Source organism: Bradyrhizobium sp. 197 (assembly GCF_023073375.1).
Classification (GTDB): domain Bacteria; phylum Pseudomonadota; class Alphaproteobacteria; order Rhizobiales; family Xanthobacteraceae; genus Bradyrhizobium.
The window spans coordinates 1-56,558 of sequence record NZ_JADPJJ010000190.1; the positions used below are offsets into that span (position 1 = coordinate 1).

At 62.9% G+C, this 56,558-nt stretch carries 52 protein-coding genes and 2 pseudogenes; 22 read left to right on the forward strand and 32 right to left on the reverse strand.

Annotation, left to right across the window (positions count from 1 at the left end; genetic code table 11):
- Positions 1-429 (reverse strand): LabA-like NYN domain-containing protein (locus IVB27_RS41450; protein ID WP_247448278.1); only part of this gene is annotated, 429 nt, incomplete at its 3' end.
- Positions 430-2,280: 1,851 nt separating this feature from the next.
- Positions 2,281-3,147, reverse strand: a complete 867-nt coding sequence (locus IVB27_RS41455) for a LysR family transcriptional regulator (RefSeq protein ID WP_247448279.1) — start codon at positions 3,145-3,147, stop codon at positions 2,281-2,283.
- A gap of 98 nt (positions 3,148-3,245) precedes the next feature.
- On the opposite strand from IVB27_RS41455, the gene IVB27_RS41460 reads away from it, so the two are divergent.
- A complete protein-coding gene (locus IVB27_RS41460; protein ID WP_247448280.1) occupies positions 3,246-3,842 on the forward strand; it encodes a LysE family translocator in 597 nt (198 codons plus the stop codon).
- A gap of 310 nt (positions 3,843-4,152) precedes the next feature.
- Here the strand turns inward: IVB27_RS41460 and IVB27_RS41465 are convergent, their stop codons facing one another.
- The 12 genes and pseudogenes from IVB27_RS41465 to IVB27_RS41520 all read right to left on the reverse strand — a co-directional run bounded on the left by IVB27_RS41465 (position 4,153) and on the right by IVB27_RS41520 (position 16,132).
- Positions 4,153-5,127: a tripartite tricarboxylate transporter substrate-binding protein gene (locus IVB27_RS41465; protein WP_247448281.1), complete on the reverse strand. Its 975-nt coding sequence runs from the start codon at positions 5,125-5,127 to the stop codon at positions 4,153-4,155.
- 24 nt (positions 5,128-5,151) lie between these two features.
- Positions 5,152-5,865, reverse strand: coding sequence for a GntR family transcriptional regulator (locus IVB27_RS41470; protein WP_247348092.1), 714 nt, complete (start codon positions 5,863-5,865; stop codon positions 5,152-5,154).
- Positions 5,866-5,886: 21 nt separating this feature from the next.
- Positions 5,887-6,627 carry an SDR family oxidoreductase gene (locus tag IVB27_RS41475; protein ID WP_247448282.1) on the reverse strand — a complete coding sequence of 247 codons (741 nt, stop codon included), beginning with the start codon at positions 6,625-6,627 and terminating at the stop codon, positions 5,887-5,889.
- A gap of 24 nt (positions 6,628-6,651) precedes the next feature.
- Positions 6,652-7,422, reverse strand: a complete 771-nt coding sequence (locus IVB27_RS41480; RefSeq protein ID WP_247448283.1) for an SDR family oxidoreductase — start codon at positions 7,420-7,422, stop codon at positions 6,652-6,654.
- Positions 7,423-7,437: 15 nt separating this feature from the next.
- Entirely contained in the window at positions 7,438-7,818 is a 381-nt protein-coding gene (locus IVB27_RS41485; RefSeq protein WP_247348098.1) for a carboxymuconolactone decarboxylase family protein, read from the reverse strand.
- 14 nt (positions 7,819-7,832) lie between these two features.
- The gene (locus IVB27_RS41490) at positions 7,833-9,062 is read right to left on the reverse strand and encodes an ABC transporter substrate-binding protein (protein WP_247448284.1); all 1,230 of its coding nucleotides are present in this window, start codon (positions 9,060-9,062) and stop codon (positions 7,833-7,835) included.
- A gap of 35 nt (positions 9,063-9,097) precedes the next feature.
- Positions 9,098-10,231 (reverse strand): annotated as a pseudogene (locus IVB27_RS41495) (ABC transporter substrate-binding protein); the annotation flags it as partial.
- A 64-nt stretch (positions 10,232-10,295) separates the two neighbouring features.
- Positions 10,296-11,003, reverse strand: coding sequence for an ABC transporter ATP-binding protein (locus IVB27_RS41500; RefSeq protein WP_247348104.1), 708 nt, complete (start codon positions 11,001-11,003; stop codon positions 10,296-10,298).
- Complete coding sequence (locus IVB27_RS41505; protein ID WP_247448285.1) at positions 10,990-12,762, reverse strand: branched-chain amino acid ABC transporter ATP-binding protein/permease; 1,773 nt, start codon at positions 12,760-12,762, stop codon at positions 10,990-10,992. The genes IVB27_RS41500 and IVB27_RS41505 overlap by 14 nt, the downstream gene beginning before the upstream one ends.
- Positions 12,763-12,764: 2 nt before the next feature.
- On the reverse strand, positions 12,765-13,700 hold the full coding sequence (locus IVB27_RS41510; protein ID WP_247448286.1) for a branched-chain amino acid ABC transporter permease: 936 nt from the start codon (positions 13,698-13,700) through the stop codon (positions 12,765-12,767).
- A 112-nt stretch (positions 13,701-13,812) separates the two neighbouring features.
- The gene (locus IVB27_RS41515) at positions 13,813-15,207 is read right to left on the reverse strand and encodes an MmgE/PrpD family protein (RefSeq protein WP_247448287.1); all 1,395 of its coding nucleotides are present in this window, start codon (positions 15,205-15,207) and stop codon (positions 13,813-13,815) included.
- A gap of 31 nt (positions 15,208-15,238) precedes the next feature.
- A complete protein-coding gene (locus tag IVB27_RS41520) occupies positions 15,239-16,132 on the reverse strand; it encodes an NAD(P)-dependent oxidoreductase (protein ID WP_247448288.1) in 894 nt (297 codons plus the stop codon).
- Between the two features lie 226 nt (positions 16,133-16,358).
- Between IVB27_RS41520 and IVB27_RS41525 the strand changes: the two genes are divergently transcribed.
- The 11 genes from IVB27_RS41525 (at position 16,359) to IVB27_RS41575 (ending at position 25,809) form a co-directional block, all read left to right on the forward strand.
- Positions 16,359-17,729 (forward strand): MmgE/PrpD family protein, encoded by a 1,371-nt coding sequence (locus IVB27_RS41525; RefSeq protein ID WP_247448289.1) that lies wholly within the window; start codon positions 16,359-16,361, stop codon positions 17,727-17,729.
- 28 nt (positions 17,730-17,757) lie between these two features.
- Positions 17,758-18,144, forward strand: a complete 387-nt coding sequence (locus IVB27_RS41530) for a carboxymuconolactone decarboxylase family protein (RefSeq protein WP_247448290.1) — start codon at positions 17,758-17,760, stop codon at positions 18,142-18,144.
- A gap of 21 nt (positions 18,145-18,165) precedes the next feature.
- A complete protein-coding gene (locus IVB27_RS41535) occupies positions 18,166-19,005 on the forward strand; it encodes an N-acyl homoserine lactonase family protein (protein WP_247448291.1) in 840 nt (279 codons plus the stop codon).
- Positions 19,006-19,090: 85 nt separating this feature from the next.
- Positions 19,091-19,798: a GntR family transcriptional regulator gene (locus tag IVB27_RS41540; RefSeq protein WP_247348117.1), complete on the forward strand. Its 708-nt coding sequence runs from the start codon at positions 19,091-19,093 to the stop codon at positions 19,796-19,798.
- 52 nt (positions 19,799-19,850) lie between these two features.
- Positions 19,851-20,816: an ABC transporter substrate-binding protein gene (locus IVB27_RS41545; protein ID WP_247448292.1), complete on the forward strand. Its 966-nt coding sequence runs from the start codon at positions 19,851-19,853 to the stop codon at positions 20,814-20,816.
- Positions 20,817-20,818: 2 nt separating this feature from the next.
- A complete protein-coding gene (locus tag IVB27_RS41550) occupies positions 20,819-21,574 on the forward strand; it encodes an ABC transporter permease (RefSeq protein WP_247448293.1) in 756 nt (251 codons plus the stop codon).
- On the forward strand, positions 21,553-22,359 hold the full coding sequence (locus IVB27_RS41555) for an ABC transporter ATP-binding protein (protein WP_247348293.1): 807 nt from the start codon (positions 21,553-21,555) through the stop codon (positions 22,357-22,359). The genes IVB27_RS41550 and IVB27_RS41555 overlap by 22 nt, the downstream gene beginning before the upstream one ends.
- A gap of 20 nt (positions 22,360-22,379) precedes the next feature.
- Positions 22,380-23,189: an ABC transporter permease gene (locus tag IVB27_RS41560; RefSeq protein WP_247448294.1), complete on the forward strand. Its 810-nt coding sequence runs from the start codon at positions 22,380-22,382 to the stop codon at positions 23,187-23,189.
- A gap of 9 nt (positions 23,190-23,198) precedes the next feature.
- Positions 23,199-23,858, forward strand: a complete 660-nt coding sequence (locus IVB27_RS41565; protein WP_247348125.1) for a polysaccharide deacetylase family protein — start codon at positions 23,199-23,201, stop codon at positions 23,856-23,858.
- A 3-nt stretch (positions 23,859-23,861) separates the two neighbouring features.
- Positions 23,862-24,731 carry a fumarylacetoacetate hydrolase family protein gene (locus IVB27_RS41570; RefSeq protein ID WP_247348127.1) on the forward strand — a complete coding sequence of 290 codons (870 nt, stop codon included), beginning with the start codon at positions 23,862-23,864 and terminating at the stop codon, positions 24,729-24,731.
- A 34-nt stretch (positions 24,732-24,765) separates the two neighbouring features.
- On the forward strand, positions 24,766-25,809 hold the full coding sequence (locus IVB27_RS41575) for a uroporphyrinogen decarboxylase family protein (RefSeq protein WP_247448295.1): 1,044 nt from the start codon (positions 24,766-24,768) through the stop codon (positions 25,807-25,809).
- A gap of 180 nt (positions 25,810-25,989) precedes the next feature.
- On the opposite strand, the gene IVB27_RS41580 is transcribed toward IVB27_RS41575, so the two are convergent.
- The 7 genes and pseudogenes from IVB27_RS41580 to IVB27_RS41610 all read right to left on the reverse strand — a co-directional run bounded on the left by IVB27_RS41580 (position 25,990) and on the right by IVB27_RS41610 (position 33,214).
- The gene (locus tag IVB27_RS41580) at positions 25,990-26,379 is read right to left on the reverse strand and encodes a response regulator (protein WP_247348131.1); all 390 of its coding nucleotides are present in this window, start codon (positions 26,377-26,379) and stop codon (positions 25,990-25,992) included.
- A pseudogene (locus IVB27_RS43500) lies at positions 26,376-27,263 on the reverse strand (sensor histidine kinase); the annotation flags it as partial. The pseudogene IVB27_RS43500 and the gene IVB27_RS41580, both read right to left, overlap by 4 nt.
- 710 nt (positions 27,264-27,973) lie before the next feature.
- Positions 27,974-29,167 carry an FIST signal transduction protein gene (locus IVB27_RS41590; RefSeq protein WP_247448296.1) on the reverse strand — a complete coding sequence of 398 codons (1,194 nt, stop codon included), beginning with the start codon at positions 29,165-29,167 and terminating at the stop codon, positions 27,974-27,976.
- A gap of 240 nt (positions 29,168-29,407) precedes the next feature.
- On the reverse strand, positions 29,408-29,755 hold the full coding sequence (locus IVB27_RS41595) for a response regulator (RefSeq protein WP_247448297.1): 348 nt from the start codon (positions 29,753-29,755) through the stop codon (positions 29,408-29,410).
- A gap of 107 nt (positions 29,756-29,862) precedes the next feature.
- Positions 29,863-30,474 (reverse strand): response regulator transcription factor, encoded by a 612-nt coding sequence (locus tag IVB27_RS41600; protein ID WP_247448298.1) that lies wholly within the window; start codon positions 30,472-30,474, stop codon positions 29,863-29,865.
- On the reverse strand, positions 30,471-32,747 hold the full coding sequence (locus tag IVB27_RS41605) for a sensor histidine kinase (protein ID WP_247448299.1): 2,277 nt from the start codon (positions 32,745-32,747) through the stop codon (positions 30,471-30,473). Before IVB27_RS41605 ends, IVB27_RS41600 begins: the two co-directional genes overlap by 4 nt.
- 281 nt (positions 32,748-33,028) lie before the next feature.
- Positions 33,029-33,214: a hypothetical protein gene (locus tag IVB27_RS41610; protein ID WP_247448300.1), complete on the reverse strand. Its 186-nt coding sequence runs from the start codon at positions 33,212-33,214 to the stop codon at positions 33,029-33,031.
- A gap of 160 nt (positions 33,215-33,374) precedes the next feature.
- On the opposite strand from IVB27_RS41610, the gene IVB27_RS41615 reads away from it, so the two are divergent.
- Complete coding sequence (locus IVB27_RS41615) at positions 33,375-34,349, forward strand: helix-turn-helix transcriptional regulator (RefSeq protein WP_247448301.1); 975 nt, start codon at positions 33,375-33,377, stop codon at positions 34,347-34,349.
- Positions 34,350-34,472: 123 nt separating this feature from the next.
- On the opposite strand, the gene IVB27_RS41620 is transcribed toward IVB27_RS41615, so the two are convergent.
- Positions 34,473-35,360 carry a hypothetical protein gene (locus IVB27_RS41620; protein WP_247448302.1) on the reverse strand — a complete coding sequence of 296 codons (888 nt, stop codon included), beginning with the start codon at positions 35,358-35,360 and terminating at the stop codon, positions 34,473-34,475.
- A gap of 241 nt (positions 35,361-35,601) precedes the next feature.
- Between IVB27_RS41620 and IVB27_RS41625 the strand changes: the two genes are divergently transcribed.
- Positions 35,602-36,789, forward strand: coding sequence for a CaiB/BaiF CoA transferase family protein (locus IVB27_RS41625; RefSeq protein ID WP_247448303.1), 1,188 nt, complete (start codon positions 35,602-35,604; stop codon positions 36,787-36,789).
- Between the two features lie 120 nt (positions 36,790-36,909).
- Here the strand turns inward: IVB27_RS41625 and IVB27_RS41630 are convergent, their stop codons facing one another.
- Together IVB27_RS41630 and IVB27_RS41635 are read right to left on the reverse strand one after the other, a co-directional pair.
- Entirely contained in the window at positions 36,910-37,278 is a 369-nt protein-coding gene (locus IVB27_RS41630) for a hypothetical protein (RefSeq protein ID WP_247448304.1), read from the reverse strand.
- Positions 37,279-37,388: 110 nt separating this feature from the next.
- Positions 37,389-37,844: an Hsp20 family protein gene (locus tag IVB27_RS41635; RefSeq protein WP_247448305.1), complete on the reverse strand. Its 456-nt coding sequence runs from the start codon at positions 37,842-37,844 to the stop codon at positions 37,389-37,391.
- A 347-nt stretch (positions 37,845-38,191) separates the two neighbouring features.
- On the opposite strand from IVB27_RS41635, the gene IVB27_RS41640 reads away from it, so the two are divergent.
- On the forward strand, positions 38,192-38,416 hold the full coding sequence (locus IVB27_RS41640) for a hypothetical protein (RefSeq protein WP_247448306.1): 225 nt from the start codon (positions 38,192-38,194) through the stop codon (positions 38,414-38,416).
- A complete protein-coding gene (locus IVB27_RS41645; protein WP_247448307.1) occupies positions 38,413-38,592 on the forward strand; it encodes a hypothetical protein in 180 nt (59 codons plus the stop codon). The genes IVB27_RS41640 and IVB27_RS41645 overlap by 4 nt, the downstream gene beginning before the upstream one ends.
- Before the next feature lie 29 nt (positions 38,593-38,621).
- Here IVB27_RS41645 and IVB27_RS41650 read toward each other — a convergent pair whose 3' ends face one another.
- Positions 38,622-39,344 (reverse strand): DUF72 domain-containing protein, encoded by a 723-nt coding sequence (locus tag IVB27_RS41650; protein WP_247448308.1) that lies wholly within the window; start codon positions 39,342-39,344, stop codon positions 38,622-38,624.
- A 128-nt stretch (positions 39,345-39,472) separates the two neighbouring features.
- Between IVB27_RS41650 and IVB27_RS41655 the strand changes: the two genes are divergently transcribed.
- Positions 39,473-39,688: a hypothetical protein gene (locus tag IVB27_RS41655; protein WP_247448309.1), complete on the forward strand. Its 216-nt coding sequence runs from the start codon at positions 39,473-39,475 to the stop codon at positions 39,686-39,688.
- A 6-nt stretch (positions 39,689-39,694) separates the two neighbouring features.
- Here IVB27_RS41655 and IVB27_RS41660 read toward each other — a convergent pair whose 3' ends face one another.
- The 4 genes from IVB27_RS41660 to IVB27_RS41675 all read right to left on the reverse strand — a co-directional run bounded on the left by IVB27_RS41660 (position 39,695) and on the right by IVB27_RS41675 (position 44,774).
- Entirely contained in the window at positions 39,695-40,864 is a 1,170-nt protein-coding gene (locus tag IVB27_RS41660) for an amidohydrolase (RefSeq protein WP_247448310.1), read from the reverse strand.
- A 275-nt stretch (positions 40,865-41,139) separates the two neighbouring features.
- Positions 41,140-42,228, reverse strand: coding sequence for a mandelate racemase/muconate lactonizing enzyme family protein (locus IVB27_RS41665; protein ID WP_247448311.1), 1,089 nt, complete (start codon positions 42,226-42,228; stop codon positions 41,140-41,142).
- Between the two features lie 74 nt (positions 42,229-42,302).
- Positions 42,303-43,496 (reverse strand): M20/M25/M40 family metallo-hydrolase, encoded by a 1,194-nt coding sequence (locus IVB27_RS41670; protein ID WP_247448312.1) that lies wholly within the window; start codon positions 43,494-43,496, stop codon positions 42,303-42,305.
- A gap of 24 nt (positions 43,497-43,520) precedes the next feature.
- Entirely contained in the window at positions 43,521-44,774 is a 1,254-nt protein-coding gene (locus IVB27_RS41675) for an MFS transporter (RefSeq protein WP_247448313.1), read from the reverse strand.
- Positions 44,775-44,964: 190 nt separating this feature from the next.
- Here IVB27_RS41675 and xylB point away from each other — a divergent pair, with 190 nt between their 5' ends.
- The 4 genes from xylB to IVB27_RS41695 all read left to right on the forward strand — a co-directional run bounded on the left by xylB (position 44,965) and on the right by IVB27_RS41695 (position 50,244).
- Complete coding sequence (xylB, locus tag IVB27_RS41680; RefSeq protein ID WP_247448314.1) at positions 44,965-46,410, forward strand: xylulokinase; 1,446 nt, start codon at positions 44,965-44,967, stop codon at positions 46,408-46,410.
- 217 nt (positions 46,411-46,627) lie between these two features.
- Positions 46,628-48,151 (forward strand): sugar ABC transporter ATP-binding protein, encoded by a 1,524-nt coding sequence (locus IVB27_RS41685; RefSeq protein WP_247448315.1) that lies wholly within the window; start codon positions 46,628-46,630, stop codon positions 48,149-48,151.
- Complete coding sequence (locus IVB27_RS41690; RefSeq protein WP_247448316.1) at positions 48,144-49,199, forward strand: ABC transporter permease subunit; 1,056 nt, start codon at positions 48,144-48,146, stop codon at positions 49,197-49,199. Before IVB27_RS41685 ends, IVB27_RS41690 begins: the two co-directional genes overlap by 8 nt.
- A 97-nt stretch (positions 49,200-49,296) precedes the next feature.
- Positions 49,297-50,244: an ABC transporter substrate-binding protein gene (locus IVB27_RS41695; protein WP_247348173.1), complete on the forward strand. Its 948-nt coding sequence runs from the start codon at positions 49,297-49,299 to the stop codon at positions 50,242-50,244.
- A 196-nt stretch (positions 50,245-50,440) separates the two neighbouring features.
- Here the strand turns inward: IVB27_RS41695 and IVB27_RS41700 are convergent, their stop codons facing one another.
- From IVB27_RS41700 to IVB27_RS41710, 3 genes are read right to left on the reverse strand one after another with little or no spacing between them, the layout of a single operon-like run.
- A complete protein-coding gene (locus tag IVB27_RS41700; RefSeq protein WP_247448317.1) occupies positions 50,441-53,647 on the reverse strand; it encodes an efflux RND transporter permease subunit in 3,207 nt (1,068 codons plus the stop codon).
- A gap of 4 nt (positions 53,648-53,651) precedes the next feature.
- Positions 53,652-54,911, reverse strand: a complete 1,260-nt coding sequence (locus IVB27_RS41705; protein WP_247348177.1) for an efflux RND transporter periplasmic adaptor subunit — start codon at positions 54,909-54,911, stop codon at positions 53,652-53,654.
- Positions 54,908-55,519 (reverse strand): cation efflux transmembrane domain-containing protein, encoded by a 612-nt coding sequence (locus tag IVB27_RS41710; RefSeq protein ID WP_345947006.1) that lies wholly within the window; start codon positions 55,517-55,519, stop codon positions 54,908-54,910. The genes IVB27_RS41705 and IVB27_RS41710 overlap by 4 nt, the downstream gene beginning before the upstream one ends.
- A gap of 148 nt (positions 55,520-55,667) precedes the next feature.
- On the opposite strand from IVB27_RS41710, the gene IVB27_RS41715 reads away from it, so the two are divergent.
- Positions 55,668-56,102 (forward strand): MerR family transcriptional regulator, encoded by a 435-nt coding sequence (locus IVB27_RS41715; protein ID WP_247348181.1) that lies wholly within the window; start codon positions 55,668-55,670, stop codon positions 56,100-56,102.
- Positions 56,103-56,558: the final 456 nt, after the last annotated feature.

Here is a 56,558-nt window from a genome sequence, read left to right on the forward strand (position 1 = left end):
CGTGGAAATCACGGTGACCCGCACGCCGCGGCGCTGAACGGCCTCGACGAGGGAGCGGAAGTCGCCGTCACCCGAGAACAGCACCATCTGGTCGATGTGTTCGGCGAGCTCCATGGCGTCCACGGCGAGCTCGATGTCCATGTTGCCCTTGACCTTGCGGCGGCCGGAGGCGTCGATGAACTCCTTGGTCGCTTTGGTCACGACCGTGTAGCCGTTGTAGTCCAGCCAGTCGATCAGGGGGCGGATCGAGGAGTATTCCTGATCCTCGATGATCGCGGTGTAGTAGAACGCCCGCGTCAGTGTCCCGCGGCTCTGAAATTCCTTCAGCAGGCGCTTGTAATCGATGTCGAAGCCCAGAGTTTTCGCCGTCGCGTAGAGATTGGCTCCGTCGATGAAGAGTGCGATCTTGTCGCTAGAGGAAGGTGACATTCAGTTCACGCTTTCGGTGGGGGCAAGTTCGGGCGACGCCGATTATCGGTCGCATTCTATATAAATCGCTACCGGAGATCGTCGAGTAGCGCCAAGCTTTAAGCTTCAAACTATTTTCGAGAGGCGACCAGCCTTGGAACTCTGACACTAGCCGAAAGTTGTTCTGTCAGATTTGTGATGTATCCGCCTATTTCCAAGTGCTTATTTGAGGTCGCTCCCGCCATGATAGCTGGCGACTTTGCTCTCTTTGACCTTTCGATTCAGAGGCGCGGCCGCGCCTGGCGATGGTCCGTTACAGACCGGTCAGGGAGTTCTGTTCTGACTGGAAGCCAACGGAGCAGGCCTGCTGCGCAGTATATGGCAGCGAGGGCAGTCTTCCAATTGCTGTTGACCGCTCCCTATCGGAATCGAATTTTTCCGCCGGCCTAAACGTCGACTTGAAAGCCGAGACGAGGACGGCTGGGCCTCTGATCCAGCTGGGGAGCGACTTTTGAGAATCGCGCCACGCCGGCCACCAAGACGAAACAGCCACGGCCTGGTCGAATCGGCGGCTGGTCGCCGAGCGGCGGCTGGGTCGGGGCGCCGGGCGGTGCGACCAGTTGCGAGGCGACGGACATCGCGCGGGGAGCGACGCGAGCAGGTTCGCGGCGTTTAGGCCACGTCGTCCGATCGCGTTGTCGTCGGTATCGAGCAGCGGGCCGCGGCTGAGCCGTGTCGGCTGGCCTGTCGGCGCGGACACCTGTGTGTCCACGCCGGTGGTGACGCCGCTGATGCGCCATTCCACCGGCTGATACCGCCGCCGCCACGACGAGTGAGTTCTCTCGGCTTAACAGCAAACCAAAACTGGGGCCCGGCCTTTGGCGATAGCACAAGCCAGTCAGGCTGCGTTCTGTTCGGCCTTGTCACGACCTCGACTTGGAAGCAGATCATCGAGCTGCCCGGAGAGCCTTCTTTTTGGCCGGCGCCCGAGTCTCTCTTTTCAGAATAACCAGGCAGGCGTGGTGCTCGCTGTCTCCGGCGTCGCAGGATACAAATTCGCTGCTCATCCCCGGAAGTTCGCTGATATCTGCTCAAATTTCGCTGATACGTGCATAGGGTATTCGCGATAATGCCCTGCAAACAGGCCGGTTTTTCTCTCGCCAGCGGCAGTTTCGAAGCCGAAACGATCAAATTCCCAGCAAAATTCCCTGTTTGCCGGGAAATGACCTGGAGACAGGTGCGATCAGCACTGGGTCGCCAGCCAGATCCAACATGCTGATTTTGTTAGAGGAATGGCCTTGCTGAAGGTGGATTTTCCAGCGCATTTGGAAATTCTGTGCTGGTTTCGTTTTGGTCGAAGGCAGATGAAAATCCTCGCGCGTTGAACGTTCGTTCGACTTATCAAGATACGAATTGAGCCTATGAACGCTGTCCGCGTTGCAAGCTTCCGACCGCTCGCGTTGACGTCGCGTGCGGGATCGACAGCTGCAGAATCCCGCCGCCCAAGCACTGTTCAACGAAACGCGAAGTCTATCTTTGAGATCGGACGCTAGTCTCGCTCCATCTTGTCCGGCACCATCGCACCGACATGGACCCAGCAGTGATACTTGTCGCCGAGTTGGTGCGCGCGGTCGCACCACAATTGCATAATCCGGAAGCCAGATAACTCGCATCATCTTGCTTCTATGGACCAGACTGTCTTCCAACAGCCCGAGGCTTCCTTAACGAACGGCAGCTTCCAATTTGGTCGCAACCGGTACTGATGCGAGATGCAGCCTATTGTCGCCGCAGCTCAAGCCGAGCGTTGCCAGCCATACTATAATGATCCTCATCCCGTCCTATCCCATGATAAAACGAGGCTGAAGACGGCGCTTACGTTCCCGGCAGATGTCGCATCAAGCTTTCACGGATGTGCCGCGCAAGTTCGGTGGCGGCTGGCGGCGCGTGGCCGTTAGGCATATGCAGGTTGATCGCAAACGGAGGCAACTCAGGCAGGCCCGCTTCTGTAGGTACGATCTCGAGGTCGGCCGGCACGGTCGAGGTGAGCAAAGCCGTGATCGCCAAGTCTGAGCGAACGGTAGCCGTGCTGGCATCGATGCTCCCGCTCTCAAACACAGTGCGCCATGCCACGCCGTGCTCACTTAGCGCTTGAAGGACCGCAGGCCGGAATCCGCATGTTTCGGCGACCATCGAAACAGGGAACGGCGTTTTCAAATGTGCCGAGCCGGACTTTGCACCAACCCACACCAAGCGATCGACGATCAGGCACTCGCCACGGGACGGCCCGAGCGGTTCTTCGATAAGGGCAACATCAATCGTCCCATCCAGGGTGCTCGCCAGAAGATCAGGAGACGCGGCGCAAACGAGCATGATGTCCACCAACGGATGGTTCTCAGTGTAGGTTTTCAAGATTGGAGCGAGCCACGTGCCGGCGAGATCGTAGGGAGCGCCCAGGCGAACTTGCCCGCTCATCGCCTCGGTAGTCATGTCTGACCAAAGCTCGTCATTCAGGACCAGCAGACGACGGACTTTCCCCAGCAACCGCTCTCCTGTGGCGGTGAGCCGAATGCGTCGGCGATCACGCGTAAAGAGAGCGCCAGACAAATCCTCTAATCGGGCGATCTGCTGACTGACGGCGCTTTGAGACAGGTGCAGCGCATTTCCGGCCGCCGTCATGCTGGCATGATCGGCGACGGCTACGAAGGTCCGCAGAAGCCCCATATCGAGATTACGGCTCATCCTTGTATTATGGATCGTAATGCATTCCATGCACAGCATGCGTTTCCATAATGGACTGCGGCGCGGTAAATTCTCGCTTCAATAAACAGGGGCAGAGAGTGTCTTCCGCCGAGTTCTCACCGCTTATTCTCTTCGTTATCGTTTCGACGATCACGCCAGGAGGCGCAACGACCCTAGCCACAGCCTCGGGCGCTCATTTCGGTTATCGTCGCTCCATACCGCTCATGGCCGGTTTCGCGGTGGGCCTTGCTTCAATGGCGGCCTCGGCCGCTGCTGGCTTGGGGAGCGTTTTGCTGGCGCTACCGTCCTTGCTACTCGCTATGAAGGCGATCGGCTCGCTCTATCTCTTGTGGCTTGCCTGGAAGATCGGTCGCAGCGGACCTCCCCATCTCCAAGCTAATCTCGCGAAACCGACCAGCTTCCTCGGCGGGGTGTGGTTGCTATGGCACAACCCGAAAGGCTGGGCGATGACGCTGGGGGCCGCAGCTTCCTTTGCTGCGCTTGCGGGCAACCCGTTTCAACTCGGTGCGCTGCTCGGGTGCGCATTTGGTATCGCCGCAATCCTGTCTCTCTCGCTCTGGTGCGCCGCCGGATTGCTGCTCGCTCGCCTGCTCGAAACGGAGATGCAGTGGCGCGTCCTCAATGTCCTTTTAGGGGTTTTGCTCGTCATTTCGATCGTTCCGATGTGGCTCTAATGATTGGGGCCGCTGTTCGCTCTGCCTTCTCCCAATGACGGGGCCTTCCCCAAGGAGTTGCTGGTATTCAGCGATAATCCTGAGAAGCACATGGCAATGATGGGCATCCCAACCCGCGTCAGAAACTGCGGTTCGGATGCGCCAAGGACAACACGGACCCGCATTTCATGCAGTCGTTGTACCCCTTGTTCATCCAAGAGGTACTGCCTCTTAATCCCAAGAGAGTGGTCGATCCGGACGGTACGCGACGCGGATCATCGCCAGTCGAGTGTTACCTGAAGGCCTCGCTTCGAGCCTTTGATGGTGGGATCTACTGTGGTTCGATTCCCGCGGCCTTGATGATCCGTCCCCATTTGCCGATCTCGGCCTTCAGGAAAGCCTCGAGCGCCTCCGGCGTCGCGCGCTCGGGCTCGACCGGAGCCATGCTGAGTTCGGCAAAGCGGCTGATCAGGGCAGGATCCTTCAGGGCTGTCTGCAGCGCGCTCACGAGACGGTCGATCACCGGCTTCGGCGTGCCGCGCGGCGCGTAGAGGCCGTACCAGGTCGTGACGTCGAACTCGGGAACGCCGGCTTCGGCCGAGGTCGGCACGTCAGGCAGCGTCCCGACGCGTTTCTTGCTTGTGATCGCGTAGCCCTTGATCGTGTTCGACTGGATATACGGCGTCGGACCGGTCGCGGGATCGCAATAGACGTCGATGTGGCCAGCGATGACGTCGTTCAGCGCCGGTCCGCCGCCCTTGTAGTAGATCGGCGTAAGCTTTGTGTCGGTGGTGTTCATGAACATCAGGCCGCAGAGCTGCGAGGCCGAGCCGAGACCGACATTGCCGAAAGTCATCTTGTCGCCTTCGCTGCGGATGCGCGCGATCATCTCGCCGAGATCCTTGGCCGGAAAATTCGGCCGGGCCACCAGGATCATCGGCACGTCGGTGACAAGCCCGATCGTGGCGAAGTCGCCGACGGGGTCGAACGGCAGCTTGGCATAGAGGGAGGGTGCCGTGGCCTGGCCGACATGCATCAACAGCAGCGTGTAGCCGTCAGGCGCGGCTTTGGCGACGCGGTTGGTGCCGAGCGTGCCGCCGGCGCCGACGACATTCTCGATGACCATCGACTGCTTCAGCGTCGCGCTCATGGCGTTGCCGAGGATCCGCCCGATGACGTCGCCGGGGCCGCCGGCGGAGAAGGGCACGATCATCGTGACCGGGCGGGTGGGGTAGTCGTCTGCGATCGCCGCGCCACACGGGCAGAGCAGGAAAAACAGGATCAGCGATCGTACGAGATACGTCATCGAACACTCCCTGGCGGCATTTTTTTAGTCGTCGGAAGGCGCCGCCTCCTTGGCCGCCGACGATTTTTCGATCATGTCGAGCGCGGCCACCGCGGCCGCGTTGATGTGATCGACGCAGCAACGTTCGGCGAGGTCCGCATCGCCGTTCTGGATGGCACGCCAGATCGCGGTCACCTCGCGCAGGCTCTTGTTGATCCGTTTCGGTTGCGACATCGACGTGATCCGCAACAGTTGGATCCGGTCGTGGAGCGGCTTGAGCATGCGCTCGATGAAGGCGTTGCGGCAGCCGCCGATCAGCGCGCCGTAGAAGTCGGTCTTGGCTTCGAGGCACCCGACCAGATCCTGCTTGGCGGCGGCGGCCTTCAGCCGCGTCAGGGCGTCCCCGATCCGGCGCGCCACTTCGGGATCGTGAAGCCTGGCGCATTCGCGGCCGGCGAAGCCTTCGAGGACCGCGCGTGCCGTGTAGAGCTGCCGGGCCTCCTCCAGGCTGATCGTCGAGACCACGGGGCCGCGATGCGGGACGGTATTGACGAGCCCGTCGGCCTCGAGGGCGCGCAGCGCTTCGCGGATCGAGGGACGGCTGACGCCCATCATCTCGCAGAGCTCGCGCTCGACCAGCCGCTGGCCCGGCTTGAGCGTTCCGGACATGATCGCCTCGCGCAGCTTTTGCGCGACCATCGCCCGGACGGTCGGGACGTCCTCGATGCGAAGCGACTGCAGTTCCGTGCGTCTGTCCATGACTGGCCTTGGTTTGAGGGCTCAAAACCGGTTTACAGGCAGAATCATCATTTCGGCAATTTGAACGTGCGTGGGCTGGTCGAGGGCAAAGACGATGGAACGGGCGATATCGGCCGGCTCGAGCGCCATCCTGAACTGGTCGAAATAGTCCTTTTCCTTCTGCTGATCGCCGCGGTAGCGGGTCAGGATGATGTTGGTCCGGGTCAGGCCGGGCTGGAGCTCGGTGACCCTGATCGCAGTTTCCGCCAGCTCGCCCCGGAGGGTCTCGGTGAACATGTGCACGCCCGCCTTGCTGGCACTGTAGGCAGCCATGTCAGGCACGATCCGGACCGCGTTGATCGAGCTGATGTTGACGACATGGCCGGCATTGCGCTGGACCATGCCGGGAAGGATCGCGCGCGTGACGCGCATCAGGCCGATCAGGTTGGTCTGGATGATGTTGGACCAGTCGTCCGCGGAACCAATGTCGAAGCGTGTCCGTCCGCCGATATCGTGGCCGGCGTTGTTGATGAGGACATCGACCGGTTTGAAATGACCGGGAATGGCATCGTGCAGGCCATCCACCGCCTTTGCGTCGCTGATGTCGAGCTGGATCGGAAACACCTCATTGCCGGCCGTCGCCGCCAGCTCCTGAAGCGCCTTGGCGTCGCGATCGACCAGCACGACGCGGCGGCCGCTTTCCAAGAGCGCCTTGGTGATGGCACGTCCGATGCCACCGGCGGCGCCTGTCAGCACGACGGTCTGGCCCGAATGTTCAGTCATAACAACACTCCCGTTCCAATGCTCTCATGCGACCGACCAGCCGCCGTCGATCGGCAGGCTGGCTCCGGTAATGTCGTTTGCGGCGGTTCCACAGAGAAAGACGACCATGGCGGCGACCGCATCCATTTCGACGAAGCGCTGCGTGGGCTGGCGCTTGCCGAGATACTCACGGGTCGCGTCGTCTACCGGTCGGTCACTGTCCGATGCAATCGCCGCGATCTTGTTCAGGATGGCGGGCGTCGGCAGCGTGCCGGGGCAGAGCGTGTTGCAGGTGATGCCGCTGCGTGCTGTCTCAATGGCGACGGCGCGGGTCATGCCCAAAATCGCCGTCTTGGTGGTGACGTAGTCGATGCGGTCCTCGACTGCGCGGCTCGAATAGATCGAGCCCATGTTGATGATGCGGCCCCAGCCGCGCTGCTTCATCGTCGGCAGCGCCAGGCGGATCAGATGGAACGGCGCAGACAGGTTCACCGCCAGCGCCTGCTCCCATCGATCGGGCGGAAACTGCTCGATCGCGGAGAAATGCCTGATAACGGCGTTGTTGACGAGGATATCGATGGCGCCGCAGCGGTCGAGCAGGTCCGCCATCATGGCCTCGATCGCCTCGCGTTGGGAGAGATCGACGCCGGCCGCGATGATTTCGACACCGAAGCGGGCGCGAAGGTCATCCGCGGCCTGCTTCGGCGCGACGAGATCGTGAAGGACAATGTTGGCACCCGCGCCGGCCAGGCCTTCCGCGACGGCCAGTCCGAGGCCCGCAGTCGCACCAGTCACGAGTGCCCATTTGCCCTTCATCGTAGCCACGCTGCGCTATTTGTTGTCGAGTTCGGCGAAGACGTCCTTCGCGTTTCGGAATGCATCCACGCCGGCCGGCACGCCGCAATAGATCGCAACCTGCATGAAGACCTCGCGGATTTCCTCGCGCGTTGCGCCGTTGGCGAGCGCGCCGCGCACGTGAGTCTTCAGCTCATGCGGCCGGTTGAGCGCGCACAGCATTGCGAGATTGAGAAAGCTGCGGGTCTTCCGCTCCAGCCCTTCGCGCCCCCAGACATAGCCCCAGCAATATTCGGTGGTGAGATCCTGCATCGGGCGGTTGAAATCGTCCGCGGAGGCGATAGCCTTGTCGACGAACTCGTTGCCGAGCACGCTCTTGCGGATTTCGAGGCCGCGGTCGTAAGTCGCCTTGTCCATGTTGTTCTCCGTTGTCAGTTTTTCGGCCAGAACGGCTGTGCCAGTGCGAGCGCTGGAGGGAACACCGTCACCGGCACGCCCGCCTGCCACTGCACGATGGTCATGCCGGCGCCGACGCGGCGGCCCTTCTCGTCGAACTTGATCTCGCCCAGCGGATAGTATTTCGAGGGGCCGGCATCCATGGTGCGCAATGCTTCACCGACGGCGACGCGATCGGCCTTACCGGCTTTCTCGAGCGCGTCCTTGATCACCCACATGTCGCCGTAAGTGGAGATCGCGTTCTGCGTCATCCACGGCTCCTTGTAGCGGGTCTTCAGTTCGGCGATCAGTGCCTCGTGGCCCTTGGCGCCCCAGCTTGCGACGCAGGTCAGTACGCCCTGAAGCAGTTCGGGGCTGACGGTTTGCAGCATGTCCGGCTCGGCGATCGCGATGCCGAACGAGATGGTCGGAATCTTGCCCTGGCCGAGACCGAATTCGTTCATCTTCTCGAGCAGCAGTTTCGCGTCCGAGATCACCGTGGGCAGGAAGAACAGCAGATCGGGCTTCGCCGAACGGATCTTCTGCACCAGCGAGGTCGCATCCGCCAGCGGCGGCGTGAACGTCTCGTCGACGATCAGCTGCAACTGGTTCTCCGCCAGAAGGCCCTCGCGCATCGCCTTTGCGGAGGCGATCGAGGCCCCCGTGTTGTCGGTCAGGATCGCGACCGTCTTCGGACGCTTGCCGGAGGCCGTCTCCGCCAGCTTGATGATCTGGGGCAACGCTTGCCGCGCCTGCGAACCTGCGGTGGCTGCGGTCTGGAATACGTACTTGAATCCGCGCTCGGTGATGAGGTCGGAGTAGGAGAGGGTGAGGACGGGCAGGCTGGCGCGCTCGGTCACCTCCGTGACCGCGAGCGTGAACGAGGACAAATACGCGCCGCTGGCCGCGACCAGATCGGTCTCCTGCGCAACCATGCGCTGGGCGGCGTTCTTGGCCTTTTCCGTGGTGTCGCCGGAATCGAGCACGACGAGCTTCAGCTTGGCGCCGCCGAGTGCCTTGACGCCGCCTTGCGCGTTGATGTGATCGACCGCCATCTCGGCGCCTTCACGCATCACCGTTCCCGGCCGGGCATAAAGCCCGGAGATCGGCACAAGCAGGCCGACCCTCACTTCCGCGGGTTGTTGCGCCCAGGCGCGGGATGCGATCAGCGTACCGGATGCGCCCGCCAGCAGCGTTCGCCGCGTGATCTTGCTCTTCGTGGTCATGACAATTCTCCTCCCTGAAAAAACGCGCGACGCTGTTAGGATTTCTTCGGCCAGAACGGCTGCGACTGCGCGAGTTCGGGCGGATAAACGGTTACAGGCACGCCCGATTGCCATTGCACGATGACGACGCCGGCGCCGACGCGACGGCCCTTCTCGTCGAATTTGAGTTGACCGCCTGGATAGTATTTCGAGGGACCGGCATCCAGGGTGCGGAAGGCCTGCGCGACCGAGTTGCGGTCGGCCTTGCCGGCTTTCTCCAGCGCCTCCTTCATCAGCCACATGTCGCCATAGGTCGAGATGACGTTCTGCGTCATCCAGGGCTCCTTGTACTTGGCCTTGAGCTCCGCGATCAGCGCCTCGTGACCCTTCGATCCCCAGTTGGCGACGATGGTCATGATGCCTTGCACGGTCTCCGGACTCACGCTCTGGAGCATGTCGGGCTCGGCAATGGTGATACTGAACGACACCGTCGGAATTTTGCCCTGGCCGAGGCCGAACTCGCTGATCTTCTCCAGACCGAGCTTGGCGTCGGAGACCGCGTTCGGCATGAACAGCAGCAGGTCCGGCTTTGCAGAGCGAACTTTCTGGATCAGCGGGGTCGCATCCGACAATGGTGGCGTCCAGACTTCCTCGACGACGAGCTGGAGACCTTCTTGCGCGAACAGCTTTTCCTTCAGCGCTTTGGCGGTGGCGACGGAGGTCGCGGTGTTGTCCATCAGCATCGCCACGGTCTTCGGCTTCTTGCCCGATGCATTCTCGGCGAGCTTGATCAGCGTCGGCAGGCCGAGCTCGGACTGGCGGCTTGCGGTCGCGGCGGTCTGGAAGATGTACTTGAAGCCGCGGTCGGTCAGCAGGTCCGAATAGGACAGCGTCAGCACAGGCAGTTCGGCGCGCTCGGTCACCTCGGTCACGGCGAGCGTGAAGGACGAGAGATAAGCGCCGGTGGCGGCGACGAGATCGGGCTCCTGCGCCACCATGCGCTGCGCCGCGTTCTTGGCCTTCTCGGTGGTGTCGCCGCAATCGATCACGACAAGCTTCAGCTTGGCACCGCCGAGCGCCTTGATGCCGCCCTGCGCGTTGATGTGCTCGATGCCCATCTCGGCGCCCATCTTCATCACCTGGCCGGGGCGGGTGTAGATGCCCGACAGCGGCACGATCAGTCCCACCTTTCGATGTCTTGCCTTTCGAAGTCTTGTTCATTTTGTTTCTCCCTGGTCTTTGTTTTTTTGTTCGTCACATACCGAGATAGGCTTTGCGTACGCGGTCGTCGGCGCGCAGCGTGTCGTTGTTGCCTTCGAGCACGACGTGTCCGGCTTCGAGGACGTAGCCGTGATCTGCTGACTCAAGCGCTTCCGCGACGCGCTGCTCGACCAGCAGCATGGTCAGCCCCGACTGACGCCGGATCTCGATCAGGCGCTCGAAGATGAAGTCCGCAGTCGATGGCGCGAGCCCCATTGAGGGCTCGTCCAGCATCAGGAGTTTTGGCGAGGAGGCGAGACCGCGGCCGATCGCGAGCATCTGCTGCTGGCCACCGGACATCGTGCCCGCAAATTGATTGCGGCGTTCCTTCAGCACCGGCAGCCATTCGAAAATGCGCTCGATATTGGCCTGCCAGTCGCGCCGGCCGCTCTCTGTCATCGCGCCCATTTCCAGATTCTCCATCACGGTCAGCGATGGGAAGACCTGGCGGCCCTCGGGAACATGGGCGATGCCGAGATGGGCGCGCTGCGGCGGCGGCACCGCGAGCAGATCGACGCCGTCGAATGAGATAGCCCCGCCGCTCGGCTTCACGATACCGGAAATTGTCTTGAACAGCGTCGTCTTGCCGGCGCCGTTGGGCCCGACGATCGCAACGAACTGGCCTGCACCGACATTGATCGACACGTCGTTCAGGACGGGTTTTGCGGAGTAGCCCGCGCTCAATCCCTCAATTCGCAGCATGGGCCGCCCACTTTTTGCCGAGATAGGCTTCGATCACGCGGCTATCGCGCGTCACCACCTCCGGCAGGCCCTCGGTGATGACGGCGCCGTGGTCGAGCACGAGAAATCTGTCGACCAGCCGGACCATGGCCTGCATGGTGTGCTCGATGATGGCGATGGTCATGCCGTCGCGTGCAAGCTGCTGGATCACGGCGACAACCTCGTCCGCCTCGCCGTGACCGAGGCCGGCCAGCGTCTCGTCGAGCAGCAGGATGCGTGGCTGGCCGGCAATCGCGCGCGCAAGCTCCATCAGCCGCAGCTCCTTGGTCGAAAGTTCACCGGCGACACGATCGGCCACCGCAGAAAGCCCCACGCGGGCAACCGCGTCGGCGGCAAGCTTGCGTGCCTCCCCGTCGGAGCGCGCACGCACATAGGCGCCCACCACGACATTGTCGAGGATCGACATGCGCAGGAACGGCCGCATGACCTGGAAGGTGCGGCCGACGCCGGCCTCGCAGATTGTGTGCGGCCGCTGGCCGGACATGTTGCGGCCGTCGATCAGGACCTCGCCGTGGTTCGGCTTCAGGAAGCCGTTGAGGAGATTGAACAGCGTCGTCTTGCCGGCACCGTTGGGGCCGATGATGCCGAGGATCTCGTTCTTGTGCAGCTTGAAGCTGACATCCTGCACGGCCTTGAGGCCACCGAAAGAGCGCGAGAGGTTGCGAACCTCAAGCACGACCTCGCCGGTCGCGGCGCGCTGTTGCGAGCCGGGCTTCAGGGTCGTCACTTTGGCGGCGTTCGCTCGCGGAGCGTCGTTGACCGTTGCTTTGGACGCATCCCGTTTGCGCAAGAGATCGCGCAGTTTCCAAAAGAGGCCTTCCGGTGCCAGCAGGATCACGCAGACAATGGCAAGGCCGAAGATGACGCCCTGGATGCCGGGGATGCGCGCACCGGCCTCCGCGTGCAGGATTTCGGCGAGCGGGATCAGAATGACCGCCCCGATGACCGGACCCCAGACCGTGCCGACGCCGCCGAACATCACGACCGTGAGCGCCTGCGCGGACACCAGCATGCCGAACACCGAGGCCGGGGTCACGACCAGCAGAACCTGCGCGTAGAACCCGCCGATGGCAGCCGCGATTGCGCCGCTGAGCGTGATCGCGCGGAGCTTCCAGGCCAGCGTATCGATTCCGGCCGCTTCGGCCGCAGCCTCGTTCTGCTTGATCGCGAGCAGCGCCATGCCGAAGCGCGAGCGCTCGATCACCTGCGTCAGCACGATCGTGGCAAGCATGATCGCGAGCCCCAGCAACGTGTAGAGGTGAGGATCGGCGAACTGCATATAGGCGATCGGAGCGTCACGCTTGATCGGGAGCGTCACCTCCTGGAATCCGAGCCACTCGAACACGTAGAGAATGGCGAGCGGGTAGGCGAGCATCGCCAGGGCGAAGTAGTGGCCCTGCAGGCGGAAGGTCGGAAATCCGATCAGGAGCCCGGCGATGCCGCCGAGCATGGCGGCGACCGGAATCAGCAGCCACGGCGAAATATCGAAATAGATCTGCCCGAGCGCGGTGGCATAGGCGCCGATCCCGAAGAAGGCGGCGTGGCCGAACGAGATCAGTCCGGTGTAGCCGCTGAGCAGGTTCCAGGACAGCCCGAATACCGCCCACACCGGCACCAGGGTCAGGATGAGCTGGTAATAGGAGTTCGTGACGCCGAGCGAGACCACGGCATAGGCGATCGTGAACAGCAGGGGAGGAAGGAAGGAGCGCATCCGGAGCATGGTCACGTCCTCTCGACCATGCGCCCGAAGAAGCCTTGCGGGCGAAAGAAGATGATAAGGAGAAAGACGGCGAAGATCGCTGCGTTCTGCAATTGCGTCGGCAGGATGAGCGTCGACATCTGCTGCACGAGGCCGATCGTCATCCCGCCCCAGAAGGCGCCGATGATGCTGCCCATGCCGCCGAGCACGACACCGGCATACATGACGATGACGTATTCGAGGCCGACGAAGGGGTGGAACGGATAGTTGGTTGCGAGCAGGCCGCCGGCGATCGCGGTGATGCCGCAGCCCAGTGCAAAGGCGGTGCGGTGGGCGCGGTCGACGTCGATGCCCATATAGGTCGCGGCGGTCGGATTGTCGGCGGCGGCACGGAGTGACTTGCCGATCCGCGTGCGCGCGATCAATAGCGAGAGCAGCGTCATGATCGCCAGCGAAACGATCGCGTCGATGCTGCGCGCCTTGTTGAGGAAGATGCTCATATCGAAGTAGGGGCCGAGCTCCCAGGCCGTGCTCGACAGCGGCGTGCGGATCGAGGCCAGCACGGATCCGAACACGATGAGGCCGCCGTTCTGCAGGATCAGCGCGATGCCGAGCGTGAGGATCAGCTGGGCGTAATGGCCTTCGCCCTCGAGCGAGGCGGTGCGCGTGCCTGAGACGTGCGAGATCAGGGCCAGATGGACGAAATAGCCGAACACGGCAAGCACGGGCCCGGCGAGCAGGATCGCGACGAACGGCCCGACGGTATTGCCGAACAGCGTCTGGATGCCGGCGGCGGTGAAGAGATAGAAGGCGGTATACATGCCGAGCATCATGAAATCGCCGTGGGCGAAGTTGATGACGCGCATGACGCCGAAGATCAGGCCGAGCCCGACGCACATCAGGCCGTAGACGGCACCGATCAGAAGGCCTGCGGCGAGCGCTTGAAAGAATCCCTCCATCAACCCAGCCTCCGCGCGGCGCCTGCGCCGGCCTGCTGACGATCATGCGCCGATGGTGCTAATAGACTGGTCTCCAAGTCGACCATGTTTCCCCCGTACTCTCCGGCACTTCTTATGATGCCGATCGTAAAACCCGTTCCGGTGCGTCCAGACGGCACTGTGCTGCGATGGCACCCGCATTGCCGAGCTGTTCGCAGTCGTCGATGAGTTGCTCCAGCCGGTGTGCGCGGTCCTCGCCGAGGGCGCGGCTGGCGGCGGCGCGAAAACGCGCGCGAATATCTGAGGGTGTGGCGGCAATGACATCGGGCAACGCGTGCCGGATCGTCCGGCCGCCGCGCAGATGCACGGTCACATCCGCGCCCTGCCTGCCGGGGAAGGCCGCGGTGAAGCCGGCATCGGCCTTGAGGTCCGTGACCGAAACCAGGCGGATGATGTCGGCATCATCGAGCCCGGCATAATTCTCTTCCGCGATCACGCCCCGCGCCAGCGTCGCGGCGACGCTGAACGGAATGCTCATCTTGGCCTGAAGCGCGTTGCGGTAGGGCCCTGTGGAGTCGCAGCCGGGATAGCGAACGGCGGCATCGGGCGCGCGAATGACGACGCGGTCGATCTCGTCGGCGCCGGCGAGCTCGCGCGACACGCGAAGCGCCGCCTGTGCGGCGGTCTGCGCGAAATTGCAGGCCGGGACCGGCTTGTTGTAAACGGCCATGATCTCGCTCTCGCCATTCGGGAATAGCGCGACGCTGTCGGGCGCGGCCTGGCGGCGATATGCGGCGAACAAGCCGGCTTCACCTTCGAGAATCGTTTCCGAGCCGAAAGCGCCCGCTGCGGCAAGGCCAATCGCCTTAATTGCGTTACTGGCGGCGAAGCCCGGATGAAAATACATGTCCGAGCCGCCGGCATGTGGCCACTCGTTCAGTCCGCTCGACGTATTGGCCGCGATCGCGATGGCGCTGGTCGCGGCGTCTTCGGAAAGGCCAAGCGCGAAACTTCCCGCCAGCGCCGCGCCGATCGGTGCAACCAGCCCGGTCGGCCGATACAAGCGCGCGAGATCTGAGCTGACGAGCGCGCGGCCGATCCGCGCACCGGTCTCGTACCCGATGATGGCAGCTGTCAGCAGTCGGCCCCCGTGCAGCGGCGTCTGTTCCGACAGCGCGAGAAGGGTCGGCCAGATCACGACGCCGTGGTGCGCGATGCTGGCCGCATGCATGTCTTCACGGACGAGACCATGTCCCATCACGGCATTGGCGAAGGCTGCGTCGGCCGGCGAGGAGGGTTGCGGTCGTCCGACGATCGTCGCGCTGCCACCGGCATTCGCGATTGAAACAGCCTGACGGCTCCAGGGATGATGGCCCGCCTCGAAGGCGCAGGACAAGAAGTCGAGCAGGCAAATCTTCGCCTTGGCGACGACTTCGGACCCGAAATCTCCGAGGTCGAGCGCAATCACGCGCCGCGCCATCTGGCGCGCGAGCGATATCTTGCCTGATACGGTCGGGCCGATCGTCATCGCAGTCGCTCTCCCCGAGGGTTTTGCGCGATCAGCCACGCATCTCGACGCCGGCCCACTCCTCGAGCACCTTGGCGATCGAGGTGAAATCGGACGACGCGCCGTATTTGGCGTTGGTGATCGCGAGCATCTGCCGCACCACCGCGCCGCAGACCATCGGCACACCCATGGCCTCGGCTTCGTCCACGCACAGCCGGACATCCTTGTAGGAGAGGCCGGTGGTGAAGCCGAAATCGAAGGTGCCGGGCAGCACCGCGCGGGGGAATTTGTCTTCGGAGGCGCTGTTGCGGCCGCTGCTGGCATTGATGATGTCGATCAGCACCTTTGCGTTGACGCCGCCTTTGACGCCCATCGCGACTGCTTCCGACGTGATCACCAGCGCCGCGGCCGCCATCAGATTGTTGGCGAGCTTGGCCGTCTGCGCCACGCCGGGCTTGTCGCCGGTGTAGAACAGCTTGCCGAAATTCTTCAGGATTGGCTGCACGGTCTCGTAGGTTGCCTGCGGGCACGACACCATCACGGCCAGCGTGCCGTTGACGGCGCCCTTGATGCCACCGCTCACGGGCGCATCGACGAGTTGCATTCCTTTGGCCTTGAGGCCTTCAGCGACGAACTTCGCCGTGCCGGGACCGGAGGTCGAGAGATCAATCACGATCTTCGCACGATTGCCGCTGCTGATGCCGTCCTGTCCGAGTGTGACGGCCTTGACGATGTCGGGTGTCGGCAGACTGGCGAGCACGATGTCGGCGCGCGAGGCGACGTCGGCTGGCGACTTTGCGAGTAGCGCGCCGCGCTTGACCAGCGGCTGGGTCGCCTCGACTTGCGTGTCGTAGATGACGAGCGAATAGCCCGCGTCCATCAATCGCCCCGCCATGGGGCCGCCCATGCGGCCCGTGCCGATCACGCCGAGAATCTCTCCCGCCATCGTCTACTCCCTGTTGCGCGATCCCGTGACGGGCGCGCCTTCTTGATATTCTGGTCAAACGTTTTCGCCGGTCGGCCTTTTCTGCCGCCGTCGTCGTGGCAGCGGGATCCCGCGCCAGCGGGCCGGATTGTTATGTTTGTCAGACAAGCTGTCAAGCATAACATTTGGGGTCGACAGTTTGCCGAGGATCGGCATAAGGTCCGGGACAACGAGGAAGACGCCCCGCGTGCCGCAAGTCCCAACTTCGAGTGTGAGCAAGACGCTCGCCGATTTTGTCGCGTCCTCGTCATGGGCGGACGTCGAGGCGCAAAGCCACGAAGCGCGGCGATCGATCCTCAATTTCTTTGCGACAGCGCTCGGCTCCGCACGCGATCCCGTCGTCATGGCCGCGATGCGCACGTTGTCGCCGTTCAGCGGCGCCGCCACATCGACAATCATCGGCCATTCGGAGCCGATGGACGCGCTGTGCGCCTCGTTTCTCAATGCCGTCTCGGCCAATCTGCTCGACTTCGACGACACGCATCCCGAGACGATCATTCATCCGGCGGCGCCCGTCGCCGCGCCAATATTGGCGCTTGCAGAGACACGCAAGCTCTCGGGGCGGGAGGCGTTGACGGCCTTCATCCTCGGCGTGGATGTCGAGTGCCGCATCGGCAATTCGGTGTCGCCGCGGCACTACGCGCGCGGCTGGCACATCACCTCAACCTGCGGGATTTTTGGCGCGGCCGCCGCTTGCGCGAAGCTATTGGGGCTGCCGGCGGAAGGGATAGCGAACGCCATCGGCCTCGCGGCGAGCCAGTCGGCCGGCAATGTCGAGAACCTGCCGAGCGCCGCCAAGAATGTCAGCGTCGGCAATGCGGCACGCAACGGATTGTTCGCCGCATTGCTTGTGCAGCAGGGTTATGAGGCCGCTCCGCGCGCGATCGAAGGTCCGCTCGGCTGGGCGCGCACCATGGGAGATGAGCCCGATCTTGCCCGCCTGCTCGAGGGTCTCGGCAAGACCTGGGAGATCGCGAAGAATACTTACAAGCCTTATCCCGCCGGCATCGTGTTCCATTCGGTGATCGATGCATGCCTCCTTATGCGCGGGAAAATGGGCCGACGGATCGACCAGATCGAGTCGGTAACGGTGCAGGGCTCGGCGCTGCTGCTTGCGCGGGGCGATCGCCCTGTCAACAACGAGCGTGATGCGCGCGTCAGTATCCATCATTGCGTTGCCTGCGGATTACTGCTCGGCACGGCCGGCGTTGTCGAATTTGCACGTGAGACTGTGGCCCGGCCCGATATCGCGCAGCTGCGACAAAAGGTGAGGGCGGAGCTCGACGGCGAGATGTCCGATGGCGCGGCGCGGGTCATCTTGCGTCTGTCATCCGGCGAGGTCCTCACCGAGACTGTCATCACGCCGCGCGGCAGCCAGGCTGCGCCGCTTGCAGATAGCGACATTGAAGGAAAGCTGCGCGAAGGCGCGCGCACTGGTCGGAGCGGCTGGGATGCGGACCGCGTTATCGACGCAGTCTGGCTGCTCGATAAGGCGGATAACGTCGGCAATCTCCTGCAATCGCTGCGATCGCCGTCGCGCCAGACAACTTCCAACTAGAATCTCTCAAGACCTGAAAGGGACGATCATGAGCAAGACCGAACTGTTCGAAAAAGGCCTCAAAGTTCGCAAGGAAGTGCTCGGCGAGGACTACGTCAACAAGTCGATTGCCGGAGCCGACGAGTTCACGCGCGCGATGGCGGAATGGTCGACCGAGTTCTGCTGGGGCGCGTTGTGGACGCGGCCCGGCGTCGACCGGCGCACGCGCTCGATCGTCAATCTGGCAATGCTTGGCGCGCTGAACCGCCCGCACGAGCTGAAGCTGCATGTGAAGGGCGCCCTGAAGAACGGGCTGACCAAGGAGGAGATCAAGGAGATCCTGCTGCAGGTCGCCGTCTATTGCGGCGTTCCCGCCGGCATCGACGCCTTCCGCAATGCGCGCGAGGCCTTCAACGAGGTCGATGCAAAACCCTGAGCACGGACTATGTGAGTTGTCATGGCTGATCCGGAATACGAGCTCTTCGCCATCCACTATGCAACGCGCGATGCGCAACGGAGCGAGCACTTCATCGGCGGCGACCCGCATGACGGGCCGATGCCGATGGACTATTTCATGTGGTTGGCGAGGGGAGGCGATCGCACCTTCGTCATCGACACCGGGTTCAACGCTGAAATTGCGAGGCAGCGCGGGCGAACATTCCTGCGCTGCCCGGTAGAGACGCTTCGCGCGTTCGATGTCGACGTCGCCGACGTCAAGGACGTGATCCTCACGCATCTGCACTACGACCACGCCGGCAATTTCGACCGGTTTCCGAACGCGCGGTTTCATCTTCAGGAGAGCGAACTCGCCTTCGCCACCGGGCGCTATATGCAATATCCGAGGCTGTCGCATTCCTTCGAGGTCGAGGATGTCTGCGGGATCGTGCGGCTGAACTATGCGCGCCGGGTGCTGTTCTACGATGGCGACGCCGAGATTGCGCCCGGACTGACGGTTCATGCGGCCGGCGGGCATTCCGCCGGTCTCCAGTTCGTCCGCGTCAACACACGCCGCGGCCCTGTCGTGCTCGCCTCCGACGTCAGCCATTTCTACGAGAACATGACGAGCGAGCGTCCGTTCACGACGGCTTTTCACGTCGGCGACATGCTGGTGGGTTTTGACAAGCTGCGGGTCGCCGCGTCCGACGCGGCCCACATCGTTCCCGGTCATGATCCGCTCGTGATGAAGCTCTATCCTTCGCCAAGCCCGGATCTGGATGGCGTTGCGGTCCGTCTCGATGTGGCGCCATCCCAGGCCATTCAGTCCCAGGGCGTTCAGCGGGGCGGCGGCGTAACCTAGGCTAGAAAAAATCGATTTTCGATTTTCTATTGACCCCCGCGCGCCGCCTTGCAATCATCCCAACATGGGTCCGCTTCAGTTCCATATGTCCGGAAGCCCCGGGGATGGTCCGCGCAGTCTGACGTCGGCGCTGCATGAGCGCTTGCGCGCCGATATTCTGGCGACGCGGCTGCTGCCGGGGCAGAAGCTGCATATCGCCGGGCTCGCCAAGCAGTTTTTCGTGAGCCTCGCCGCCGTGCGCGAGGCGCTGTCGCGTCTGGTTGCCGACGGGCTCGTACAGGCGTCCGACCAGCGTGGCTTCCGCGTGAGTCCGGTGTCGCTTGCCGATCTCGCCGACGTGACGCAGACCCGGATCGATATCGAGGGGCTTGCGCTCCGCCGCTCGATCGAGCGCGGCGATGAGGCCTGGCTCGCCTCGGTGAAATCGGCGTGGGCGGATCTGAAGGCCGTTCCTTATCACTATCCCGACGACCCGACGGTGCACTACGAGGAATGGGTAATCCGTCATCGGATCTTCCATCGCGCGCTGGTCAATGCGTGCGGCTCGCCATGGCTGCTCGGCTTCCGCGACGTGCTGCATGAGCAGAGCGAGCGCTATCGCCGGCTTTCGATTCGCAGGGAGGTCGGTGGCAAACCGCGCAACGTCGAAGCCGAACACAAGACGATTGTCGCTGCAGTGGTGAAGCGTGATGCGGATGCGGCAGTTCGCGCATTGTCAAAGCACTTCGGCACCACCAAAGATTTTGTCGAGCTCGCTGCCTCGCGCATTGCGGAGGTAAGCCGCGCGACCTGACGATCCGGAGAAAATCCGGCAAACAAAAACAGAGACCGGGAGGAAACCAACAATGAAGATCAATCGCCGTCACGCGCTTATGTCGCTCGTCGCCGCCGCAATTCTTGCCGGCCCTGCGAGCGCCGCCGACACCATTCGTGTTGGCCTGCCGACGAAAACCTACTGGCCGACGACGATCGCCGAGACCGCTGTGCGGCAGAAGCTGTTCGAGAAGGAAGGCATCCAGGCCGAGCTGACCATCTACCGCAGCGGTGCGGAGACGTTCGAAGGGATGGCTGCGGGCGCAGCCGACATCATCCTCGATCCACCCTCGCTGGTTTCCGCCGGGCGCAAGAAGGGCGTGATGTCACGGATCGTGGCCAATGCCGCGATGGGCAATTTCGGCTGGCAATTGATGGTCCCGACCAAGTCGACCATCGACGTCAAGGACCTCAAGGGTAAGAAGGTGGCGATCACCGCGGCCGGATCCGGCTCCGATTTGCTCGCGCTGTGGACCATCCAGGACAAGAAGATCGATTTCACCCGCGTTCCCGTCGGCGGCGGCGGCCTCGTGCCGAACCTCCTCGCGGGCAACGTCGAGGCTGCCGTGGTCTATTCGCCGCTCAGCTTCCAGATCTCGAAATCTGGCGAGGCCAGGGCCATCCTCGACTATGCGACCGCCGTACCGCCGAACCTGACCGCCGGCTGGATCGTGCTCGACAAGCTCGCCGACGCAAAGCCGCAGCTGGTGCAGAAGGCGGTGAACGCCCTGTACGGCGCGGTCGCGTTCATGCGGGCCAATCGCGATGTCACGGTCAAGCTGATCGCCGAGCTCTATGAAATGCCGCCGGAGATCGCGAGCCTCGAGTACGACAACACGATCATGAAGCTCGAGACCAGCGGCGACATGGGCGCGGTCAATGTGAACGCGGCCGTGCAGCTGTCGCTGGATCTCGCCAAGCTCGGCGGGCTCAAGGATATCGTGCCGGTCGAGGACGTGATCTCGACCAAGTTCAAGCCGATCCCGACCAAGCAATAGCGATGCAGAGCACGCTCGCCATCAACCTGGTGCGGATCGCGATCATCATCGCGATCCTGGCGCTGTGGGAGGTGCTGCCGCGCACCGGCATCGTCAATCCGCGCCTGCTGCCGTCGGCGTCCGACACGTTCGCGACGCTCGGCGATCTCCTGCAGCGCGCGGCCGTGCAGAAGGATCTGATGGTGACCGCGACCGAAGTGCTGGCCGCGTTCGCGCTCGCCGTGCCCTTCGGCGCAGTGATCGGCTTCCTGGTCGCGGAGAACCGCTACTTTGCCGACGTGGCCAAGCCGCTGCTGTTCTTCGCGTTCAGCATTCCGAAGTCGATCTTCCTGCCGATGTTCATCCTGGTGTTTGGCGTCGGCTTCGCGCAGAAGGTCGGTTTCGGCTTTTTCTCCACGATCTTCATCGTGATCATGTCGACCACGACGGCGGTGGAGTCGGTCAAGGTCGAGCATCTCACGGTGGCGCGCTCCTATGGCGCCACGCCGATGCAGACCGCGTTCCGGGTCTATCTGCCGAGCATGCTGCCGGTGCTGCTGGAGGCCTTGCGGATCTCCATGATCTTCAACCTGACCGGCGTGATTTTGGCCGAGATGTACGCCTCGCGCGACGGCATCGGCCACCAGATCGCGACCTGGGGTGAGAATTTCCAGATGAAGCAGCTCCTCGCCGGCGTCGTGATGGTCGCCGCGATCGCCATGACCTTCAACGAACTAGTCAGATGGGTGGAAACGCGATGCAGCCATTGGCGAACGTGACCCCGTTGAAGCCTCCCGCGCGCGCCGGCGCGATCGAGGTGAAGAATGTCGGCCAGGTGTTCAAGACCAGGTCGCAGGACGTCGTCGCGCTGGAGGACGTCTCGCTGGAGGTCAAGCCCGGCCGCTTCGTCGTGCTGGTCGGTCCGAGCGGCTGCGGCAAGTCCACCCTTCTGATGATGATGGCTGGGCTGCGCCAGCAGACCTCGGGCACGATCACCATCAGCGGCGCGCCGATCCCGGAGCCGGACCCCGACAGGGTCGGCGTGGTGTTCCAGGAGGCGAGCCTGTTTCCCTGGCTGACGGCAGAGGACAATGTCGAGTTTCCGTTGGCACTGCGCGGCGTGCCCAAGGCGGAACGGCGCACCAAGGCGCAGGATGCGCTCAAGCTGGTCGGCCTCGACGGCTTCGGAAAGCGCCATCCGCATGAGCTCTCGGGCGGTATGAAGCAGCGCGTCTCGATCGCGCGCGGGCTGGTGCAGGACCCGCCGGTGCTGCTGATGGACGAGCCGTTCGCCGCGCTCGACGAGCAGACGCGCATGACCATGGGCGACGAGTTGCTGCGTATCTGGGCGGCGACCGGAAAGACCGTCGTGTTCGTCACGCACAGCCTCACCGAAGCCGTCTATCTCGCCGACGAGGTGATCGTGATGTCGGCGCGGCCCGGCCGCATCGTCGACCATCTCCAGGTCCAGCTGCCGCGGCCCCGCACCTACGAGATGCTGAGCGGCGACGCTTTCGGAGCGCTGCGCGACCGCATCTGGCGGCACATCCGCAAATCGGCGTGAGGCGGGAGATGAGCGCCAAGATGACCGCGAAGATAAGCGCGAAGACGCTGCGATATCTGATCGTGATCGGCCTGATTGCACTATGGGAGCTGCTGCCGCGCACCGGTCTTATTCCCGAGCTGTTCCTGCCGTCCCTGTCGTCAACGCTGATCGCTGGATGGAGCGACGCTGCCGAATACGGTCATGCGCTGGCGGTGACGCTCTACGAAGTCGTGGTCTCCATGGCGTTCGCCTGTGGCGGCGGCATCCTGCTCGGCGCCGTCGTCGGCAGCCTGCCGCGCCCCCGCGTCCTGATCATGCCGATGGTATCGAGCCTCTACGCGGTGCCGCTCGTGATCCTCTATCCCGTCTTCACCGTGTGGCTCGGCATCGGCTCGGAGTCAAAGATCGCGTTCGCCTCGATCTACGGTTTCCTGCCGACGATGCTCGCGACCGCGGCCGGCATCCAGACCATCGATCCGCAGCTCCTGCTCGCGGCGCGCAGCATGGGGGCGACGCTGACACAGCGGCTGGTTCGCGTCATCATCCCTGCGGCAATCCCGACCGTGCTGTCGGGCTTGCGCGTCGGCGGTGCGCTTGTGATCGTCGGCGTCGTGGTCTCGGAGATGCTGATCTCCTCGGCCGGCATCGGCTATCTGATCTCGCGCTACCGCACGATCCTCGACAGTCCGCACGTGTTCGCGGGTGTGCTGCTCGTGCTGTTCATGGCGATCGCCTTCAACGCCGCGATCCGGTGGATCGAGCGCAAGGCGGCGATCTGGCAGACCGGCACGCGCGCAGGTCAGGCCAATGACGAGATCGCGTCGGGCACGATGCAGCCGGCGACCTGAGGTTTTAGCGTGTACGATCTGACCCTGACATTCGACAACGGCCCCGATCCCGACGTGACGCCGCGCGTGCTCGACATTCTCGGCGAGCGCGGGATCAAGACCACCTTCTTCGTCATCGGTGAGAAACTCGCCGACCCCGCGCGGCACGGCCTTGCGGTGCGAGCACACGGGGAGGGGCACTGGATCGGCAATCACACGTTTACGCACACCATTCCGCTCGGTGAGCAGCCGGACCGGGACACTGGGGAGAACGAAATCGGCCGCACGCAAGGAGCGATCGGCGATCTCGCGCATCCGCAGCGCTGGTTCCGGCCTTTCGGTGGCGGCGGCAATCTGGACATGCGGCTTTTGAAGCCGTCCGTCGTCGATTATCTCACCCGCAACAAGCACAGCTGCGTGCTGTGGAATGCGATCCCGCGCGACTGGGACGATCCCGACGGTTGGACCGAGCGCGCACTTGACCAATGCAACCGGCAGCCCTGGACGCTAATGGTGCTGCACGATCTGCCGACCGGCGCGATGGACCATCTCGAGCGCTTTCTTGACCGCGCCGAAGCGGCCGGCGGTCGCTTCCGCCAGGATTTCCCGCCGCAATGCGTTCCGATCCGCAGCGGCGAGATTGCACTTCCGATCAACGATTATGTTTCCTCCATCGAAGAGAGTGTTTGACCCATGAAAGTCGCAAGTTTCACGATCGCCGGCACCGCCAGCTACGGCATTGTCACCGACAAGGGCGTCATCGATGCCGGCAGGCGGCTGGCGGCATTTGCGACGCTGAAGACGCTGCTTGCGAAGGGCTCGCTCGGCGAACTGAAAAAGCTTGCCGGCGAGACGCCCGACTACGCGCTGAAGGATGTCGCACTGCTGCCGACCGTGCCCGATCCCGACAAGATATTCTGCATCGGCGTCAACTATGCCACCCATCTGGCCGAGAGCGGCCATCCTACCCCGCCACACCCGATGATCTTCACCCGCTTCGCCAACAGCCAGGTCGGGCATGGCCAGCCGATGATCCGGCCGCTGGAATCCGAGCGTTTTGATTATGAAGGCGAGATGGCGGTCGTCATCGGCAAGGCCGGTCGCCGCATCTCGCGCGAAGCCGCGCTTGGCCATGTCGCCGGCTATGCCTGCTACAATGACGGCAGCATCCGCGACTGGCAGCGCCACACCTCTCAATTCGCACCCGGCAAGAACTTTGCCGGCACCGGCGGCTTCGGGCCCTGGATGGTCACAACCGACGAATTGGCCGATGTCACCAAGCAGACACTGATCACGCGGCTGAACGGTATCGAGGTGCAGAAGGCCCCGATCTCCGATCTCGTCTTCGACGTTCCCGCCCTGATCGCCTACTGCTCGACCTTCACCGAACTCGCGCCGGGCGATGTCATTGTCACCGGCACGACCGGCGGCGTCGGCGCCTATCGCACCCCGCCGCTGTGGATGAAGGGCGGCGACGTCGTGGAGATCGAGATTTCTGGCATCGGCATCTTGCGCAATCCGGTCAAGGACGAGGTGCCGGCCACGGCGACGCGCGCGGCCTGACAGCCGCGCTCGGCAACATAAGAAGGAGAACCCCATGCCCTTGCCAACGCACATCTTGCCGACCACTGTGGTCGGCAGCTATCCGCAGCCGGAATGGCTGGTGAACCGCGCCATGCTGTCGAAGGTGGTGCCGCGCACTCGCCTGCACGACATGTGGCGGCTACCGGCGGAACATCTTGAGGAGGCGCAGGACGATGCGACCATCGTCGCGATCCGCGACATGGAGCGCGCCGGCATCGACATCGTGACCGATGGCGAAATCCGCCGCGAGAGCTACTCCAACCGCTTCGCCCCGGCGCTCGACGGTATCGACGGGGATAATCCCGCGATGATCACGGCACGCACTGGCAACACTCAGACCCCGGTGCCGCGCGTCGTCGGGCCGGTGAAACGCAAGGGACCGGTTGAGCTGCACGACATGCAGTTTCTGCGCAGGAATACCGATCGTGCAGCGAAGATCACCCTGCCGGGTCCGTTCACGATGAGCCAGCAGGCCAAGAACGAGTTTTACAAGGACGAGGAAGAGCTCGCGATGGCCTTGGCCGAGGCCGTCAATGCCGAGGCGCTCGATCTGCAAAGAGCAGGCGCTGATGTGATCCAGCTCGACGAGCCCTGGGTGCGCAACAATCCGGATCTCGCCAAGCGCTACGCGGTCAAGGCCATCAACCGTGCGCTGAAGGGCATCACGGTGCCGACCGTCGTGCATCTCTGCTTCGGCTACGCCGCAGTCGTGCCCGGCTCGAACAAGCCGGCCGGCTATTCCTTCCTCGCCGAGCTTGACGACACGACCGCCGACCAGATCTCGATCGAAGCCGCGCAGCCGAAGCTCGACCTCGGTGTGCTCAAGGACCTCTCGTCGAAGAAGATCATGCTCGGCGTGCTCGACCTCGCCGATCCCGCGATCGAGAGCGTCGATACCGTGGCCGATCGCATTCGCAACGGCCTGAAGTACGTATCGCCGGATCGCCTGGTTCCTGCGCCCGATTGCGGCATGAAATACATGCCGCGCGCAACTGCGTTCGGGAAGCTCAAGGCCATGTGCGATGCAGCAGCGATGGTCAGGCGAGAGCTAGGCTGAAAGGGCGCGCGTCAGAGTTAGTTAATGCGCCAAACCGCAACGACTTTGAAAAATCGGCAGAACGATGTGAATGTTGGAATGCGTCGTCAGGGACACTTCAGTTCGCGCCTCTTTCGAGCCGAGGGGCGGACTCAATTGATCCACCAACTGGCGGAGCAAGTGCGACCGAGCGAAATCAAACTACCGCCCAGAGGTCAAACGACAATCTATTTCGCTGCGGAGCGCAGAAAAATCAATTGGTTTCGTCAACAAGGTCTCTGCACCCGCTGCCATGGCTCTTCGTCGGGTGTCGCCATCACCGTAGGCAGTGATCATGATCACCGGGACATCCGGCCTTGACGCTTTCGCTTTGGGTAGAAGTTCAAGGCCGCTCATTCCGGGCATATTGACGTCCGACAAAATCAGGATCAAAGGCACGGTATTGGCATCACTGATTTTCTGAAGCGCGCTATCTCCCGAAGTAGCGAATTCCATTGTAAAGCGGCCGGAACGGATGTCGCGCCTGAATTGCTGGCGAAACAGGTCTTCGACGTCGGGTTCATCATCGACCACGAGTATAAGACAAGTCACGAATGAGTCTCAGCGTTGCTGGCATGGGCGGAGCGTGGAAGGACCACTCGAAATTCAGTGAACTGGCCGGCTTGAGTGTCGACCTCAATCGAGCCGGCGTGTTGCTTGACAACGATATCGTAGCTTAGCGAAAGCCCGAGACCGGTGCCTTCTCCGGGCGGCTTGGTCGTGAAGAATGGGTTGAACATTTTCTCCATCACTTCGGACGGAATTCCCGAGCCATTGTCGCGAATTCGAATTTCGACGCGGTTCCCCAGATTTCTGGTTGCTGCAGTAAGCTGAGGCTCGTAATCATCGCGGCCATCGTCTGCCTTACGTTTCCTCGCAGCATAAAATCCGTTGTTGATCAGGTTCAGTAGCACGCGGGTGATCTCCTGGGGTACCAGCTCGGCCTCTCCTGCGCCGGGATCGAATTTCTGGTCGAGCCTGATATAAAACCCCTGCTCCTCGGCCCGGGCACCGTGATAGGCAAGGTTGAGACTCTCCTCAACCAGGGTATTGATATCAACCGCGCGCCGCTCACCTGAATCATCGCGCGAGTGCATCAGCATATTCTTGACGATCGAGTCTGCGCGCTTGCCGTGCCGCACCACCTTTTCGAGGTTACTTTTAAGAAGCCTTGCGATTTCATCCGTTTCCTGGCGCATCATATCGTTCAATGGCGCTGGTTTGAGAACCTCGCCCAGTTCGTCGACCAACCCCTGCGAGAGTGCGGAAAAATTATTGATAAAATTGAGCGGGTTCTTGATTTCGTGGGCGATGCCGGCGGTGAGTTGGCCTAGCGAAGCGAGCTTTTCGGTTTGGATTAGCCGATCCTGCGCGGCGCGCAGTTCGTCTAGCGAGTGCGACAGCTCCCGCGTTCGTTCACGGACTTTTTCTTCGAGAGACTGCCGCTCCCGATCAAGCGCCTGGTAGAAGCTCGCGTTGTTGATCGCGGTAGAAGTCTGGCTAACTAAGTTGGCCAGCTCGAGCAGGACCTCGCCGTCTTGGACGACCCGGCGCTGGTAATGCGCCTGCGCCGCTGTATTTCCCGCGACTAGCAGGCGGATGGGGTTGTTCGGTTCCCCGCCCAAAGGCGAGACGATGTACTCGTCCATACCGAAGAGACGCCGCAGCGACGTCAGCTCGCTGCGGCGGCAATCGGGCAAACACAGTACCCGCTCCACACCGTCATCAAGTGGTGCGAGCGCCAGCGAGGCGGCGGGGAGAACCAGCCTGGCAATGCTGGGACTCTCGGCGTCGTCATAGTATCCATCCATCGTCTCGATGGAGAACACGTTCGCGCCGGGCTGCTTAAAAAGAATGAGGCAGCGCTCGAAGTTGAGTTCGTATAAAGCGAATTCTGAGGCAAGCTGCAGGATCGTGGCGAGGTCGACGGTTGTATTGAATTTCTTACCAAGTTCGTAGAGCTGACGATACGCGCTCATCTGGCCGTCGAGATGCTCTTGGACTTCGTAGAGCTGACTCTCAGTCGTCACCAGGCGCTTGACCTCGTCCGAGAGGCGCTGGTTTTCAACGCGAAGGCGGTCGATCTCGCTCATGCTACCGATCTTTCCACAGGACGCGGAGTATAGCGGTGCTGACATTGGCTAACTCAGTAAACTGCTAATACTACGGCGGTGTAGTTGTGGAAATAGTCGCGCCCTCCTATCGGCCCAATTTCTCCATAGGTGTAGAGGCCTATCCATGGAACCGTGGGCCCAATTTTTTGCTGAAGCTTTTCCAGTATTTGGCTTTTTTGCTGGTCGCGGAAAACGGCTTTGCCGCGGCCTATGCAGTCGAACTGAAACACCATCTTCGGTGCGTTATTGCCTAATGTTGACTTGATTTCTTCGCCAATGCGGTCGACGCCGGCCGATATCTTCTCGTGGTCGCGCCGGCTCATCCAGATGCTCGTACCTTCTTCGACCTCGGTCGGAATTGTGATTGACCCCGCCTTGTCATCCTTTGTCGGCATGAAGCGGATCAAATAGTCGTCGTACCCCTTGATCTGTTCGGGCGCCTTGAATGCCATGCAGAGACTGAGGACCGCCTTGCTCCAATTGTCGATTTCGTCACCGACCAGATATTCCTTGAGCACATCGAGGACCGGCATGCCGTCGATCTCGTAAATGACGTTGCCGGAGCAGCGGGTCACCTTGCGTTCGCCGCCGATCGGAAGGCAGCCGTGGTTAACCGCCCAGGCAAGCCGAGCTGATCCGGACAGCAGAATGCAGGCGATACCATCGGATGTGATTTGATCGTCGCAATATTGATAGGTTTGTTTGAATTCCATGTTGTCGGCCGACGTACCCCCAAACAGGGGCAGGTGACGATCAAGCTGCAATTCACTCTTGAGGCCTGCGGCGAATCGGTCAAAATTCAGGGTCAGCCCGTCGCCAAGCATGATCAACCCAAGCGTGTCAGGCTGCATCTCGCAAGCCAGGCTCTGAGCGATGGTCCTTCCCGCGGCTTCCGAATCCGCCTTGAGGCCGGAGGCGATTGCGTTCTTGAATTTCAATTCATCGGAGCTGATGGTCATCACGGCCACCGAGAAGTTCGACTCGTCGGCTTCGACACCTGCGATGACTCCCCCGCCAGACCCGCCGGCGAGCGGAGCACCACCGGTGGCTACGCGAACGGCGTCCAGGAGTGCGCGCTGTTCATATCCGACGGAAGCAAACATAAAGACGAAGTCGGGCCGGTCGATCCCGGCCGCCGTCAATGCTCTCTCGGCGGCCTCGCGCCCGGCCACCTTCGGATTTCGATGATGACTCATCCCAACACCGGCATTCGTACCCATCGGCATGACCTTTCATCGCGAGCGAACCGGACGCCTGTCCCCAGCAGATTTGCTTAGCTCTATGAGAGATTGCCGATAGGGCGACGACAACAGCGGCAAAGAACGATGAGCACGGCATCCTCAGGCTAGTCGGGGAACCAACGGCTGCCTATGCTAATCCGGCAAAACGCACGCCTTGCCTCATTTGAGAACGTAGCACCGTACACCTTTTGTTGCCATGGTCGCCGACCGGCTCCGGACAGAAGCTTACCTCTTGGTGTTCGTCGCAGTTTCGATGGCGACCAGCAGCGATGCAGGTTGCAGCGGCTTGGTAAGGAAAGCCGCGCAGCCGGCCGCTTCGCAGCGTTCGCGGGCGCTGGTCTCGTTGTGAGCCGTGATGACGATGGTGGGAATCCGGATCCCTGAGCGAGTGAGTTGGTGCTGAAGCTCGAGGCCGCTCATTTCGGGCATCTGCAGATCGACGATCAGGCACACTGGCAGTCCGAGCGGCAGCCCGGCCAGAAAGCCCCGGGCCGAGGTGTATGTCCTGACCTCGAGCGCGCGTGCCCTCAACAAGCGCTCGAGAGCCCTCAGAACGAAGGGGTCGTCATCCACAATCGCGATGCAGCCCGAGTTGTCTCCCATGGTGACACTATCGGCGTCAGGGTTGTGGCCTGTCGAGTTGGCCCTTGGACCAACATTGCCTGGAATTCCACTCGGCACTAGATCCGCGCTTTTTCCGCCAACCTTACGAGGTCCGCCACCGAGCGCACCCCGAGTTTCATCATCACCCGCCCGCGGTGCACCTTGATCGTCTTCTCCGCAGTACCCAGGTTCCCCGCGATCTGCTTGTTGAGGCGGCCGGCGACCACCTGGGTCAGAACTTCGCGCTCCCGCGGTGTCAGCATCGCGAGCCGTACCTTGATCTCGCCGATCTCAGCAATAGCGACGCGGGTCGCCGCATCCTCTTTCCCGGCTCGTGCAATCGCGGCCAACAGTTCTGTTTCCTTGACAGGCTTGGTCAGGAAGTCGATCGCACCGGCACGCATGGCGCGGACGCTGGTCGGGATGTCGCCCTTTCCGGTCAGGAAGATGATTGGCCTTTGCGAACCTGCTGCAGTCAAGGTCTGCTGCAACTCTAGCCCATTCAACCCCGGCATCGACACATCGAGTATGGCACAACCAGGCACCGATCCATCGTGTTCGGCTAGAAACATCGGCGCAGACGTGAATGCCTTGACGTCGAAGTTTCGCGCCCGTAACAGCCGCGACAACGCATTCAGCACCCTCGTGTCATCATCAACAACGAAAATTGTGAACGTCGGATCTTTCATTGGGCCTCCGCAAGGACTTCTTGCGTCGGCAACAATATAGTCGCGACGACGCCACCAGTACGGTCGTTAGCCACGGCAATCTTGCCTCCATGCGCTTCAATGATGGTGGAGCAGATCGTCAGTCCAAGTCCAAGGCCATGGGTCTTGGTCGTGAAGAACGGTTCGAACAATCGGTCTGCCTGGGCAACCTCGATCCCTGGTCCTCGATCTCTGACAAAAACCTCAACGCATCCCTGCGTTGCTCGGCTGGAGATCGTGATCGTCCGCGTCCCCGCGGTCGAAGCCATCGCGTCCATCGCGTTCACGAGGAGGTTTAGCAGAACCTGTTGCAATTGGACGGCATCGCCGAAGAGCTGCGGCAAAGCTGCCGCAAGATCCATGTTGACCATAATGCGGCGGTCGATCATTTCGCTCCGAAGCAACGCGACCGTCTGATCGATCAGTGCGTTCATACTGACAGACTCCAGCACCGTCTCGCCTTTTTTCAGCAGGCTGCGCAGACGATGAATGACTTCGCCAGCCCGGTTAACATCTTGCACAATATCCTGCAGCGCGTCTCGAACCTCCGCGATGTTGGGGGGATCGTCAGCCAGCAGATAGAGCGCAGCCTGCGCGTTCGACAAGATCGCAGTGAGTGGCTGGTTGACCTCGTGGGCGATCGCACCGGAGAGCTCACCCAGAACGGAAACCCTCATTAAATGCGTAACTTCCTGTCGCTGCAACTCCGCTTCGGACTCGACGGCCTTCTGTTCGGTGACATCAACGAAGATTCCGCTAAATCGGTTCGGAGCTCCGTGATCGTCGGGGCGCACACGCGTCCGGATGCTGATCCAGCGCACCTGACCTTCCATTAGTATCCGAACTTGCGTTACGGCAGGTTCGCCGGCATTCCTGATTTGCCGGATCGCGGCGAGTGCGACATCGCGGTCGTCAGGGTGTATGATTTCCAAAAACGTATCGCGGGTAAGCGGCCGGTCACCCGCGAGCCCGAACATTGCTCGGCAATGCTCAGTGGCCCACATTCCGTTCGTTGTTCGGTCAAACTGCCATAGACCGACATTTACCGAAGCCGCGGTGAAGCTCATTCGCTCCTCGCTTTCCTTGAGCGACATCTCCGCTTGATAGCGCCGGCGTCGCTGGAACAGCAATGCGGTGACGAAGGATGCCTGCAGTCCGACAATCAAGGTCGTGCTCAGTACGAGGTAGCGATGCTCACTCCAGAGAGTCGGCTGCTTGAAGAGTACAACGCTGCCAAGCGGAAGGTCACTTTCTTTGAGGCCCCACTGCGTCATAGCCCGCGCATCAGTCCGGAATGCGGGCTTCGGATTCGATTTGGGAGGAACCTTCGTGACCTCGGTACCTGAAAGTATCTCAAGGGCCATGTCAGCGGCAGTTATGCCCAGAGACTCAAATGTGTCTGTGTATCCTCCAACGATGCCGGCGCCGATATAAGTATCGAAGATCCCATAGACTGGGGCGGCGGAAGCTTTCGCCACCGCCGCAGCCACGTCTCTTGGGATGAAGCGTTTGCCTTCGCGATCTGCAAAAAAGGTAAGCATCATGACAATGCTGTCACTTGGCAGCCGTGAAACGTCGCGCAGCAATTCCGCATGAGTGAGGTTAGACCAGTAGACCACCTCAAGCCCGGCATTCTGCCTTTCAATCGCAGTGCGTGCGATTTCACGCCAGCGGAGATCGACGACATCGGTCCCGCTAATCACAACCAGGCGGCGTGCTTTGGGCTGAAGCCGTTCTGCAAGCTCGAGTGTCTTTTCAGGGTAGGAGTTATTGATCACGCCGGTGATGTCCGGCGGCAACTGCAGCGCTTCGTAGGTCGACCGGGTGACATCGGAAAATACGACGGGAACACCCGGGCCGATTACGTCACGATACTTGAGGATAAAAGGTATCGCCGAGACGCCGATTACGAACAGAAGGTCGAAATGGACGCCAGCGTATTTCTCGCGAAGGAAATTGGCCATTCGTGAGGCGTGCGCCTCATCCGGACGTCGGGCCAAATCCAGATATTCGGCGTCGATTTCAAGCCCCTCGGGAGATCGTTCCAGCCAACGCTTTCGAACCGCATCCGAAACCAGTGCGGTAGCCGGGAACGTATAATTGTATGCGTGGAGAACTAAAACCCGTCGCGACGCATCTTCAGCGTGAGATTGAGCGATGAAAACCCAAGGCGTGAAAAGAATCAGCAGAAATGCACCACGCAAAAGACGCGCGTACCTAGCAGCCGGCCAACCAACACGATCGCAGGCTTTCACGAAGCTCGTCCATTCGAAACCCGGACGAGAATAGAGCATTCATTCGGGAGCTGTCGAGTGGTGAACTCGGCTTTGGGCGGTGGTGGGACTAAGCCGCATCGGACCACAGATCGGTTTTCATGCGCGCCCACGTCCTCCGCCGCACGGCCACGTGGGACCTTGGTCCAATTTAGCGGGGCGGTTTCGCCGAATACCTTCCTCAGCTGGATACCTTCGCTGCGGCGCGGCTGCAGAGCCGTTCTGGAGCGGGGGCGAAGATCAGAACCCCACTCTCAGCCCCATCAATTCACGTTCCGCGCGACCAAACGCTTCATCCTTGCGAGCCTGCGATAGCAATGCGCCAAGTGTGTTATCTCAAGTCGTTTTTGTCCGGCCGGCAGAGCGACAGCCGCTTCGGTCAGTGCGTCGGCGAGTTCGTCGCACTCGTCCGCTGTCATGTTGATCGGCTGCTCTGGCTCGGTGCCCATCGATCATCCTCGAACCTTCGGACCTTAAGCGACAGGGGCTGGCAAATCTATTCGTCGCCCCCGGCCGGATTCACTTAATTCGGAGCCCGCCGCCGAGCCCCAACCGCCAACCGTCCGATGGAAACACACAACACGTGTGCCGAAAACTGCGGAGGAGAAGATGGATCGGAGTGCGACGCTCAGCTTTGAAGACCCACTTTGCTACCAGGCGGCGATCACCACTGCGGATCTTGAGGTGCTACCGACGTCAGGCTGTTCGTTCAAGGCAGAATTGACCAAGGTCCGCTTGGGTGAGCTATTGCTGCAACGCTTCTTCCATAATCTACCCACGCTCAACACCGGCGTTATCAAGCCCGGACGCAGCGTATTTACGTTCCTGACGTCATCGTCGCCAGCTAGTATGCGACACTGCGGAATGGACGTTTTGTCTGGAGACATCATCGCCAATGACGGCGACGAGATACACCAGCAGACCGAGGCCGAGTTTCGTCTGGGATCGATATCTCTCGCGATCGTCCAACTCGATGCCGCTTGCCAAGCCATAGCCGGTTGCGAGTTTTTTTCGAACTCAGCGCAGAAGCAGCTTATTCGGCCGGATGCTGCTATGATGTCGCGGCTGTTGAACCTGCATGAGGTAGTGGGCCAAATCGCAGCAAACGCGCCTGAGATTCTTGTCGTGAACGAGGCAGCGCGCTCCTTGGAGAACCAGTTCATCCATCTACTGGTCAGGTGTCTGACGGAGAGCGCATCTAGTCGATCCATTAACTGCGGCCTGCGGCAGGCTCGGATAATCGCAAAATTCCATGAATATCTTGAAGCTAACCCGAACGTGCCGCTTTATTTGGAAGACATATGCGGAGCGATCGGAGCGGCGGAACGCAGCCTTCGCGCCGCCTGCGAAACACACCTCGGCATGGGTCCTATCCGTTATCTTGCACTGAGGAGAATGCACCTTGTTCGCCGGGCGCTCTCGCAAGCCGATTGTTCCACCACAACCGTGACGAGAATTGCCATGGAGCACGGGTTCTGGGAGCTGGGGCGCTTCTCAGGGAGTTACCGCGCGATGTTTGGGGAAACGCCTTCGGCTACATTGTTCCGACCGCCGCACGACCGACCTGCGGATGGCCTGATGTAGCGCGAGCGCCGAGTTGAAGCCGGCCAAATCCACCAGACTTAGCACTCTAGCTACGCCGTCGGTCCACTTCCGGTCTGGCCCTGAACGGACCCTTCAGCCGCTTCCACCCCAACCAGCGCCCGCCTATCCCTCGTATTGGTCCGGCCCCATCGCCCAGAGCGATTGATCGTGACCGGATGCGTAATTGCGATTGTTCAGCGCCGGATTGCGATTGACCATCGGCCGCATGAACATCGGGTGAGTGGCGCTGCGCACCTCGTGCTCGACCGTGAACAGGGGCTTGCCGCCGTCGAGATCGACGATGTCGCAGAACCGGTACTGATATTGATTGTCCTCGCGCGAGATCAAATTGCGCGCCAACAGCCTGCGGTAAGGGCCGGAGAAGTCGGTGATGTACATCTGCACATGGTGGCCGTCGTAGTCGCCTTGCGGCCGATCGGTCTCGCGGAACAACAGATGCTGGTCGCGGCCCGTCTTCACGGCGGCGACCGTGCCGTCGCCGTTCCACAAGGCGGAAGGCATGCCCATGATTTCAGGGTAGAAGGCGCAGATACGCGCTGCCGAACCCACCGGCACGTCGAACTCGACATAGGGAATGCCGAGCGCGATGCGGCCGAAGCGCGCGGCGTCGGGCTCGTAACAGCGCAGGCGGTTGCCCCACGGACAAATCGCTTCGACATGGTCGTTGCGCTCGGCGAAGGCGAACGCCGTGCCCTCGAGCTTTTGGGCGACCGACGCCAATCGCGCCAGCAGCGCCTCGCGGCCCGCGATCACCAGTCCGACATGACCGCGCAGCACCTGCGGCCTCCCGCTCGGCAAGTGGAATTGGCTCCGCCCGGCGTTGATCCACATGTTGGTGTCGGACACCATCAGGTAGGGATCGCGGGTGAGCCCGAGACCCGTGACGTAGAACAGGTTGGCGAGCCCTTGATCCGGGACCTGGATGTTGACGTGCTCGAGATGGATCGCGTTGCCGAGATCTTCTGCGGATCGATCGAATTGTTGCGGCATGGATGGGGCTCTCGCTGGGGGACGGACGGGTCATACTAAAGCGTTTTCAAGCGAAGTGGACACCGGTTCGCGCAAAGAAAACGCGTCAAAATGAGAATCTAGAGCGCACAATTTCCGCCAGCCGAAACGGCGAACCGATGACATCTTGAGGGCTGGGCATGACGTCCGTTGCGACCTTGCCGTGGCGGCCAGTCCCTGTAATCTGACCAAAACCTGAGGCAAGAACACCGGGAAGGAACGAATGCGGGGAGTTTTGGCGGGCGTACGCGTTCTCGATTTCGGGCGCTATATCGCAGGGCCTTATTGCGCGACCTTGCTGGCCGAATTCGGCGCCGAGGTCATTCGCGTGGAGAAGCGCGACGGCAGCGAGGATCGCTTCGTGGCGCCGGTGGGAGAGGGTGGCGAAGGCGCGCTGTTTCTTCAGGTCAATCGCAACAAGAAGTGCCTCACGCTCGATCCGATGAAGCCGGAAGGGCAGGAGGTGATGCGCCGCCTGGTGGCGACCGCGGACGTGGTCGTCGCCAATCTGCCGCCGCAGACCCTGCGCGCGATGAAGCTCGACTACGGCTCGCTCAAGGCGATCAAGCCGGACATCATCCTGACGACGGCAACCGCGTTCGGCGGGCCGGGGCCCTGGTCCGACCGCGTCGGCTTCGACGGTGTCGGGCAAGTCATGTCGGGTTCGGTGTACATGACGGGCGCCGGTGATCCGCCTTACCGGGCCGCGGTCAACTGGGTCGATTTCGGAACGGCGCTGCATTGCGCGTTCGGGACGCTCGCTGCGCTGATCGAGCGTGGCAAATCCGGGCGCGGGCAGATCGTCGAGGGCGCGCTGCTTGCAACCGCTTTGTCCTTCACCAATGCCACGCTGATCGAGCAGGCCGTTATCAACGTCAATCGCGTGCCGACAGGCAATCTCGGCCAGACCGCAGCGCCAGCCGACATCTATCGCACCAGCGACGGCTGGGTGTTGTGCCAGGTCACGGGGCATCCGCTGTTCAAACGCTGGGCCAGGCTGATGGGCGAGGAGGAGTTGTGGCTGAACGATCCGCGCTTTGCCGACGACATCAGCCGCGGCAACAACGGCCCCGTCATCAGCGAGCGGATGGCGCGCTGGTGCGCCGAGCGCACCACGCGGGAGGCCGCCGACACCCTGGGCAAGGCGATGATTCCGACCGGCCCAGTGCTGAGCCCGCAACAGGCGCTGGATCATCCGCACATCCGCGCCGCCGGCTTTATGCAGGACGTCGATTATCCCGGTCTGCCGAAGCCCGCACCGGTGACACGCGCCGCCGTCCGCCTGTCGGAAACGCCCGGTGAAATCGCAATGCGCGCGCCGACGCTCGGCGAGCATACCGATCTTATCCTGACCGAGCTCGGCTACGACAAGGCCGCGATCGCGGCACTCCGGCAAGGCGGCATCGTCTAGCGAGGGAGGCTGGCCGAGCACATCCGGCAATCGCTCATCGGCCCTGTGCGATTGCCGGGAGCTTGGCTGCGGTGTGGTCAACGGGTTGTTTGGAGGAAACGTCGGCGGACGCCGGAGGCGCTACGCGCAGAGATCGATGGCAGCGCGACCATCAGGTGGTCGGCCGTCACCGTCGGCTTCCGCATCAGATGCGGGACGCCGCAGCCGCATCGAGGCGCCGCCGGGGGGCGGCGGGTCGTCGTCGTCATCCAGCCTGCGCAGCGCGGCGAGGATGTCCGCGAGCCGGATGGTCTGGTCCAGGCCGGGAATCTCGCGCAACGCGGGATGGGATTCGACCGCGTACATGTCCGACGCCCACGACGACAGGATGATCCGCTTCTCCGGGGTCGAGAGGCCGCGGTCGTCGAGGACGGCGCTCGGAGATGCATAATGTGCGGCGGGATGAAACAGCGGGTTGAGACCGCCGGTGGTCGCATTGGCATTGGTCATGGTTGTCTCCCTCTACACTCCTTCCGAAGGGATGGTTCTTGATCGGCGGACGGCGACCCGGTCGCCATCCGCCATGCTGGTTGCGGCAGTGCCGAACGAGCGGGACGAGGCTAAGCCGCCTTCCTCTGCTCGATCTGCGGTGACGAAGCGCCCGCGATCTGGATCCGGCGTGGCTTCATCGCGTCCGGAATCTCGCGCACCAGGTCGATGATCAACAGGCCGTCCTCAAAGGCAGCCTGCTTGACCTGGACGTAGTCGGCGAGATTGAACACGCGGCGGAACGGGCGTGCCGCGATACCCTGGTAGAGGTATTCGCGTGCAGCGCTGTCGGGCTTCCTGCCCTCGATGGTAAGGGCGTTCTGTTCGGCGGTCACCGTGATGTCGTTGACGCTGAAGCCCGCCACCGCCAGCGTGATGCGGTAGTGGTCTTCGCCGGACCGCTCAATATTGTAGGGGGGGTAGTTGTCCTCGCTCGCTTGGCGCAGCGTGCTGTCGACGAGGTCGGCCAGGTGGTCGAAGCCAATGGTGGAGCGCCACAGGGGCGCGAAGTCAAAGGTGGTCCTCATACCAAGTCCTCCAAAGAGCAAGATGGATACGAAGGAGCGCAAGACAGGGAATCGGACCAGGTCCGAACACCCCGACCGGCGCCCGCGCCGGACCCGATCGGGCATCCGGCACGCCGCTCTCGCGGCGAAAAACGAAATAGAGCGGCGCAAGGACGTTGCAAGAGGTGAGCAAAATTTTTTTTCGACTCACATCGCCGGCGGCCGGCCGATCCCTCCAAAAGCGCCGGCAAGCGGCGAGGAATCGCCTTGACAAGGAAAGCAGCCTGAATATTTTTTCGCCAGGAAGATTGCTCTTCCGACACCGCTAAATCGATAAGGACCGTGAACGACCGTCTGGAGTGACGACGATGCTCGATCAAGATCTGGCCCGCCTCCGTGCGCACCGAAACAATCTCTCCCGCTACCGGCGCTTGCTGAAGACCAAGCTGTCGGACATCGAACGCCGGTTTGTCGAACGACGCCTCGCCGAGGAGCAGACCGCGCTCGAGGCCCTTGCCGCCGATGTCTTCCCCATTGCGTTCACCCTTCCGAACCAGCCGCCGGCTTCCGCCGCGCAGGGAGCGGAACGATGAGCGACGTCCGCGACCTCCTCATCCGCGGCAGCGAGAAGGTGATCCGGCACTATCGGCTGCTGCTGGCCGGCGCCAAAACCGAGAGCGAACGCGAGTTCTACCGTAGCAGTATCCAGCGCGAGCAGCGCCTGCTCGACGAGCTGCAGGGCGGGTTGCCGGATCGATCGGCGGCATGACCGCGGCTTCGCCGAGCCTTGTCCGTGCGTTACAGCATTTGCTTCAATGTCTGTGCATCGGCCGGTGCCGCGCTCTTCTGGTCGTTGTCGAAGTAGACAAAGACGTCGCAGCCCTGCCGCTTCCAGGACTTGATGCGCCGCGCCCATTGCGCCAGCGTGGTTTTCGTATAGTGCCCGTGATAGCGCCCGCTTGGCCCGTGTCCGCGCACATAGACGAAATCCGCCGTGCGCTTCCATGGTGCCGGCGCGTCGTGATGGTCGGACAAACATAGCGAGATGTTCTCGTCGGCCAGCATCCTGAGAATGCGCGGCTGATACCAGCTCGGATGACGGAATTCGAAGCTGTACCGCCGCTTTCTCGACAACAGCTTGAAGAAGGCGGCGAGGCGGTCCGCGTTGACCTCGAATTGCGGCGGGAGCTGGAACAGGATCGGGCCGGCCTTGCCGCCGAGCCGCGAGATACGATCCTCCAGCAGCTCGAGGCTGTTAACGGAGCGGCCCGACAGGCGCTTCCAGTGCGTGATGAATTTCGACGCCTTCCAGGCGAACACGAAATCGCGCCCGGTCTGCGCCCGCCAAGCCTCGACGGCTTCCGGCGTCGGGGTGCGGTAGAACACCCCGTTCAGCTCGGTGGTGTCGAACTGTCCGGCGTAATAGCGTAGCTGCTCCTTCAACGTCACGCCCTCCGGAAAGAACGGCCCACGCCAGGAGGCGTAATGCCAGCCGGAAGTTCCGATCAGAACGCGCGCCATTTCCCTGCCATCCGTTTGCCAACCTCGGACGCGGCACGCTCGATTGGCCGGAGCCGCGCCGGCCGAAAGGGAACGCCCGTGCGGCCGATACGTTGCTCGTGAGCTTGACCAACGCAGGACCGGAACCGATGTACGCACTGTTCGAAGGTAGCAAGCAGATCGGCGACCCATTCCCCTCCGAGAAGGAGGTGTGGGAAGCCGCATTGATCGAAGGGCTGGTGACCGACGTTCCCGTCGCGGGCGAGGAGGGCGGCAGGCTTCTGCCTGCCGGTTATCACGTCGCGCGCATCGAGGAGACGTTCGAGCCGAAGCCGGGCTGGAAGCTGCCGCGCGAGATCTCTTGAGCGGGCCTAGTTTGACGCCAGCGCCGACTTGTCCGAGGCCAGCGCCGACTTGGCGACTTCCGCCATCCAGCTCGATGCCACCGGCAGGATCGCGTCGTTGAAATCATAGCGCGGGCCGTGCAGCTCGGCGCCGTCGCGTAAAGCCCCGTTGCCGATCCAGACGAAGGCGCCGGGCCGATGCTGGAGGTAGAAGGCGAAATCCTCGCCGGCCATGCTGGGTGCGAGATCGCGCCGCAGCTCGGCCTGCACCTTCTCCGCGGCGAGGCGCGCGAGGCCCGCCTCCGTCGGCGTGTTGATCACGACGCCGACACCCATGACGATCTCGGGCGTCACCTTGACGCCAAAACTCGTCGCGATGCCGGCGCAGATCGCTTCGATCCGCGCCACGATGGTGTCTTTCACCGCGTCGCGATGATAGCGCAGCGTTCCGCCGATCATGACGCGCCCCGCGATCTGATTGCGCACCGTGCCGCCTTCGATCGTGCACAGCGAGAGCACGGCGGTGTCGAGCGGATCGACGCTGCGCGATACGATCGATTGCAGCGCCACGATCAAATGGCCCGCCGCCATCACCGGGTCGCGCGTCAGATGCGGCATGCCGGCATGTCCGGCATGGCCGTCGATCGTGATGCTGACGCGTCCGCCGGAGGCCATGACGACGCCGTCATGGACCGCGATGGTGCCGGCGGCAAGGCCCGGCCAGTTGTGAAAGCCGAACACCCGTTCCATCGGAAAGCGGTCGAACAGCCCGGCCGCGACCATCGCGCGCGAGCCGCCAAAACCTTCTTCCGCCGGCTGGAAGATGAAGTCGACCGTGCCGCTCCAGCTGGTGTCGGCGGCGAGCAGCGCGGCGGCGCCGAGCAGCGATGCGGTATGCCCGTCATGGCCGCAGGCATGCATCACGCCGGGATTTTTCGAGCCGTAGGGCAGGCCCGTGTCTTCGGTGATCGGCAGCGCATCCATGTCGGCGCGCAGGCCGACGCGGCTCTGCGCGTGGCCACGCGTCAAGGTCGCGACGATGCCGTGGCCGCCGATGCCTGACACGAAGGGAATGCCGAGCTCGGTGAGCTTGTCCTGCACAAAGGCGGCGGTGCCCTTCTCCTGGAGGGACAGTTCGGGATGCGCATGCAAATGCTGGCGCCACGCGGTCAGTTTCTGGTGCAGTTCGGGTGTCAAGGCAGGCGTCTCTCGGATTGTGTGTCGGCGTCGACACCATAGCCGAATAACCGCAGCTTGCATCAAGCGTCAGCGAATGCCTCGCGTGCAGCAACGTGTTCGGCAGTTGCTGGGGGGAGAGCGACCGCGCCGCGCGCTCCACTTCACCTCTCCCGCTTGCGGGAGAGGCCGGGAGAGGGCTCGATCGTCATTGGGGGTCTCACTGCGGAGACACCCTCTCCCCAACCCTCTCCCGCAAGCGGGAGAGGGCGCGCACCGGCGGCCGCGGATCCGCGCTACGCCGCCAGCTTCGCCAGCCCGCTCCAGTCGAAGCTGATGCCGTGGCCCATACGGTCCGGCGCGAGCGCAAGCCCGTCCTGAAGCACCAGCGGATGCTCGATATATTTGTCGAGCCCAAAGCCGTGCGCCTCCAGATACGATCGGTTCGGGCAGGCCGCGAGCAGGTGCACGGTGATGTCGTGCGCGCCGTGGCTGGTGACGGGCAGGTTGAACGCTTCCGCCAGCCGCGCGATCTTCATAAACGCACTCACGCCGCCGCAATTGGTGACGTCAGGCTCGGGATAGGACACCGCGCCTGCGACGATGTAGTTCTTGAACTCCCACAGCGAGCGCAAATTCTCGCCGGCCGCGATCGGCACGCCGCCGGCCTGCATGATCCGCGCATGTCCCGCGACATCGTCGGGGATGATCGGCTCCTCGAGCCAGGTGAGGTCATGGGGAACAAACGCACGGGCGGCGCGGATCGCTTCCTCGACCGTCCATTTCATGTTGGCGTCCGCCATCAGCGGAAAGCCGTCGCCGAGATGCTGTCGCATCGCGGAGACCTTCGCGACGTCGGTTTTGAGATCAGGCCGGCCGACCTTCATCTTGATGGCGCGAAAGCCCTTGGCGAGATTGCCGTCGGTCTGCTTCAGCAGCGCCTCGACGGAGAGATCGAGGTCGATGCCCCCTGCGTAACAGGGCACACGCGCATCAAAACCGCCGAGCAGGCGGAACAGCGGCAATTTCGCGCGCCGCGCCTTCAAGTCCCACAGCGCGATGTCGAGCGCGGAGAGTGCCAGCACCGCCGGCCCGCCGCGCCCGCCATAATGCAGGCCCCACCAGACCTGATGCCAGATCGCTTCGGTATCATCGGCCTCGCGCCCCTCGACGAGCGGCGGGATCTCGCGCTTGAGAATGTCGGCGACCGCGCCGCCATTGCGCCCGACTGTGTAGGTGTAGCCGACGCCCTCGGCGCCATCGGCATCGCGGATGCGGCAGGTGATCAGCTCGAACGCCGCGATCTCGCCATGGGTCGAGTCGGAGAGCGTGACGGGAAGGGGGATCCGGTAGAACCCGGTCTCGATGGTCGAAATGCGCGGCATGATTTGTCCCTGCGTTTTCTTTGCAGGCTAGGCTGGCATGCACGGCCCGGCAAGCGCGCGCCGTGCAAGGCAGCTCACCGCATCGTTGCGAGCTGCAACGCCAGCGCGCAGGCGCGGTCGTATTCGTCGAGATTGATCCATTCGTCGATCGTGTGCGCCTCGTTCTGCCCGGCGCCAAAGGTCACCGTCGGAACGCCGTGGCGGACCATCCAGTTGGCGTCCAGGCCGCCATTGGCGGCGCGCACGTTCGGAGTTCCGCCCACCGCAGACACCGCCTCGATCGCGCGTTTCACCACCGGCAGGTTCTCCTTCATGCGGAACGGATAATAGTCGGTTTCGGCCTTGAATTTGACCTTGCCGGCTTTTCCTTGCGCGTTGGTGACGCGCTTGGCCGCCTTCTCGAACGCAGCCTTGTAGGCCTTGGTGATCTCCTTGAAGAACTTTCCGTCGTGGCTGCGGCTTTCGCCGCGCACATGCACGTAGTCGGTGACGACGTTGGTGGCATCGCCCGCTGGCCGTCCCTCGCCGCCGGTGACGGGGCCGACATTGCTGGTGCCTTGCTGCTTGCGTTTGACCACCCTGCCGAACCAGCCGCCGGCCTTCACATCAGCCAGCGCCAACGCGAGGATCATGGTCGAGGAGATGCCGCGCTCCGGCGCGACGCCGGCATGCGAGGCGCGGCCGAAGATCTCCACGGTCCAGCGATCGGCTCCGACGGCGCCGATGACGACGTTGGAGGCCGAGCCGCCGTCATAGTTGAACGCCATCACCGGCGAGCCGAGCTCGTCGAGCTTGACGTGGCGCGCGCCATAGAGCCCGCTCTCCTCGCGCACGCAGAACAGAAGCGTGATCGGCGGATGATCGAGATTCTGCTTTTCGAGCTCGGCAGCCAGCGTCACCAGCACGCCGCAGCCGCAGCGGTTGTCGCCGCCGAGCGCGGTCTTGGCATCATTTACGATCTTGCGCTTCGCGAGCTTCGGCTTGGCGCCGGCGCACAGCGGCACGGTGTCCATGTGGGTCATGAACATGATGCGCGGCTGGTTGTGCAGCGCGCCCCGGCCGGGCAGGTCGACGATGAGGTTGCCGGTCTCGGTCGGCACCGGAATGCGCGTATTGGCGTCGTCGAGCCGGATCGCCTTCGCCGGCACGCCGCTCTCCTTCAGCGCGGCCGTGAGCTCCCGCCCGATCGCCGCCTCCTGCCCGGTGACGCCTTCGACGGCGAGGAAGCGCATGAGGCGGTCGGTGGCGGCTTTGGCGTCGACAGACATGAGATGTCCCCTTGATGCAGAGCCTTACTCTATCGCCGGTCTTGGCGAGGTATAGACCAAAAAGATCAGCGCGCCGATGCCGAGCATGGCAGCCATGAACAGCAGCACCGCCGGCAGCCCCGCGAAGGCCGCGACCGCGCCGGTGATCGACTGCATCAGCGCCGCGCCGAGGAAGAAGGCGAGGTTGATCGCCGCAAGCGCCTTGCCCGCAACTTGGGCGTCGACCAGCTGACGCGACATGCCGAACAGCAGCGGCTGCGCGGAGGTGGCGAGCCCGATGAGCACGAACAGCACGAGGTCGTATTGCGGCGGCATCACGGGCACACCACACAGCACGGAGACTGCGTAGTTTGGCGCCCCTAACGCCATCAGCGTCAGCAGCAAGGCACCGGCCAGGTGCGTTCCGGCCACCAGCGCGCGGCGGCGGCCGATCCTGCGGTCGATCATGCCGATGAGAAGCGGGCCAGCAATCATCGCCAGCGTGAACGCGCCGAGCTGGTTGCCGGCCTCGACCCGCGACAATCCCTTGACCTGCATCAGCCACGGCCCGCCCCACAGGCCGCGCAGCACCAGCGAGGTCGCAAGCGACACCAGCGCCAGCGCGATCAGGCCGCGCAAGGGCCGCGAAAGTCCCAGCCTGAGCACCTCGATCATCTGCGACAGCGGCGAGGATTCATCCTTGTGCTCGGCCGGCTGGCTCGGCACCAGCATGAACACGGCAAACGCGACCACGACGCCGCCGATTGCCGAGATCCAGAACCCGGCGCGCCAGCCGTAGGTGTCGACCACGAAGGCGAGCGGGCTCGACGACAACAGCATGCCGATATTGCCGATCGAGAGGATCGCGCCCGACCACAGCCCGAACCGCGCTGCCGACAATTGCTTGGCGGCCAGCGTCATCGGGCACATCAGCATGCCCGAGGTGGCGATGCCCAGCAGCACCTGCCCGACCGCGAAGCTTTCGGGTCCGGTCGCGAACCCCGACGCGATGGCGCCGACCACGGTTCCGGCGAGCAGGCTCAGCGACACCGGCCGGACGCCAAAGCGGTCCATCGCCGCGCCGACCGGGATCTGCGCCGCCGCAAACGCGAACGGGTAGACCGAGGTGAGGCTCGCCAGCGCCTGTGGTTCGATGCCGAAATCCGCTGCCATCAGGTCGAGGCTGACCGCCGGAATGGTGCGCAGCAAGGTCGAGAGCATGTGCCCGCAGGCCAGCGCGAGCAATGCAAGGATCAGCGCGCGGGTGGCTCCCGCGTCGTCGGTGGCGGCGATGGTCATGGGCATTGCGTCCCGAGAAGGTTTCGGGTGGGGGTTACATGATTGGCGGGTGCATGCCAACATCGGGAACGCCATGCCCGCAATGTCATGGAAGTGCAAGATCCTGGAAGTGCAAGATCCTGGAAGTGCAAGATCCTGGACAACGCAAGATCCTGGACGCGCAAGGCAAACGCGCAAGGCAAGTGGCATCATGTATCTCGGGATCGATCTCGGCACCTCTGCCGTCAAAATCGTTCTGGTCGACGACGCGCAGCGCGTGGTGGCGAGCCGCAGCCGGTCGCTGACGGTCAGCTCGCCGCATCCCGGCCATAGCGAGCAGGACCCGGCGCGGTGGATCGAGGCCATTTTCGCGACGCTGGATGCGCTGAAGGTGGATCACGCGCGCGAATTGGCCGGCGTCGAGGGTATCGGCCTGTCGGGCCAGATGCACGGCGCAACGCTGCTCGACGCCGGCCTCGTGCCGTTGCGGCCCTGCATTCTCTGGAATGACGGACGGTCTGTCGCGGAATGCGTCGAGCTGGAGCGGCGCTGGCCCGCCTTGCTGACGACGACAGGCAACAAGGCGATGCCGGGATTCACCGCGCCAAAACTGCTATGGGTCGCCAGACACGAACCGGAGATTTTCGCCGCCACCAGGCTCGTGCTGCAACCAAAGGCCTATCTGCGCCTGGTGCTGACGGGCGAAGCGATCGAGGATGTCTCGGACGCCTCGGGTTCGCTGTGGCTCGATGTTATCAGCCGCGATTGGTCGGATGAGGGGCTCGCCGCGTCCGCTCTGTCGCGCCGGCAGATGCCGCGTCTGGTCGAGGGCTGCGCGCCGTCGGCACGGCTGCGGAGCGAGATGGCGCAGCGCTGGGGCATGACCGGGCGGCCGATGATCGCCGGCGGGGCCGGCGACAATCCTGCGGGAGCCGTCGGCATCGGCGCCATCAATCCCGGCGCGGCCTTCATTTCGCTCGGAACCTCCGGCGCATTGCTGGTGCCGACCGACACGATCGCGGCCAACCCGGAGCGGGTCGTGCACACCTTCTGTCACGCCGTCCCCGACAGATGGATTCAAGCCGGCGCGATCCTCTCGGCGGCATCGTGCCTGGCCTGGATCGCGCGGTTGTTGGGGACCTCCGAGGCCGACCTGCTGGCGCCGCTCGGGTTGCACCCAAAGGCGCCGTCGTCCGTCAGCTTCCTGCCGTACCTCTCCGGCGAACGCACCCCGCATGATGACCCGGATGTGCGCGGCATGCTCGACGGGCTCAGTCACGCCACCGATCGTGACGCCATCGTGCAAGCCGTGCTGGAAGGCGTCGCCTTCGCGCTTGCGGATTGCCGGGACGTGCTTGCCGAGACCGGATTGGTGATCGCTGAGGCCGATGTCATCGGCGGTGGCTCGCGGTCGCGGTTCTGGCTGTCGGTGCTGGCCAATGTCCTGAACGTCCCCGTGCATCGCTTTGCCGACGGCGAGACCGGGGCGGCGTTTGGTGCGGCGCGGCTCGGCCGCCTCGCCGTCACCGGGGAGGCGATCGATACCGTCTGCACCGCGCCACGGCGCGTCGAGACGTTTGAGCCCGATCGCGCACTTGCGCAGGCCTATGCCGAGCGGCTCCCGGAATGGCGCCGCCTGTACCGGCCGCGGCGCTGATCGCGCTCCAGATGGTGCGCGACGATGTGGCGAAGAAAAGGCATTGCGTTCGAGATCGGTTCCGCCCGGAAAAGATAAAAGCGGCGCCGGACCGTTCGTCGGCACGCGGGAGCTATTGCCCTGCGCCGCGGCCTTTTGTTTAATGCGCCACGCGCTAGGGACCGAACGAGACGCGGGTGAGATTACGATGCCGCCGTCGGCGCGCCGGGGAGGTGTGATGAGCGAGCCCATCCTCGAGATGCGCCGGGTCTCCAAATCGTTCTTCAGCATCAAGGCGCTGCGCGACGTCGACCTCACCGTCTACGCCGGCGAAATCCACGCCTTGATGGGCGAGAACGGCGCCGGCAAATCCACCCTGATGAAGATCCTGTCGGGCGCCTACCGGCCAGACCCGGGCAGCGAAATCCGCATCGACGGCCAGCCGGTGCAGATCAGCGGCCCGCACGGCGGCCGCGCGGCCGGCATCGCGATCATCTATCAGGAACTCTCGCTCGCCCCCAATCTGAGCGTTGCGGAGAATATCTATCTCGGTCGCGAGGTCTCCCGCGGCGGCTTGCTGGCGCGCGAGGCGATGCAGGCCGGCGTCGGTCCGATCCTAGCGCGGCTCGGCGCCGATTTCACGCCGCAGACGCTGGTGGCCAATCTCTCGATGGGCCAGCGTCAACTGGTCGAGATCGCGCGCGCGCTGCATGCCCGCTCCAGGATACTGATCATGGACGAGCCGACCACCGCGCTGTCGGCCGGCGAGAGCGAAAGGCTGTTCGCGCTGATTCGCCAGCTGCGCGCCGAAGGTCTCGCCATCATCTACATCTCGCATCGCATGGACGAGGTCTATGCGCTCGGCGACCGCGTCACCGTGCTGCGTGACGGCACGCTGGTCGGTTCGCTCGACAAGCCGGACATCCGCGCCGACGCCATCGTCCGGATGATGGTGGGACGCGACGTCTCGTCCTTCTACAAGAAGGAGCATGATCTCAAGGCGCGGCCGGGAGCTCCCGTGCTTGCGGCCGTCGACATCGCGGACAACAGGCGCGTCAAGGGATGTTCGCTGACGGTGCATGCGGGCGAGGTCGTCGGCCTTGCCGGCCTGGTCGGCGCCGGCCGCACCGAGCTTGCGCATCTGATCATCGGCGCCGCGCCCATGATCTCGGGCCATGTCGAGATCGAGGGCCGCGCGGTCCGCATCCGCACGCCCGGCGAGGCGCTGGACGCGGGCATTGCCTATCTCACCGAGGACAGGAAGGCGCTCGGTCTGTTCCTCGACATGTCCTGCCTCGACAACATCAATCTCGCTGTGCTGGGACGCGATGCGAAATTCGGCGGCATCCTCGACCGCGACAAGGCCCGTGACCGCGCCAAGCGCGCGTTCGCGGCGCTCGGAATCCGCGCTGCCAATGTCGGCGTTCCCGCCGGCGGGCTCTCCGGCGGCAACCAGCAGAAGGTGCTGCTGTCGCGGTTGCTCGCGATCGGTCCGAAAATCCTGATCCTCGACGAGCCGACGCGCGGCGTCGACGTCGGCGCCAAGTCCGAGATCTATTCGATCATCGACAATCTCGCGAAATCGGGCACCGCGGTTCTCGTCATCTCGTCCGACCTACCCGAGATCATCGGCATCTGCGACCGCGTCGTCGTGATGCGCGCGGGGCAGATCGCCGGGCAGATCCGGCGGGACGCGAAATCGCCGCTCAATCAGGAGGAGATCATGGCACTCGCCACCGGAACGGAGCAGCTCGATGCCTGAGAACGGCGCTTCCTCCAACACCGTACCTGCAAGGGCCGCCCCAGCCGGGTCCGGTGTTGCCGCCGCGCAGGAGACGAAGCGGCAGCGTACGCGGATGATCATTCGCGCGGTCGGCATGCTGCCGGTGCTGCTGCTGCTGTGCATCGGCTTTCACGTCCTGTCGGACGGCCGCTTCTTCACCGGCCAGAACATCGGCATCGTGGTGCAGCAATCCGCGGTCAATACCGTGCTGGCCGCGGGCATGACCTTCGTCATCCTCACCGGCGGCATCGACCTCTCGGTCGGCTCCATTCTGGCGGCGTCGGCGATGGCCGGGTTGATCGTCTCCAAATTCCCCGATCTCGGGGCGCTGTGGTTGCCGGCCGCGGTGCTCACCGGCGCCGTTTTCGGCATCCTCAATGGCGCCTTGATCGCGCTGTTGCGCCTGCCGCCCTTCATCGTCACGCTGGGGTCGTTGACCGCCGTGCGCGGTGCGGCGCGCCTGCTCGGCGCCGACACCACGGTGTTCAATCCGTCGATTCCCTATGCCTTCATCGGCAACGGCGCCGTGACTCTCATTCCCGGTGTCGTGTCGATACCCTGGCTCTGGGTGATCGCGTTGCTGGTCATCCTGGTGTCGTGGCTGGTGCTCAAGCGCACCGTGCTCGGGGTGCACATCTACGCGGTCGGCGGCAACGAGAGCGCCGCGCGGCTCGCCGGCATCAAGGTCTGGGCCGTGCTGATCTTCGTCTATGCCGTGTCCGGCCTGCTCGCGGGCCTCGGCGGCGCGATGCAGGCGGCGCGCCTCTACGCCGCCAATGGCCTGCAGCTCGGCCAGTCCTACGAGCTCGACGCCATCACCGCCGTGATTCTGGGCGGCACCTCCTTTGTCGGCGGCATCGGCTCGATCTGGGGAACGCTGGTCGGCGCGCTGATCATTGCCGTGTTGTCGAACGGCCTGATCCTGATCGGCGTGTCCGACGTCTGGCAATATGTGATCAAGGGCCTGGTGATCATCGGCGCGGTGGCGCTGGATCGCTATCGGCTGCAGGGCTCGGCCCGCACTTGAGCGCGGGAGAGATGCAGCCGGAGCTGCGCCCTCATGTTCATTCCGTCACGGCAACTGGTCGCCGTGCCGGAGAATCAACAGACCAGGGAGGAAGCCAATGTTGAAGACGATCTCGCTTGCTGGCGCCGCGATGGCGCTCGTCCTGAGCTCTGCTCCGTCCTTCGCCAAGGAACTCAAGTCGGTTGGCATTTCGCTGGGCTCGCTCGGCAATCCGTTCTTCGTCGCGTTGTCGAAGGGCGCCGAGTTCGAGGCCAAAAAGACCAATCCCAACGTGAAGATCACCACCGTCGGTTTCGAGTATGATCTCGGCAAGCAGGTCACCCAGATCGACAATTTCATCGCCGCCGGCGTCGACCTGATCCTGCTCAATCCCGGCGATCCCAAGGCGGTCGGCCCGGCGATCAAGAAGGCCCAGGCCGCCGGCATCGTCGTCGTTGCGGTCGACACCGCAGCCGAAGGCGCCGACGCCACGGTGACCACCAACAACGTCCAGGCCGGCGAGATCTCCTGCCAATACATCGTCGACAAGCTCGGAGGCAAAGGCGACGTGATCATCGAGAACGGCCCGCAGGTTTCCGCGGTGATCGATCGCGTCGTCGGCTGCAAGAACGTGCTCGGCAAGAACCCCGGCATCAAGGTTCTGTCCAACGACCAGGACGGCAAGGGCTCGCGCGAAGGCGGCCTCACGGTGGCGCAGGGTTATCTGACCCGCTTCGCCAAGATCGACGCCATCTTCGCCATCAACGATCCGCAGGCGATCGGCACCGACCTCGCGGCGCGCCAGCAGCACCGCACCGGCATCGTCATCACCGCGGTCGACGGCGCGCCCGATATCGAAGCAGCGCTCAAGGACCCGCAGGCGGCGCAGATCCAGGCCTCCGCCTCGCAGGACCCGTTCTTCATGGCCCGCCGCGCCGTGCAGGTCGGCGTCAGCATCCTCAACGGCCAGAAGCCGGCGTCCACCGTCGAGCTGCTGCCGTCGAAACTCGTGACGCGCGACAATGTCGGCGAGTACAAGGGCTGGACCTCGGACCGGTCGCAGTAGTAGCGGTGGGATATGGCCGGCGCCGGATGTGGCGCTGGCCAGCTTACGTGGCGCCATGTTAGTTATGCATGCAGCGATTGACCGGGGCTGGGTCGGCTGCGCCCGCTCGTCAGGCTCATGAGCTTGAGGTCATAGGTTCAAATCCCGTCCCCTAAAATAACCTCAGATTCTAGAACCAGGTAGCGCGCTCGGGCGATCAACCTGTCAAATTGCGCGGTCCGCTTGAAAATCGCGCATACAGCGCGGGCAGAACAACGAGCGTCAGCAAGGTCGCGCTGATCAGACCACCGATCACCACGGTGGCCAAGGGTTTCTGCACCTCGGCTCCGGTCCCGGTTGCAATGGCCATCGGCACGAAACCCAAAGAGGCGACCAGCGCGGTCATCACGACAGGGCGCAGACGGGTAAGCGCGCCAACGACAATGGCCTCCTGCTTCGATACCCCGTCATGGATGAGCTGCCTGATAAAGCTTAACATCACGAGTCCATTGAGAACGGCGACGCCCGACAGCGCGATGAAGCCGACCGCCGCCGAAATCGAAAAGGGCATATCGCGCAGCCACAACGCCACCACTCCTCCAGTGAGCGCCAGGGGAACGGCGCTGAACACGATCAGCGCGTCGCGGGCGGAACCCAGCGCGCCCAAGAGGAGCAGGAATATCAGCCCAAAGCAGAGCGGCACAACAATCATGAGCCGTTGCCGCGCGGCGCTCAAATTCTCGAACTGGCCGCCCCAAGCCAACCAATACCCGGCAGGCAGCGCGACCTGCTCCGCGATCTTCGCTTGTGCCTCATCGACAAGCGAGCCGATGTCGCGACCGCGCACGTTGGCTGTCACCACCACGCGCCGCTTGCCGTTTTCCCGGCTGACCTGATTGGGGCCTTCGCCCACATGGAAACTCGCAAGCTGGCGCAAGGGAACGGTAACCGCCCCGGTACCCGACCCGCTTTGTGGCAGGGTGACCGGCAGATTTTCCAGCGCCAGGACTTCGCTGCGTTGCGAATCGGCAAGTCTGACAACAATCTGGAAACGGCGATCGCCCTCGAACACGAGTCCGGCCGGGCTGCCACCGATGGCGACACCGACAACATCCTGCACGTCCACAAGGTTCAGGCCGCGACGGGCGATCTCCGCCTTGTCGATTCTGATCTCCACAACCGGCAGGCCCTGCACCTCCTCCACCTTGACGTCGGCCGCACCCTCGATTTCCTTGAGAATAGCGGCAATCTGGTTGGCCGCGCGCAGCATGGAGGAAAAATCGTCGCCGAAGACCTTCACTGCCAGGTCCGCGCGCACACCGGCAATCAGCTCGTTGAAGCGCATCTGGATGGGCTGGGAAAACTCAACTTTGTTGCCAGGGGATTTGGATGCCTCAGCTTCGAGCTGCCGGATCAATTCGTCCTTGGGTATCCGCGGATCGGGCCATTCGTCCCGCGGCTTCATGATGACGTAAGTGTCCGCCGCATTCGGCGGCATCGGGTCGGCCGCCAGGTCCGGCGTGCCGACCCGGGAAAACACAAACGCAACCTGCGGCAGTTGGCTGACGGCCTTCTCGATACTGAGCTGCATTGTTTGCGATTGTGCAAGCGACGTGCTGGGAATCCGCCTGACTTCCATCACGATATTCTTCTCGTCGAGCGTTGGCGTGAACACCTGGCCAAGCCGTGCGAACAGCAGGGTGGCCCCGACGCACAGCAAAATCGCGGCGGTGATCACCGCGATGGGTGATCGTGTCGCCGCGCCAAGCGCAGGTTGATACAGCGTCTTCAAGCCGCGGACGATGAAATTCTCGGTCTCTTGCACGCGTGCGCTGACGAAGATTGCGATCATCGCCGGCACGAAGGTCAACGAAAGCACGAAAGCCGTGATCAGGGCGATGATGACCGTCATGGCCATCGGTTCGAACGTCTTGCCCTCCACGCCGGTGAAGGTCAGAAGCGGCACGTAGACGAGAATAATGATGGCTTGCCCGTACACCGTCGGTCTGATCATCTCGGTCGCGGACATCGTCACAGGGTCGAGACGCTCGCTCAGCGACATGCTCCGGCCAAGTTCGCGCTGGCGCTCCGCCATGTGGCGAAGGCAATTCTCGGCGATAATGATCGCGCCATCCACGATCAACCCGAAGTCCAACGCTCCGAGGCTCATCAGGTTCGCACTGATCCTGCCTTGCAGCATGCCGGTCGCGGTGATCAGCATGGTGACGGGAATGACGACGGCCGTCACCAATGCCGCGCGGAAATTGCCCAACAGCAGGAACAGCACCAGTACCACCAGCAGCGCCCCTTCGGCGAGGTTCGTTGCCACGGTGCGGATCGTGGCATCGACAAGTTGGGTGCGATTGAGCATCGTGCGTGCGCGGATGCCGGGCGGCAGGGTGCGGTTGATCTGGTCGAGTTTGCTCGCCGCCGCGGCCGCGACGGTCCGGCTGTTGCCGCCGACCAACATCAGGGCCGTCCCGAGCACCACCTCGCGCCCGTTCACGCTTGCACTGCCGGTTCTCAGTTCGCGGCCAAGCGCTACCTCCGCCACATCCCTGATCCGCACAGGAACGGCGTGACGGGTCGCGACGACGATTTCTTCGATATCACCGAGGTTTTCCACGCGCCCGCTGGTGCGTACCACATAGCCTTCGCCGTTACGCTCGATAATGTTCGCGCCACGGCTGACATTGTTGGCGTCGATAGCATGCACGATTTGCCCGAAAGACAGCCCGTAGGCGATCAGGCGCGCCGGATCCGGTTGCACAAGGTACTGCTTCACGTATCCGCCGATCGCGTCGGCTCCCGCGACACCCGGCACGGTCTTCATCTGAGGACGGATGATCCAGTCCTGCACGGTACGCAAATAGACGGTGCGCTGAAATTCGTCGGCGAGGCGCTCACCTTCGGGGGTGAGATACGAACCGTCACTCTGCCATCCCGGCTTGCCGTCGCGGACCGAACTGGTCTCTTCGGCGGGCAGATACTCCACCGACCACCAATAGACTTCGCCGAGCCCGGTCGAGATCGGGCCCGTCCGGACATCGACGCCGGGCGGCAGGCTCGCCTTTGCTTCGGTAAGACGCTCCGCCACCTGCTGGCGCGCGAAGTAGATGTCTGTCCTGTCGGTAAAGACGGCGGTGACCTGGGCAAAACCGTTGCGCGAAAACGAACGGGTCAATTCCAGACCGGGCGTGCCGGCCAGCGCCGTTTCGATTGGAAAGGTGACCTGTTTCTCGATCTCGATAGGCGAGAGCGCCGGCGCGAGGGCATTGACCTGGACCTGGACGTTGGTCACGTCGGGGACGGCATCGATTGGCAGCTTGGTAAGAGACCACGCGCCGGAGAGCGCAGCAGCAAGCGTCACGAGCACGACCAACCACCGGCGACGCACTGATGCGGCGAGGATGTATTCGATCATCCCCTCAGTCCTCGGCGGACGACTTGAGGAACTCTGCCTTGAGCAGAAACGTGTTGGTGACGGCGATGGTCTCGCCGGCCTTCAAACCCGTCAGCACCTCGGTTAAGCGGTCATCGCTCCGGCCGGTCACCACCGAGCGCTTTTCGAAACCTTCCGTCGTACGGATGAACACAGCTTTTCCAGCGCCGATCGTCTGGATGGCGTTGGTTGGCACGGCAATGGAAACCGCTTGTTCGCCGGTCGCGACCGCAGCGGTCACAAACGAACCCGGCCGCCATGCGCCGCTCTCATTGGCAACTTCCGCAACCACGCGCGCCGCGCGCGAGTCCTTGTCGACGACAGGAGTGATGAACACGACCTTGCCGTCGGGCTTTTCCGTGATTCCACGGGCCGCAATCGACACGGGCTGCCCCTCCTTGATCGCGGGGAGGTCGGTCGGACTCACTGCGAGTTCGACCCAGACACGATCGAGATCGACAATCACGAACAGTTCGGTCTCTAGATTATCCCGTCCGACCGCCATGCCGAGATCGACCTTGCGCTCGACCACGCGGCCTGCCATCGGCGCTCGAACCTCCTGGCGACGCAGCAGGGCTTCCGGCTCGTTTGGCAGAGCCGCGATTTCGCTTTCGCTGAGACCAAGCGCGAACAACTTCTGGCGGGCAATATTGGATTTCATTTCAGTCTGCGCAGTCAGGTTTCGGGACCTGAGAAACTGTTGTTCGGTGGATGCGCGACCTTCCCATAGCATTTTGTCGCGCTGAAATAATGTCTGCTGCAACTCATTGGTGAGGCGGGCGGCGAGGTATTCGCTTTTGGCGTCCGCGACTTCACGGCTTTCAAGGATGGCGAGCACTTCGCCTTTGATCACTGGATCGCCGATATTCTTTCGCAGCTCCGCCACAGTGCCAGAGAGTTTCACGGCGACTCTCGCGATCCGGTCGGCGACTGGGATAATTGTTCCGGGAACGATGATGCGGCGAGCGAGGATGCCGCTTTCGATCTGTGCCAGATCGATGTGCGCTTCCGTCAGTTGCTCGTCTGTCAGGCTGACGACCGCTTGCTTGTCGTCCGACGCCTTGCTGCCTTCGCCGCGCGGCTGCCCAGCAGAGTCGGGCGATTGCACGGTGCCAGGCGCAAAAGCCAATCCCGCGAACTTGCGCACAGTTTCCGGCACGCCGGGTGCAAGGCTTGCAACCGCGATCCCGGCTGCAAACCCGAGGCCCGTAAACGCCAACCGCGCCACTCTCACGCGTTCGATCATTTTCGGAATCTAATAGTTGCGCTGCTGACTTGCCCTGATGAAATCGGCCGCGTTGTTGGCGCCGAAGGGTGAAGTTCGGACATCGCATGACGGATGATCTGGACGCCGCCGCAAATCCCCAGCGCGGCCATGATCGCTGCAACGATGATATCCGGCCAACCCGTGCCGGTTCCGAACACGCCCGCCGCCGCCAACAGCACGGCCAGATTACCGATCACGTCGTTTCGCGAACATATCCAGACCGAGCGCATATTGGCGTCCCCGGCCCGGTAGCGGAAAAGCAAGACGGCTACCGCAGCATTGCTGACGAGCGCCAGTATGCCAACGACGCCCATCACCTCTGCTTTCGGAAGAGTGCCGGACCACGCCTGAAAGGCCGTGATCCCGATCACCCACAAGGCGAGCACCAGCAAAGTGATGCCCTTCAAAAGCGCCGCGCGGGCTCGCCACACCAGAACCATGCCGGCGACCCCGAGGCTGATTGCGTAATTCGCCGTATCCCCGAGGAAGTCCAGCGCATCGGCCTGCAAGGAAGCCGAACCAGCCGCGATGCCGCTTCCGATCTCGGCCAGGAACATGACCCCGTTGACGCCGAGCGCAATCCACAAGACGCGGCGCCACGCGGGGTTGCTGGGCGCTGGGCCGCCAGGGGAACACGATTCGTCATTGCAGCAGCCCGCCATGCTTCATCCTCGATACTTGAACTCAGATCTTGCATCCTCTAGTGACTAGAGGAGCAAGAGAAAGGTCTCCAAAATGGGTGACGAATGTCCCATCGGCGAGGTTGCCAGACGCACCGGCCTCAAGGTTCCGACGATCCGCTATTATGAGCAGATCGGCCTCCTGCCACCTTTGCCGCGATCCGATGGCAACCGTCGCCGTTATCGTGACAGCGACATCCGGCGCCTCGTCTTCGTCCGCCACGCGCGCGAGTTGGGTTTCGAGGTCGAGGCCATCCGCACCTTGCTCGAATTGCAGGACCAGCCCGAGGGCTCCTGCCGAGAGATCGATGCGCTTGTCGGCGAGCACCTTGAGGCCGTTGACAGCAAAATTCAGCGGCTCGTCGCGCTTCGTGGCGAGCTTCAGCACATGTTAGCGTGCTGCAGAGGAGGTCGTGTGGCCGAGTGCCGCGTCATCGAATCAATTTCCAACTGCGAAGCCCCAGCCAAACTCAAGAGTTTCGCATCGTGACACTGCCCGGCTTCAATTGAGTTGTTCGGGCTGTCAAGCTACTGAATGCGACCTGGCCACGGCCCTTCAAAAGTCCGGCTACGGACGGGCCTGGGCTCCCGAGCCGCTAATATCCGCGATCGGAGTAAGCAGGCCAGACTCGCTCATTAATTAGGATGTAACGAAAATAACGAGTGGCGGAAGTCCAGGGGGCTGTTTGTTGCAGGTCCCCGCAACCGCGTTCGTCAACAACGATTGCGATCTACGCTGGCTCGTCTTCGAGGTCTCTTCGGCAGCTCACGACAGCTCCCCAGCTAGCTTCCGCGCATCATTCAGCACGGCCCGGACCTGCCTTCATTCAGCTGGAGTTACTGTGACAGCGTTGGACTGCACCCCTGGAATGAGACACGGTAATTGCGGTGACAGGCTCATTTCGAGGATGACCTGTGGCAGCAAGAGGAAAGAACCGTCGGTTTC

Bases quoted from the DNA above. Each gene is read 5' to 3' on its own strand.
- IVB27_RS41455 (WP_247448279.1), bottom strand. From the start codon at position 3,147: ATGAGCCGTAATCTCGATATGGGGCTTCTGCGGACCTTCGTAGCCGTC.
- IVB27_RS41465 (WP_247448281.1), bottom strand. From the start codon at position 5,127: ATGACGTATCTCGTACGATCGCTGATCCTGTTTTTCCTGCTCTGCCCG.
- IVB27_RS41470 (WP_247348092.1), bottom strand. From the start codon at position 5,865: ATGGACAGACGCACGGAACTGCAGTCGCTTCGCATCGAGGACGTCCCG.
- IVB27_RS41475 (WP_247448282.1), bottom strand. From the start codon at position 6,627: ATGACTGAACATTCGGGCCAGACCGTCGTGCTGACAGGCGCCGCCGGT.
- IVB27_RS41480 (WP_247448283.1), bottom strand. From the start codon at position 7,422: ATGAAGGGCAAATGGGCACTCGTGACTGGTGCGACTGCGGGCCTCGGA.
- IVB27_RS41485 (WP_247348098.1), bottom strand. From the start codon at position 7,818: ATGGACAAGGCGACTTACGACCGCGGCCTCGAAATCCGCAAGAGCGTG.
- IVB27_RS41490 (WP_247448284.1), bottom strand. From the start codon at position 9,062: ATGACCACGAAGAGCAAGATCACGCGGCGAACGCTGCTGGCGGGCGCA.
- IVB27_RS41500 (WP_247348104.1), bottom strand. From the start codon at position 11,003: ATGCTGCGAATTGAGGGATTGAGCGCGGGCTACTCCGCAAAACCCGTC.
- IVB27_RS41505 (WP_247448285.1), bottom strand. From the start codon at position 12,762: ATGCTCCGGATGCGCTCCTTCCTTCCTCCCCTGCTGTTCACGATCGCC.
- IVB27_RS41510 (WP_247448286.1), bottom strand. From the start codon at position 13,700: ATGGAGGGATTCTTTCAAGCGCTCGCCGCAGGCCTTCTGATCGGTGCC.
- IVB27_RS41515 (WP_247448287.1), bottom strand. From the start codon at position 15,207: ATGACGATCGGCCCGACCGTATCAGGCAAGATATCGCTCGCGCGCCAG.
- IVB27_RS41520 (WP_247448288.1), bottom strand. From the start codon at position 16,132: ATGGCGGGAGAGATTCTCGGCGTGATCGGCACGGGCCGCATGGGCGGC.
- IVB27_RS41530 (WP_247448290.1), top strand. From the start codon at position 17,758: ATGAGCAAGACCGAACTGTTCGAAAAAGGCCTCAAAGTTCGCAAGGAA.
- IVB27_RS41535 (WP_247448291.1), top strand. From the start codon at position 18,166: ATGGCTGATCCGGAATACGAGCTCTTCGCCATCCACTATGCAACGCGC.
- IVB27_RS41540 (WP_247348117.1), top strand. From the start codon at position 19,091: ATGTCCGGAAGCCCCGGGGATGGTCCGCGCAGTCTGACGTCGGCGCTG.
- IVB27_RS41545 (WP_247448292.1), top strand. From the start codon at position 19,851: ATGAAGATCAATCGCCGTCACGCGCTTATGTCGCTCGTCGCCGCCGCA.
- IVB27_RS41550 (WP_247448293.1), top strand. From the start codon at position 20,819: ATGCAGAGCACGCTCGCCATCAACCTGGTGCGGATCGCGATCATCATC.
- IVB27_RS41555 (WP_247348293.1), top strand. From the start codon at position 21,553: ATGCAGCCATTGGCGAACGTGACCCCGTTGAAGCCTCCCGCGCGCGCC.
- IVB27_RS41560 (WP_247448294.1), top strand. From the start codon at position 22,380: ATGACCGCGAAGATAAGCGCGAAGACGCTGCGATATCTGATCGTGATC.
- IVB27_RS41570 (WP_247348127.1), top strand. From the start codon at position 23,862: ATGAAAGTCGCAAGTTTCACGATCGCCGGCACCGCCAGCTACGGCATT.
- IVB27_RS41575 (WP_247448295.1), top strand. From the start codon at position 24,766: ATGCCCTTGCCAACGCACATCTTGCCGACCACTGTGGTCGGCAGCTAT.
- IVB27_RS41590 (WP_247448296.1), bottom strand. From the start codon at position 29,167: ATGCCGATGGGTACGAATGCCGGTGTTGGGATGAGTCATCATCGAAAT.
- IVB27_RS41600 (WP_247448298.1), bottom strand. From the start codon at position 30,474: ATGAAAGATCCGACGTTCACAATTTTCGTTGTTGATGATGACACGAGG.
- IVB27_RS41610 (WP_247448300.1), bottom strand. From the start codon at position 33,214: ATGGGCACCGAGCCAGAGCAGCCGATCAACATGACAGCGGACGAGTGC.
- IVB27_RS41615 (WP_247448301.1), top strand. From the start codon at position 33,375: ATGGATCGGAGTGCGACGCTCAGCTTTGAAGACCCACTTTGCTACCAG.
- IVB27_RS41620 (WP_247448302.1), bottom strand. From the start codon at position 35,360: ATGCCGCAACAATTCGATCGATCCGCAGAAGATCTCGGCAACGCGATC.
- IVB27_RS41625 (WP_247448303.1), top strand. From the start codon at position 35,602: ATGCGGGGAGTTTTGGCGGGCGTACGCGTTCTCGATTTCGGGCGCTAT.
- IVB27_RS41630 (WP_247448304.1), bottom strand. From the start codon at position 37,278: ATGACCAATGCCAATGCGACCACCGGCGGTCTCAACCCGCTGTTTCAT.
- IVB27_RS41635 (WP_247448305.1), bottom strand. From the start codon at position 37,844: ATGAGGACCACCTTTGACTTCGCGCCCCTGTGGCGCTCCACCATTGGC.
- IVB27_RS41640 (WP_247448306.1), top strand. From the start codon at position 38,192: ATGCTCGATCAAGATCTGGCCCGCCTCCGTGCGCACCGAAACAATCTC.
- IVB27_RS41645 (WP_247448307.1), top strand. From the start codon at position 38,413: ATGAGCGACGTCCGCGACCTCCTCATCCGCGGCAGCGAGAAGGTGATC.
- IVB27_RS41650 (WP_247448308.1), bottom strand. From the start codon at position 39,344: ATGGCGCGCGTTCTGATCGGAACTTCCGGCTGGCATTACGCCTCCTGG.
- IVB27_RS41655 (WP_247448309.1), top strand. From the start codon at position 39,473: ATGTACGCACTGTTCGAAGGTAGCAAGCAGATCGGCGACCCATTCCCC.
- IVB27_RS41665 (WP_247448311.1), bottom strand. From the start codon at position 42,228: ATGCCGCGCATTTCGACCATCGAGACCGGGTTCTACCGGATCCCCCTT.
- IVB27_RS41670 (WP_247448312.1), bottom strand. From the start codon at position 43,496: ATGTCTGTCGACGCCAAAGCCGCCACCGACCGCCTCATGCGCTTCCTC.
- IVB27_RS41675 (WP_247448313.1), bottom strand. From the start codon at position 44,774: ATGACCATCGCCGCCACCGACGACGCGGGAGCCACCCGCGCGCTGATC.
- xylB (WP_247448314.1), top strand. From the start codon at position 44,965: ATGTATCTCGGGATCGATCTCGGCACCTCTGCCGTCAAAATCGTTCTG.
- IVB27_RS41685 (WP_247448315.1), top strand. From the start codon at position 46,628: ATGAGCGAGCCCATCCTCGAGATGCGCCGGGTCTCCAAATCGTTCTTC.
- IVB27_RS41690 (WP_247448316.1), top strand. From the start codon at position 48,144: ATGCCTGAGAACGGCGCTTCCTCCAACACCGTACCTGCAAGGGCCGCC.
- IVB27_RS41695 (WP_247348173.1), top strand. From the start codon at position 49,297: ATGTTGAAGACGATCTCGCTTGCTGGCGCCGCGATGGCGCTCGTCCTG.
- IVB27_RS41700 (WP_247448317.1), bottom strand. From the start codon at position 53,647: ATGATCGAATACATCCTCGCCGCATCAGTGCGTCGCCGGTGGTTGGTC.
- IVB27_RS41705 (WP_247348177.1), bottom strand. From the start codon at position 54,911: ATGATCGAACGCGTGAGAGTGGCGCGGTTGGCGTTTACGGGCCTCGGG.
- IVB27_RS41715 (WP_247348181.1), top strand. From the start codon at position 55,668: ATGGGTGACGAATGTCCCATCGGCGAGGTTGCCAGACGCACCGGCCTC.